Raw genomic sequence first — 57671 nt, 5'->3', positions numbered from 1 at the left:
CAGGTTTGGTAAAAGTATACGAAGGTTTAGCAAACGATTTTCATTATGCTTCACCAAAAGATATTATGATTTTTCCAGACAACCATGACATGAGTCGAATTTTTACGCAATTAAAAGGAGATGTCGAAAACACTAAAATGGCACTTTCTTTATACTTAACGTTACCTAGAATACCACAAATTTATTACGGGACAGAAATTTTAATGAATGATTTTAAAAAACCTGGAGATCATGGTTTAATTCGTACAGATTTTTCTGGTGGTTTTAAAGGAGATAAAACAAATGCATTTACAAGTGAAGGTTTAAGTAAAGAACAAAAAGATATGCAATCTTTTTTGAAGAAATTTTTAAATTATCGCAAACACTCTAAAGCAATTCACCAAGGTAAAACAGTTCATTTTTCACCTTTTAAAGGAACTTATTTTCTATTTAGAATTTTAGAAGATGAAATTGTAGTAAATATTATAAATAAAAATAATGTACCAATTTCAATTAATTTAGAACGATACTTAGAAATTGGTTTACAAGGGAAAACGCTAAAAAACATTATTACAGAAGAATCTATTATTTGGGAAAATGAAATCGAATTAAAAAAGAAAGGAAATATTACCTTTACTACAAAACTTAATTAATATTTATTTTATGAAAAATTTCCTTAAAATTTGTTGTTTGTTTATTTGCATTTCTGCGTGTAAAACCAATGCTCAAGTAGAAAATAAAAAAATAGTTACTATTAAAACAGTTAAATTAGAAAAAGCAATTTTAGCTGGTGGAGCGTTGTTTAGAATAGACTCTTTTCCTACAAACAATATTGTACCAAGACCAGTAGATGTTTGGTTGCCAGAAAATTATTCGGCAGAAAAAAAATATGCAGTTTTATACATGCATGATGGTCAGAATTTATTTGATGCAACTACAACGTGGAACAAACAAGAATGGATGATTGATGAAGTGGCTTCAAAATTAATGAACGAAGGTATAACTAGAGATTTTATAGTTGTTGGAATTCATAATATACCTAAGATTCGTTGGCAAGATTTATTTCCAGAAAAAGCAATGAACTTTTTATCTGAAGAAGATAGAAATAAATTATACGAAGAAGCAAAGAAAAGTAATTTTAGTATTAACTTAAAAGGAGACGAGTATTTAAAATTTATGGTTGAAGAGTTAAAACCATATATAGATAATACGTATTCTGTATATACAGATAAAGAAAATACTTTTGTTGCAGGCTCTTCTATGGGTGGTTTAATGTCTATGTATGCAGTTGCAGAGTACCCAACAATTTTTGCAGGAGGAGCTTGTTTTTCTACACATTGGGTTGGCGGAACACCAAAAGAAGGAAACCCTTTACCAGAAGCAATTTTTAACTATTTAGATACGAATTTACCAATTGCAAAATCACACAAAATGTATTTTGATTATGGGAACAAAACATTAGATTTTTTCTATCCTCAATATGCACCAAAGGTAGATTCTATCTTTAAAAAAGGAGGATATAATGCATCAAATTTTAAAAATTTATTTTTTGAAGGAACAGATCATTCAGAATTGTCTTGGCAAAAAAGATTAGATTTTCCGCTCACATTTTTATTAAAAAAATAACGTTATTCTAAACTTGGTTTAGAATCTCATAAAACTATTTATGAAAACACTAAAACTACTTTTTCTTTTTTTATTTATAACATTTTCATTTAGTGCACAAAATTCAAATAGAGTTTTTAAAAAAGCGCAATTTTTAAAAGAAAATCAATTTAAAATTGAAGTTTCAGACGGAATTTATCAAATTAATTTTTATAATTCATATATAATTGAAACAACATTTATTCCTAAAGGAGAAGAAGTAGGCTTAGAGAAATCTAACGCAGTAGTTTTAATTCCAGAAAAAATACACATTACAACAAAAGAAACAAGCGACGAGGTAAATTATTCCTCAAGAGGTATTTCAATAAAAATTAAAAAAACACCTTTTCAAATTTCTTATTTTTATAAAGGAGAAGAAATTACTTCAGAAAAGGAAGGCTATTTTAAATCTAAACATATTCCTTTAGATCTAGTTAAAGGAAATATTATAGCGAAAGAAACAGAGAAAATAACATTTAACCTAACCCAAGAAGAGGTTTTGTACGGAGCAGGAGCAAGGGCTTTAGGAATGAATAGAAGAGGAAATCGTTTAGCTTTATATAATAGAGCGCAATACGGTTACGAGACACATGCAGAATTGATGAATTTTACACTACCAATTGTAATTTCTTCAAAAAAATATATGCTTCATTTCGACAACGCACCAATAGGTTACCTAGATTTAGATAGTAAAAGAGAGAATTCTTTAACATACGAAACTATATCTGGTAGAAAAACGTACCAAGTTATTGTTGGAGATTCTTGGTTAGATTTAGTAAATAATTATACTCATTTAACAGGAAAACAACCTTTGCCACCAAGATGGACTTTAGGTAATTTTTCGAGTAGATTTGGGTACCATTCTCAGAGAGAAACAGAAGCTACAATTGCTAAGTTTAAAGAAGAAGAAATACCTGTAGATGCTATTATTTTAGATTTGTATTGGTTTGGTAAAACGGTACAAGGAACAATGGGTAATTTAGAAATAGACAAAGATTCTTTCCCAGATATGAAAGGGATGATTGCTCGTTTAAAGAACAAAGGAGTAAAAACAGTTTTAATTACAGAACCTTTTATTTTATCGAATTCTAAAAAATGGAAAGAAGCAACAGAAAAAGAAGTTTTAGCCACAGATTCTATTGGTAACCCAGCAAAATATGACTTCTATTTTGGGAATACAGGTATTGTAGATATTTATAAAACTAAAGGAAAAGATTGGTTTTGGACTATTTATAAAGGCTTAATTAATCTTGGCGCAAAAGGTCTTTGGGGAGATTTAGGAGAACCAGAAGTTTTGCCTTCATGGGTAAATTTTAAAGATAAAAAAGCAGATGAAATTCATAATATTTATGGGCATGATTGGGCACGTTTAATTTTTGAAGGATATAAAGAGGAATTCCCTAATGAAAGACCTTTTATTTTAATGCGTGCAGGAGCAGCAGGTTCACAAAGATTTGGTATGATACCTTGGTCTGGAGACGTTAATAGAACTTGGGGAGGTTTGCAGTCTCAACCAGAAATTGCCTTACAAATGGGGATGCAAGGTTTGGGGTATATGCACTCTGATTTAGGTGGGTTTGCAGGAGCCAATTTAGATGATAATTTATATACAAGATGGTTACAGTACGGTGTTTTTCAGCCAATATTTAGACCTCATGCACAAGAAGACGTACCAAGTGAGCCTATTTACAGGAGTGATAAAGCAAAAAAACAAGCAAAAAAATCGATAGAATTACGTTATAAATTATTGCCCTATAATTATAATTTAGCATTTGAAAATAATCAAAAAGGAACACCATTAATGCGTCCTATTTTCTTTGAAGAAGATGATGATAAATTAATGAGTAATGCAAAAACCTATTTATGGGGAAGAGATTTTCTTATAACTCCAATTCTTAGAGATTCTGTAAAAACAAAAGAAATTTATTTTCCAAAAACAGCTAATTGGTTTAACTTTTATTCTGAAGAAAAGGTTGAGGGCGGACAGACAAAAACGATACAAGTACAAGAAAACTCAATACCTACTTACGTAAGAGGTGGTTCTTTTATTCCAATGACAAAATTGGTGCAAACAACAGATAATTATAATGGTAATCATTTAGAGATTCATTATTATTTTGATGCTTCTGCAAAGAAAAGTAGCAGGAAAATGTACAATGATAATGGTTTACTTTCGAATGCTTTTGAAAAAAACAAATACGAAGTATTAGAATTTGAAGCAGAAATTACAAAACGTTTCTTAAATATTAGTTTTGATGCTGAATTAGGGAAGCAGTGGAAAGCAGAAAAAAAAGAGATTGTTTTGGTACTTCATAATATAAACTGGACTCCTAAAAAGATAAAAGTAGATGGTAAAAGAAGCAAACCTTTGCTAGAAAATAATATGCTTACAATTCCTGTAAACTGGAACACTAAAGAAGATATGAAAATAAAAATAGGATTAAAATAAGATTTAATATGAGAAAAGGATACAACATTTTACCTGTTTTTATTTTAGTAATATTAATTGGTTGTTCATTAGAAAAAACATCAAAAAAGAAAATTTTAAAGCCAAATAAAAAGATAGTTGTTTATCAGGTTTTTACACGTTTGTTTGGTAATGTAAATACAACAAATAAACCTTGGGGAACTATTGAAGAAAATGGAGTTGGTAAGTTTAATGATTTTACAGACAAAGCACTAACTGAGATAAAAGATTTAGGAATTACACATATTTGGTATACTGGTGTTCCTCATCATGATGTTATTAGGGATTATACAGAATTTGGTATTTCAAATGACGACCCAGATGTTGTAAAAGGTAGAGCAGGATCGCCTTATGCAGTTAAAGATTATTATAATGTAAATCCAGATTTGGCAGTAAATGTTGCAAATCGTTTGCAAGAATTTGAAGCTTTAATAGATCGTTCTCATAAAAACGGATTAAAAGTAATTATTGATATTGTACCGAATCATGTTGCTAGAAACTATCAAAGTTTATCAAACCCAAAAGGGACAAAAGATTTTGGTGCAGATGATAATAAGAATGTTGTTTATGATGTAAATAATAATTTTTATTACACACCAAATGAAGCTTTTAAAGTACCAGATTTTTTAAATGATTATTTGCCTTTAGGAGGAGAGAATAATGTTTTATCTGATGGTGATTTTGATGAAAATCCTTCTAAATGGACAGGAAATGGTTCTCGATCACCTAAACCGAATTTTTACGATTGGTACGAAACTGTAAAAGTAAATTATGGTGTTTCACCTGATGGGAAAAAAGATTTTGAAGAACTACCAGTAGGTTTTGAAAATGAAGATTATAAAAAACATTTTGCTTTTTGGCAGGATAAAGTAGTACCCAATTCGTGGATTAAATTTAGAGATATTGCTTTGTATTGGACAGCAAAAGGTGTTGATGGTTTTAGATATGACATGGCAGAAATGGTACCTGTAGAGTTTTGGAGTTTTATGAACTCTGCTATAAAAATGGAAAATCGAGAAGCTTTTCTATTGGCAGAAGTGTACAATCCTAAAATGTATAGAGATTATATTAGAAAAGGAAAAATGGATTATTTGTATGACAAAGTTGCTCTGTATGATACCATAAAACATGTTATGCAGGGTCATGGATTAACAGATAATATTCCTCCAATTCAAGAAGATTTAAAAGATATTGAACACCATATGTTGCACTTTCTAGAAAATCATGACGAGCAAAGAATTGCAAGTAAAGAATTTGCGGGAAATGCAAAAAAAGGAATGCCAGCAATGGTAGTTTCTACAACAATTTCTACAGCACCAACAATGGTTTATTTTGGACAAGAATTTGGTGAAGATGGTTCTGAAAATGCAGGTTTTGGAACACCTTCTAGAACTTCAATTTTCGATTATGTTGGTGTGCCTTCTTTACAACGTTGGGTAAACAACAAACAATTTGATGGAGGAGAATCTACTAAAGAAGAAACAGCACTAAGAGACTTTTATAAACGTTTATTAAACTTCACAATTAAAAGTGATGCGTTAATGGGAGAATACAAGGATATTCATAGTTATAATAGAGAACATACAGAAGGTTACAATGCTAAAGTTTTATCTTTTGTTCGCTTTTCTGAAGGAGAAAAACTAATAGTTATTTCTAATTTTAATGAAAAAGAAACATATAAATTTCAATTAAAAATTCCTTCAGAAATTATTAAAAAATGGAATCTAAAAGATGGATCATATCAACTTAAAGACCAATTATATAATTCAAAATCTTTTAATTTAGACATTAACAATTTAGAGGGAGTTGTAAATATAGAAATACATCCATTAGCATCTTTTATTCTTCAACTTCAATAAAAAATTATTATGAAAAATATACTTTTCCTATTTGTTATAGCTACTATTTTTGGCTGTAAAGAAAAAACATCAGAAATAAAACAAGAAAAAAACCAAACACCTAAAGAGTTTGTCTGGGAAGGTTCTAATATTTATTTCTTACTAACAGACCGTTTTAATAATGGCGATACTTCTAACGATATTAATTTTAATAGAACTAAAGAGGCTGGTAAATTACGTGGTTTCGATGGTGGAGATATCAAAGGAATTACTCAAAAAATTAAAGAAGGTTATTTTACCAAATTAGGAATTAATGCTATTTGGATGACACCAGTTGTAGAGCAAATACATGGAGGAACGGATGAAGGTACAGGTTGGTCTTATGGTTATCATGGTTACTGGGCAAAAGATTGGACTAAGATAGACCCTAATTACGGTACAAAAGCAGATTTAAAAGAATTGGTTGCAGTTGCACACAAAAACGGAATTCGTGTACTTTTAGATGCAGTTATTAATCATACAGGTCCTGTTACAGAAAAAGATACTGTTTGGCCAAATGATTGGGTTAGAACAGGTCCTAAATGTGAACATTCTAATTATGAAAATACAATTTCTTGTACTTTGGTAGAAAACTTACCAGATATTAGAACAGAAAGTAATGAAAGTGTGGCGTTACCACCACAACTAGTTAAAAAGTGGAAAGCAGAAGGGCGTTATGAACAAGAAATTAAAGAGTTAGATGTGTTTTTTGCAAGAACAGGTTACCCAAGAGCACCACGTTTTTATATTATGAAATGGCTAACAGATTATATTGCAGAGTTTGGTATTGATGGTTATAGAGTAGACACAGTAAAGCATACAGAAGAATTTGTTTGGCAAGAATTTAAAGTTGAATGTGATATTGCATTTGCAGATTATAAAAGAAACAACCCAAACAAGGTATTAGATGATAACGATTTTTATTTGGTAGGTGAAGTTTATAATTACGGAATCTCGTCTGGAAAGGCGTTTGATTTTGGAGATAAAAAAGTAAACTATTTTGACAAAGCGTTTAATAGTTTAATAAATTTTGAAATTAAATGGGATGCCAAACAAATGGAAGAAAAAGCTGTTTTTTATAAATACGATTCTCTACTACATACAAATCTAAAAAATTACAGTGTTTTAAATTATATGACTTCACATGATGATGGGCAACCTTTTGATAAGGATAGAAAAGTACCTTTTAAAACTGCAACAATGTTGATGCTAACACCAGGAACTTCTCAAGTTTACTATGGAGACGAATCTGCAAGAGATTTAACAATAGAAGGTACTGTTGGTGACGCTACTTTACGTTCTTTTATGAATTGGGATGTTATTAAGAATGATGAAAATACAAAGGAAATTTTACTTCATTGGCAGAAAATGGGCCAGTTTAGAGCAAATCATATGTCTGTGGGAGCAGGAAAACATCAGTTAATATCAGAAGAGAACGGATTAATTTTTTCAAGAGTTAGAAAAGAAGATAAAGTTATTGTTGGTATGAATTTACCAAAGGGGAATAAAATACTTAATGTTTCTTCTATATTTAATAACGGTCAATATTTACATGATTTTTATTCAAAACAATTGGTAGAGGTTAAAAACGGACAAGTAACAGTAAATTCAAACTTTGATATTGTACTGTTAGAAATTAATATATAATAAGTTTTAAAAATAACAAATTACTATTCGATACTTAATTTTTTCTTTAGTAATTAAGGTTGAGTAGTAATAGGTTTATAATATTGGTTTTTATTTCTTTTGATGATATCATTTTATCTTTTTAGATGTCTATATGATGCTTCTTGGTATAAAATTGAAGTAAAATGATTTTATGAAAAATTACTAGAGTTTGTAAAAAAAGGAAATAAAAAAGATGGTTTAAAACTTACAAACATTAAAAATAAAATTGAGTAAAATTTGCAAATATCAACTTCAATACAACATATAACAATCCTTTTATTTAAAGAGATTACAGAGGGAAGAGTTGAATAGTCGTGTAGTGTTTTGTCTTCTTTTGTTTGATTTAGCACTTTTTTGATACTAAAGTTTCAATATAGGAAACCAATCTACGACAAAAAAAATCTCTTCTCGAATGCAGTTTTTGATAAAAAAAATCTAATATTTTATCCAAAAGTCAAACAAAATGCTACTAAAGGAAGCTATAGGAAAATAAATCTATTTCCCAATACAAAAATTCCCAAAAATATGTCCAAGAATATCTTTATCTACATCATACTCACCAGTAATATTACCAAGATGACGCAGACACTCTCTAATATCGATAGAGAATAAATCTGTAGTAATTTCTAAATCAATTCCTTGCTGAACAGAAGTAATAGCCATTAACGCATTACTTAAGGCCTCAAAATGACGAGAATTAGTAACAATAGTTTCATTATTGCTTAAAGCACCAATATTAACCAAAGAAGTTAACTCAGATTTTAGTTCTTCTATTCCTGTTTTATTTTTTGCTGATACTAAAATTAAATTCTCAATTTCAGATTGTAAAACAGCCGAATTATGACAAGATAAAGTATCCATTTTATTGCCAATAACCAATAAGCGTTTGTTAGGAAAGCGTTTTTTTATTGTTTCAATCTCTTCAAGAAAATCTTCTCTAGAGTGCGAATAGGTATTAGAATCTATTAAGAAAATTATTAATTGCGCATTATCTGCTTTTTCGTATGCTTTTTTTATACCTATACTCTCTATTACATCTTCTGTTTCTCTAATACCTGCAGTATCTATAAATCGAAAAGCAACACCATCAATAATTATTTCATCTTCTATAGCATCTCTTGTAGTACCAGCAATATCAGAAACAATTGCTTTTTCTTCATTTAAAAGAGCATTTAATAAAGTAGATTTTCCTACGTTAGGTTCACCTATAATAGCAACCGGAATTCCGTTTTTCATAGCATTTCCAAAAGAAAAAGAATCTATTAAACGCTTTAATACAAATGTAATTTTTGCAACTAGTTCCTTAAATTTTGTTCTGTCTGCAAATTCAACATCTTCACCAGAAAAATCTAATTCTAATTCTATTAAAGCAGCAAAATCTAGTAATTGCACACGTAAATCTTTCAATTCATTGGTAATTCCACCACGCATTTGCTGAATAGCCATTTGATGACTCGCTGCAGAATTAGAAGCAATTACATCTGCCACAGCTTCCGCTTGCGATAAATCCATCTTTCCGTTTAAGAATGCGCGCATAGTAAATTCTCCATTATCTGCCATTCTACAGCCTTTTTGTAGAAATAACTGAATAATTTCTTGTTGAATAAAACTAGAACCATGACAAGAAATTTCAACTACATTTTCACCTGTGTAAGAATTAGGATTCTTAAAAACCGATACTAAAACTTCATCTATAAGAATATTGTTTTCTACAATATGTCCTAAATGAATAGTATGTGTTTTCTGGTTATTTAAAGTTTTATTTTTTCTGATTGATTTAAAATTGGCATCAACCACAGAAATAGCATTTTCGCCAGAAAGTCTAATTACAGAAATTGCACCAACACCAGCAGGAGTTGCTAAAGCAATAATAGTATCGTTTTGAATCATACAGCAAAAATACATAAAGATTTTTATAGAAAAATAAAAAGCCCAACACAAAATGTGCTGAACTTTTTAAGTACTTTATAAATATTAACTTTATGTATTATGAAGCTTCTTTATTAGCAACTTCATTAATGTTCAATTTATTATTTGGTACAAATTCTAACGTTCTCATAGGGAAAGGAATACTAATGTTTTCTTTGTCAAAAGCTTTCTTAATTTCTATAATTGCGTTACTTTTTGCTTTTAATTTTTCTAAAAGATTATCAGAATCTATCCAAAATCTACATAAAAAATTAATAGAACTATCGCCAAACTCTGTGAAATAGAATTCTGCTTCTTTACCAATAGCCTCTTGGTTAAAGTTATTGCTAATTGTTTCTTTTGTTAGTTTTTCTACCTTTTCTAAATCTGCGCCATATTCTACACCACATTCTATAGCAACCCTCATTTTAGTAGTTAGTGAGTAGTTCTTAAACGGACTCTCTAAAATGGTTTTGTTAGGTATTACCACCATATTGTTGTCTGCCTCTTTTATTACGAAATAATTTAAATTTATATCCATAACTTCACCAGAGTAGCCATTTGTTTCTATCCAATTACCAATATTTAAATTCTTTCTAAAAGATAAAACCACACCAGAAATTGTATTCGATAGAGTACCTTGTAAAGCCAAACCAATAACAATACCAGAAACCCCAGCAGCAGATACAATTGCTTTTAAAGTATCATCAAATTTTAAGACCGTCATTGCTAAATATAAACCAACCAAAATAGTAATTGCAGAAGCAAATCTAGAGACTAAATCTCTAACAGATTTTTGCTTTATTTTTTTACCTATAGTCTTATTTACTATAGAATTCATTGCTCTAGAAGCAAAGTACGCAATAACCAATACTATTAGTGCAATAGCAATATTTGGTATGTTTTTTATTAAAATTTCTTTCCAGGTCTCTAATTTACTAACTACTTTATTCATGTTTATTATTTTAATTTATAATTTTTATTATTTCTTTAAAAGCTAAAAATTATTTAACAAAACTCGTATCCAATGCGTCTTTTGTATTTGTAGACCAAGCATTCAACATCCAAGTAGATTTTTCTAACTCTCTAATGTAAGCTCCAATTAAGTCTATTGTACCTTCATCATTTGCTTTGTCGGCCCTATCAATTACTTTGCTAAGTTGTTCAATTAAAATTCTGTGATCATCTACAATAGTAGACACCATTTCAACATCGCTTAATAATGGGCTAGATTCTTTTATTCTAGAAATTTCTATATAATCAGATAACTTACTAATTGGGTGATATTTTAAAGTAATAATTCTCTCTGCTACATCATCAATTTTCACTTTAGTGTCATTGTACATTTCTTCGAACCTGTTATGTAAGTCAAAGAAATTTTTACCTAAAACATTCCAATGAAAATTTCTTAATTTCTGATAATATACATGGTAGTCTGCCAAAAGAACATTTAATTCTGTTACAACTGGTAGTATTTTGTCTTTGTCTATATTTAAGTAATTCATAATGTTATGTGTTTTTATGTTCACTACAAAACTACAAGCATTGTAAAAGTTGTCTTTGCTCAAATAGAGTTCATCTTAACTCAAATACTTCTTTAACAATACATTAATAATTATATTTTTGTAACATAACAAGTAAAGCAGCGTCTAACAGGTACACAACTAAAACTTTAGATATAAAAATGAAAGAAGACAAACAGTTATTGGTAATTACCCATTTAAGTCAATTATTAGATTTTGTAACAGGAATTGGCGGCTTTATAGTGCCGTTAGTTTTATGGTTAACAAAAAAGGATGATATTTTTGGAATGGACGCACATGGTAAAGCGATTCTAAATTTTAGAATTTCTATGTTTATTTACCTTTTACTATGTATTCCTTTAGTTTTTTTATTCGGTTTAGGAATTTTAGGTTTTATAACAATCGGAATTTTCTATTTAATATTTCCAATTATTAATGCCATAAAAGTTAGTAATAACGAAGCACCTAAATACCCATTTAGCATTCAGTTTTTAAAATAAGTGAAGAGGAAGAAGATTATTTGAAGATTAAAAATCGTTCTTTTAAGGGCGGTTTTTTTTTGTTTGGGCGTTACCCTTTGGGTCAGGCTTTACGCACTCGCTTTTTGTTCATTCTTCACAAAAGAGCTCAAACAAATGCTTCAATCCTTAACGCGGGCTTATTAATTAAGTTTTAAAATTAAAGAAAGCTTATATATTTTTAATAACATCTTCGTATTCATAATAGAAAAGTTCAAATTTAGGCATTGTTTCTACAAAGAATTCGAAACAATCTCGCCAAGTATTTTTATTATGAACACTAAATTTACCTTCAAATGGCACATAGATTCTATGAATTTTCTTTCCGCTTTCTAACTCATATTCATTATTAAAGATAACTTCTGGTATTTCTGCTTCTAGTAGAACCTTTAAAGAAAGCATTTGATCATAGTAGAGTAGGTTTACTAACTCATCCGGATTTTCAATATCTAAGCAAACCATGGCTTTTTTTCTGTCGCCAACAAATTTAAAAGAGAATCCTTTTATTTCTGTGTTATATAACAACCATTTTCTTGGAAACGATTTTCCAAAACTAGTCCAAAATTCTTTGCGTATTTGTGCTGCTTCTGCTTTAGAGAACATTTAATTTTAATATTTTTTAATTAAGCTAGCAAGTATGTCTAGCCCTGATTGTAACGGCATCCTTTTTGTTTTTTACAAAAAGATATAGTGAAAAGCAGGAAATAGCTTCTTATTATTCTAGAAGAATGTTTCTTCTTTTTAGTAAATTAACTAAGATTTTACCCGTGAATCTTAGCTACATTTCCGCGTTCACGCATCATTTCTGCTTCAAAAGCTAATAAGGCGTTCCATTTTTCGTCTACAATTTCTCTGTCTTGGTATTTTCTTGCAAAACTTAAGAAGGTGGTGTAGTGGTTTGCTTCAGAAACCATTAGGTTTTGGTAGAATTTAGACAATTCTTCGTCTTCCATGTTTTCAGAAAAGACTTTAAAGCGTTCGCAGCTTCTAGCTTCAATTAATGCGGCAATTAATAGACGTTGCACTAAGGCATTTGTTCTGTCTTTTGTTTTATTAAAAAACTTCTGAAGCCTAATAGCATAGTCGTTCTTTTGTTCTCTTCCTAAAACCATTCCTCGTTTTACCATTAATAAATGCACCATTTTAAAATGTTGCATTTCTTCAATGGCAATATTACTCATTTCTTTAACTAGTTCTGTTTCTTCGGAATAATTTATAATAATAGATACAGCGTTAGAAGCTGCTTTTTGCTCTAAAAAAGCATGATCTGTTAATATTTGTTCTAAATTTACTTTGGCAATATCTGCCCAAGAAGTTTCTGTTTCAAACTGTAATCCTAACATTTTTCTATAATTTTTTGCAAACTAGCGCCAAAATAGGCGAGGGCTTTAATTTCTTTAACGCTTGCTAATCTCTCGTTACTTAAAACTAAAAGACCAACATTTGTAGCTTCTATGTGATATTGTTTATTGCTTTCGAAAAACAAAATTAGTTCATCTGTAAAAAAGGCTCTAATTTTTTCTTCATTTTTTCCAGATAAATAAAATCGCTTGCTAAAATCTGGATGATTGTCTATATTAATATCCTTATAACCAGCAAAGTGTAGAATATATTCAAAAACACCTTCTTTATCTAGTGTAAATTTAGGAATCTTCTTTTTTGTATGAATATGCAACATGGTTGCTTTTATAACTTGTTTTGCTATCATTTCCCCTTCAGAAAACCGAACATCGAAGATTGTACAATCATTGTTGTTTAAGACATTAGATACTTTGTCTATTTTACGCGTTTTAAAATATCCAAAACAGGGTAATTCTTCCATTTCTAAATCGGAAAAAGCATCATAGCAATAATGCATTTCTTCGCTAATTTTCTGAATAGATTTTTGTCTTTTTGTTAAAACCCCTTCTTTAGGAATTATTTGTTTTGGTAGAATTTTTCTTAGTGCAAAAGGGTGATCACTACCAGACTTAGAATCATCTAAACCAATCACTTCAAAATGACCTCCTTTTCTCTCGAATGTTTCAGAATAGTTGTTCATGTTTTCCATTACAGAATGGTCTACAAAATCACACAAAGAGAAATCTACAATGGCTTCTTCGGTTTCTGGTATTTGGTCTAATTTAGATTTTAGTTTTGTGTAATTTAAAAAGCTAGAAAAGTTCTTTACACTCACATAATATTTCTCATCTTCGGTAAACATTAACACATTTGGCTTCAAAACATTTTTAAGAAACAAAAAGATGTTTTTATTAATAATTATATGAATTATGAATGTGACAATGATTCCGGATAATATTCCTGTAATCAGACTTGTAGATATTGTTACTAAAAGTGTTACTAGAAATATTATTAACTGTTCTGAGCCAATACTAAAAACCTTTTTTATGTTGTCTGGAGACGCTAATTTGTAACCTGTAAACACTAAAATTGCAGCCAAAGCAGCAAGTGGAATTTTACGTAACTCGGTTGCGAAAAGTAGAATAAAAGCGACTAAAAATAGTGCGTGAAAAAAGTTTGCAGATCTATTACTACCTTTATTATTTACGTTTACAGAGCTTCTTGCAATTACTGTAACGACATTTAAGCCGCCTAAAAAACCACTAATTACAGTTGCTAAACCTAGGGCTCTTATGTCTTTATTTACGTTAGATCTTCTCTTTAAAGGATCTAATTTATCTACTGCTTTTATGCTTAATAAACTCTCTATACTTGCAATTAAAGTAATAGAAATAACGGCACTTATAAACTCAGATTGATATATTTTACCAAAATCTGGAAAGGCAAAACTTGCTAAAATATCTGTAGGTAAGTCTATTAATAAGCTTTTGTCTATTGGATATGCTGTTGTAGAAAATAAATCGAAATAATAGTAAAGACCAACACTTAAAACCACAATCCACATAGGTGCGGGAATTAATTGAAAGTATCTATTTCTAATTTTACTATAAAAAATCATTATTAATAAGCTAATAACACCTATTAAACCTGCGTAAAAAGAGCTTGTACCAGCAGAATTAACAAAGTTTATAATTCCTTCTGGAACTTGAATAAGTAGTTCTATAATGCTTCCTTTGGCGTTTAAATTACCAAACATTACGTGAATCTGTTTTGCGAAAATTCCAATTCCTATTGCAGCTAACATTCCTTGTATAGCAGATGATGGAAAGAAATCTCCTAAAGCACCCATTCTTAGAAAACCTAAGATAATAAGTAAAACACCAGAAATTACAATTGCAGCAAGTGTAAATAAGTAGCCTTGGTAAACATCGCCATTACCTAAAATAGTAATTGCAGATAGAATTACAACCACTAAGCCGTTTCCAGGGCCTGTTATTGTTACGTTAGAGCCACCAATTAAAGAAACTACAGTACCACCAACAATAGCAGCAATAATACCCGAAATAGGTGGTGCGCCAGAAGCTAATGCCAATCCTAAGCCTAATGGAAGTGCGATTAAAGAAACAACAAAACCAGAAAAAAGGTTCTGTGGAATTTCACTTAAAAACGTTTTAAAAGTATTTTTTTTATTCATTTTTATTTTACAATTAAAACATCAGTTGGTATTTCAGATAAAATATACTCTATGTCGTGTGGAAAAATTCGATCTAAAATTCCCACCTTCGTTGGTGCATTCATCACTAACAAATCTGCTCTTTTTACTTTTGCATAATGGCCAATAGAGTATCCTCTTGTTCCAAAAATACTTTGTGTTTTTATAGAAATATCGTCACAACAAATATCTTTTAAAATAGTATTTACACGTTGGTCTTCTCTATTTTTTAAGCGCTCTTTTACAATAGTTGCTTTTCTTAAACTCTTGTCATCGTTAATTTTTACGTGTAATTCACTCTGGCTAATTTCTTCTACAATTGTCATTTTTTTACACAACAAATGTTTAGCAAATAGTACAGAAGTTTTAATGGTTTCTTCTGTTTTTTCATCCTTTAATCCGTTAACAACTATATGGTTACATGGGTTTCTTTCAATGGATGGTTTAATTAGTAGTAAGATAGAGCAAGAAGCCTTTCTTGTTATCTTTCTAGCAATAGAACCTACATAGTATTTTAGTAAATTCTCTTTTTGTAAGGCACCTAGAATTAGTAAATCTACGTTTTCTACAGTTGCAGTTTTTAAGATAACATCTACAGGTTCTCCTTCTTGCCAAATCGTTTTTAACGACTTTTTTAAAGCATCTGCTTCGGAAAGAATTTGATTTAAATCGGCTTCTTTTTTAGCTGTTTTTTCACCTACATGAACACCAATTAATTCGGCGTTAAACATGTTTGCAATTCTTATAGCTTCAAATAAATTGGGCTTTAAGTTTGGTGAAAAAGCAACACCAATTAATATTTTATGTATTTTCTGCAAGAAGTATGTTTAAAATTTAACTTAGTTGCACAATATAGCAAACTTTATAGTAAAGAAAAAAACTATAAAATATATTTTTAGGCTGATGAAACATTCTTAAATTTACCCCTTATAATATAAAGACAAACAATGTTAGAATTAGCAGGAATTATCATTTTAGGAATATTGGCACAATGGGTTGCTTGGAAATTTAAAATTCCAGCAATTTTACCTTTAATTTTAATTGGTTTATTGGTTGGACCAATAGCAGCAGCTTATTTAAGTGAAGATGGTTCTAAGTGGATAGAACCAATATGGAATGGAACAAAAGGTTTGTTTCCTGGAGATGCATTGTACTATTTTGTCTCTTTAGCAATTAGTATTATCCTTTTCGAAGGTGGTTTAACGCTAAAAAGAAGTGAGATTAAGAATGTTGGACCCGTAATTACTAAGCTAATTACTTTAGGTTCTGCAATTACTTTTTTTGGAGCAGGAATTGTAACACATTATATTTTTAACCTAGGTTGGGAAATTTCTTTCCTCTTTGCAGGTTTAATAATTGTAACAGGACCAACTGTAATTACACCAATTTTAAGAAATATACCACTTAAAAAAGACATTTCTACCGTTTTAAAATGGGAAGGAATTTTAATAGATCCAATAGGAGCCTTGGTTGCTGTATTGGTTTTTGAGTTTATTAGTGTTGGTGGTGGTAGTGGTTTTACAAAGACAGCTTTGTTAGAATTTGGTAAAATTCTGTTGTTTGGTACTAGTTTTGGTTTCACTTTTGCGCATGCGCTAGCGTATGTAATTAATAAAAAACTAGTTCCTCATTATTTATTAAACGTAGTTTCTTTATCAACAGTTTTATCTGTTTTTGTATTATCAGAAATGTTTGCACATGAATCTGGTCTTCTAGCAGTAGTAGTTATGGGTATGGTTTTAGGTAATGGAAAACTGAATAACTTAAAAGAGTTACTTTATTTTAAAGAATCTTTAAGTGTATTGCTAATATCGATGTTATTTATTTTGCTATCTGCTAATATTAATATCGAAGACTTAATGTTGTTGTATACCTGGAAAACGGCTGCTTTATTTGCAATTGTAGTTTTTATAATTAGACCTTTAGCTGTTTTTTCTAGTACGTTTAATTCAAAATTAAAGTTAAATGAAAAACTATTTATAAGTTGGGTAGGACCAAGAGGAATTGTTGCTGCTGGTATTGCTTCTTTATTTGGTAGTAAGCTTTTAAAACAAGGCGTAGAAGGTGCAGAATACATTACTCCGTTAGTGTTTATGATTGTTTTAGGAACTGTTCTATTAAATGCAACTACTGCTAGAATGTTTGCTAAAATGGTGGGAGTTTTCTTAAAAAGTTCTGATGCAATTTTGTTTGTAGGAGCTTCTAATCCTGCAAGATTAATAGCAAACTATTTAAAAGAAAAAGGAAAGAGAGTTATTTTAATAGATTCTAATAAAAACTTTATTGAACAAGCTTCTAATGAAGGTTTAGAGGCTTTAAAAGTAGATATTTATGGAGATGATTTAACAGATAATATAGAATTAAATGATGTTGGGTATTTAATTGCTTTAACAGGAAGTGATACCGTAAATAAATACGCTTTAAATAGCTTTTCTAAAGCTTTTGGAGAACATGGTTCATATAGATTAGCTTCTTCTAAAGAGATCTTAAAAGCTACGGAATTAGAGAAAAAGAACTTCTTTACGCCAAAAGACGATTATATTAACTTATTGGATGCTTACAGAGAAAATCCTTCTATTATTGAAGTTAAAATAGAAACTGAAGCAGAGTATATTACTATTTTAGGTTTGCTTTCTAAAAACGACAAAACTGTTCCTTTGTTTATAGAGAATAGTGATGGAATTTATCTAATTCCAGAATTTGAGAAAATAGACGAGCCTAAAGAAAACTTAACATTGTCTTATTTAGGAAAAAAATTAGAAGATCAACAAGAATAATTTTTATTTTTTACTCTCTATTTCTATTAGTTAAAAATGTTTTGTTTGGTTATTTTTCTTTGGAAGAATAACTAGAACATTTTTTACATATCTAATTCGAAAGTTTGACGTAATTTTTCTAATAACGGATTTTTCTCTTTCAGCTTATTATACTTTTCTTGCGGCGTGTAAGCAAACTTCTTTTCTATTGTTTCATTAAGATTAACAGTAATAGAAATACCGTAATTGTTTAATTGCTCTCTTAAAAAGTTTAATAATTTAGACCTTCCTTTTTTAAATTGATCTTCCATTAACCTGTTAGGAACTGTAAATGAAATTTTAAAATCATTTCCTAATTTAGGAATGTCTGTACCAATAATAGAAGCAATACTTCTTTCACCTTTCTGAATTAAAATACCTACATAATCTCGCCAAAGTCTTTGTAGTTTTTCTTCGGTAAAAGCATCTCTTGGATGGTTGTCAAAATTTTCTTGAACAACTTTTTTATTAACCTTTGTTTGTTGGTTAAAACCTTTTAAAGAATATTTACTAGGTTGTTTATTTAAACGTCCCATGTTTTTTAAAACAGGCGTTTTTGTTGCTGGTTTTGTTTCAGGAGCAACAGGTGTTTTTAAAGTTGGCGTTATAGTAGCTGTAACTTCTGTTTTTTTTATTTCAGGTGTTTTTACTTCTAATGTTTTCTTTTTTGCAGGCGAAAGTGCTTGAAAAAAAGTAGCCGGAATTATGTAGTTAGCTGGTTTTTTTTTTTCTCCATCAAAAGTGATAGAGGCAATCTGCATTAAACTTAATTCCACCAGCAATCGCTGGTTTTTAGAGGCTCTATAATTTAAATCGCAATTGTTTGCTTTTTCTATAGATTGCATTAAAAAAGGAATGCTTGCTTTGGTTGCTTGTGTTAAGTATTTCTTTTTAGCATTGTCTCCAACTTCTAGTAAATCTAAAGTTACTTTGTCTTTCGCAACTAATAAATCTCTAAAATGACTTGCTAAACCGTTTATAAAATGATGTCCTTCAAAACCTTTTCCTAAAACAATATTAAAAGCATTTAAAACATCTGGTATTTTATTGTCTAATAACAAATCTGTCATTCCAAAATACGTATCGTAATCTAAAACGTTTAAGTTTTCTGTAACAGCTTCTCTTGTTAAGTTTTTACCAGAAAAACTTACAACTCTATCGAAAATAGATAAAGCATCTCGCATTGCGCCATCTGCTTTCTGCGCAATAATATGCAATGCATCATCATCTGCAGTTATATTTTCTTTCTCGCTAATAGTTTTAAGGTAGTTTTTAGCATCTAAAACACCAATTCGCTTAAAATCGAAAATCTGACAACGAGATAATATCGTAGGAATAATTTTATGTTTCTCTGTAGTAGCTAAAATAAAAATAGCATGTGCAGGTGGTTCTTCTAGCGTTTTTAGAAACGCATTAAATGCTGCCTGAGACAACATATGAACCTCATCTATAATATAAACCTTGTATTTACCAGTTTGTGGTGGTATTCTAACCTGGTCTGTTAAACTTCTAATATCATCAACAGAATTGTTAGAAGCAGCATCTAATTCAAAAATATTAAAAGCAAAATCTTCTTCTTCTGCATTTTCTGCGTCTTGTTGATTAATTTTCTTAGCCAAAATTCTAGCACAAGAAGTTTTACCAACTCCACGAGGACCTGTAAATAATAAAGCTTGCGCTAAATGATTATTTTTTATAGCATTTTCTAACGTATTTGTAATGGCTTGTTGCCCAACAACATCCTCAAAGTTTTTGGGACGGTATTTACGTGCTGATACTATAAAATGCTCCATTAATTAAAATTGAATTAAACTGTCTTTTAAAACTAAAAAGTTAATTTTAGTAAAGCAGACAAATATTTTCTGATTAAATTATTTAACAAAAATAACCATCTAATGCGTTTTACACAAACAGGTTTCTTAACAAAATGCTAAAGTTGTAAACAACTGTAAAATCTTCCGTAATTTTACGACTTAATAATTAGTTCAGAAAATTATCAATTTTGAATTAAAAGTTCGGAAAATTGTACTAAAAGTTATAAATTTATTTTTGGTACAATTTTTTATTTTAAACATTAATAAATACATTATGAAAATTATAAAATCTATTTTAACTTTAAGTTTATCTGTCTTGCTAATCTCTTGCTTTGGTTTTTCTAATAAAGAAGAAAACCAGCAAATACCAGAAAAAACACTATTTACACTACAAGAAAATACCCAAGTTGCTTATTTTGCTAGCGGATGTTTTTGGTGTGTAGAAGCTATTTTCGAAAGTGTAACAGGAGTTGAAGAAGCTGTTTCTGGTTATGCAGGTGGTAACACTTTAAACCCAACTTATGAGAAGATTGGAACAGGAAAAACAGGACACGCAGAGACTGTTGCTGTTTATTACAATCCTAAAAAAGTGAGTTTCGAAACTTTAGTTACTGTATTTTTTGGTTCTCATAACCCAACTACAAAAAACGGACAACACCCCGATTATGGAACACAATACAGATCTATTGCGTTTTATAAGACTGAAAAAGAAAAGCAAATAATAGAGAATGCAATTAAGCAATTAAATGCAGAAGTCTACAAACGTAAAATTGCAACAGAAGTAACAAAATTTACTAAGTTTTACAAAGCTGAAGACTATCATCAAGATTTTGAGCGTAGAAACCCAAACCAAAGTTATGTAAAAGCGGTTTCTGTACCAAGATTAAATAAATTTAAAAAGAAGTTTCCGCAATTATTAAAAACAAATAGTGCTCATTAATAATCAGTTTTTAAAAAAAACTTTTTTTTTAATGTTTGTAAGCAAATCTATATAATTAGATAAATAATTATTGTTTATCTAATTGTTTGTTTTTATGATAATTAAACAAGAATCTTCTGTCTAAAAAAAGTATTCATATTAGTAATTGTTATACTTTTGCACGAATTTTAGTTGAAGATTATTTTAATTAGATAATAAAGCAATATAATATGAATGCAATATTCACAGATGCTAGTTTTCAAAACATCGTTAATGTAGCAAATCGTTACGGTATAAGTGTAAACGCAGTAACAGATTTAACACAAACACTAATTAGAACTAATGGTTCTATGGCACAGTTTAACATCCCAGAATTAGGTGGTGGTGGTCAATGGATGCAAGGTGGTATGACAATGGTTGGTGATATGTTTAATAATCAATTAAAGGCTACTGTAAATGGTCTTTGTATCGAATTATCTAATTTAATAAACCAAGGAGGTATACAATATAAACCTTTACCTAAAGTAGAAAATCAAAATGGTTTTCTTTCTGGTTCTGCTGGTAATTGGTGGGGAGATTTAGGTTTTCCTAACTCTTCAGGTAGTCAGAATAATACAAATTATGCTATTTTTTCTAATATTGGTCGTTTGGCAATCCGAGAAAATGGTTTGGTAACTGTTTTTAATACGTTAGATCATCAAATAGGAGGAACAGGACAACAACAAGGTGGTAATTATTCGGTTTCTTTTACGAGCCAATATGGTAATGTAGATTTAAATACTTTACCAATTGTATCTGGTGGCGAAAATAAACCTAAACCTAAACAAGCGCCAATACAGAATAATAATAATAATAACATTTTACAGAACGAACCTTTACAAGCTATTGTAGCACCTGTTCAATTAGATAACAATAATTTTGAAGAGGATATTTTTACTAAAATAGAAAAAATGGCAGCTTTAAAAGATAAAGGAATTCTTACTGTAGAAGAATTTGAAAACAAAAAAATAGATCTATTAAATAGATTGTAGTATTTCAGTTATTAAAAACTGAAAAGAAATAAAAGAATTTATTTTTGAACTTATAAAAAAGCAACTCATGGAGTTGCTTTTTTTGTTCTTAACTTTATTAAAGATCATCATTTATTTCAATCCAATAACCATCTGGATCTTGAAAGTAGACTTGTTTAATACCATCATTTCTAACATAATTTTTATTTGGGGTATCAAGCCAATCAGAATAATTTACTTTTAATTTTTTTAGAGACACTACAAAAGAATCTAAATTATTGGTTGTCAATGCAAAATGTACAGCTTTATTTGTTTTTACTTCAAAATTTGGACGAGGAATAAGATGAATTTGTTTGCCATCACCAAAAGAAAACCATTTTGTTTTAGAACCAAAAGCAGTATTCTTAATTTCTTTAAGTTGAAGTACTTTTCTATAGAAGTCAGCAGATTTATCTACATTCTTTACAGATAGTGCTATGTGATTTAATAAAAATACGTGCATTTGTTAAGTTGTATTATTTTTTAAATATAATAATTTCATTGTTAAATAAAATATATTCAACAAATGTAACCTCCTATTTTAAACAATAAAAACCGAGCAAAAGCTCGGTTTTTATATAATTTATAAAAGAAAAAAGATTACTTAGTTTCTTTTTTAGGTGTAGCTTTATCTGCAACAATTCTTGTTGGCATGTTTGCAACTTCCCAAGCCGTATGAAATACCAAACGAGTTCTGTTTTCTAACAACTCATAGTTAATTTTGTCTGGTGTATCAGAAGGTTTGTGGTAATCTGCGTGTGTACCGTTAAAGTAAAAAATAATTGGCACATTGTTTTTTGCAAAGTTATAATGGTCAGATCTGTAATAGAATCTATTAGGATCTTTTTCATCATTATATTTATAATCTAAATTAATGTTCATGTATTTCTTGTTAACAGCTTCAGAAATATTGTGTAACTCTGTACTTAACTTATCTGAACCAATTAAATATACATAATTTGGATCTGCTTTATGTCTGTCATCAACTCTACCAACCATGTCAATATTTAAATCACACACAGTGTTTGCTAAAGGAAATAAAGGGTCTACGTCTGCATAATATTTAGAACCTAATAAACCTTTTTCTTCACCAGTTACGTGTAAAAATAAAATAGAACGTTTAGGTCCTTTTCCTGCTTTTACAGCCATTTTAAAAGCTTGTGCAATTTCTAAAAGAGCAACAGTACCAGAACCATCATCATCTGCACCGTTATAAATTTCACCATTTTTAATACCTTCATGATCTAAATGTGCAGAAATTATTACAATTTCATCTGGCTTTTCAGTTCCTTTAATAAAAGCAACTACGTTTTCAGAATCATTAAAGTTTCCACCACGAGCATTTTTATTAATCCATTCTGCAGGAACTTCCTGAAAATAATCATCACCACCTAAAGGAGAAACAATTCCTTCTGATACATAAAAGTTTTTTAAATATTCTGCAGCTTTTTTCTGACCAGCTTCACCTGTATTTCTACCTTCAAATTCATCTGAAGCATAGATAAATAAGTGCTTACCTAAATCTTTAGCAGTAATTGATGCTGCGTATTTTGCAGCTTGATCTACGTTTGCATCATCATTAGACGCCGTTTTACTAGAACCACAAGCCATAAAAGCGACTGCACTAGCAACATAAAGTATTTTTTTCATCGATGTAAAAAGTGTTTGTTTGTTGTAATTAGTATTCAAAAGTAACAAAATGTTACAGAGTCATCAAAATTAAGTTTTGTTAATTACAAATTGTTGTAAGGATTTGTTAAATTTTAACAAGTTATTGGGAAATAAATTTTCGAATGCGTCTTTAGATATTAATTCTGCAGTAGAACCAAACTGAAGGTTGTTTTCTGTGAGTAAAATAATTTCACTAGAAAGTTGCAAAGCCAAATTTATCTCATGAGAAGATATAATAATGGTTTTTTGCGTTTGTGCTACTAATTTTTTAAGTAAAGAGAAGATATTAATCGTTTGATGCATATCTAAATGTGCTGTTGGTTCATCTAAAATAATAACAGCAGTATCTTGTGCCAAAGCTCTTGCTATTAAAACACGCTGCAATTGGCCGTCGCTTAACTCGTAAAAACGATTGTCTTTTAAATGTGATATTTCTGTTTGTTCAATTGCCCAATTTACTTTTTCTATATCTGTTGCAGACAAGGTATCAATCCAATTTGTGTATGGTTGTCTACCTAAGGCAATTAGTTCGAAAACTGTTAATTGACTTTCTGGTAAACGCTCTGTTAAAACCAAGCTTAATTTTTTAGAAAGTTCGTTTTCAGTATAAATTTTTAAATCTTTTCCTTCAAAATAGATAGCACCAGAAATAGGTTTTTGTACTTTAGAAAGTGTTCTTAAAAGTGTAGATTTTCCAATTCCGTTTTTACCTAAAACACTAATTAGTTTCCCTTTTTCTATGGATAAATTTATGTTAGATAAAACAATATTGTCTTGTTTTTTCTGCTGATAACCTATGGTTAGATTTTCGGTTTTAAGGATGATATGTTTCTTTTTCTGTTCGATTTTGTTTTTCTTTTAAATGCTATTTTTAAATAAATAATTTCTTTTTTCTAATTAACAACCAAATAACAATTGGCGCACCAAATAAAGAGGTAATAGCGTTTATAGGTAATGTGAATTCGCTGTTTGGTAATTGCGCTATTCCGTCGCAAATTAGCATAATAATAGCACCTAATAGAACCACAGCAGGAATTAGTGTTTTATGATTAGAAGTAACAAAAATCATTCTAGCAATATGCGGAACCGCTAACCCAATAAAAGCAATAGGACCTGCAAATGCTGTAATAACTCCTGTTAAAATACTAGTAATTAATAAAATGGTATTTCTGCTTTTCTTTACATTTATACCTAAACTTTTTGCGTAATTTTCACCTAAAAGGAAACTGTTTAAAGGTTTTATAATAGCTAATGTAGCTAACATTCCTATACTATAAATTACAATGAATATTAAAAGTTCGTTCCAAGAAAGGTTGCCTAAGCTACCAAAGCTCCAAAAGATAAATTGCTGAATTTGTGCTGCTTCACTAAAATAAGATAAAACACTAATAATTGCAGAAGTTAAACTACCAAACATTAACCCAATAATTAAAATAGACATGGTGTTTTTAACTCTATTGGCGGCAATAATTACAGCAGATAATACTAAAAAAGCTCCCAAACTAGAGGCAATTGGTAAAGACCAACTAGATATAGCATTTGCAAAGAAAAAGCCTCCAAAAAGAGATGAACCTAATATTAATAAGGCAACACCTAAACTTGCGCCAGAAGAAATACCCAAAACAAACGGGCCAGCTAACGGATTTCTAAATAAGGTTTGCATTAATAAACCCGCAACAGATAAACCAGAACCAACTAGAACAGCAGTAATGGCTTTGGGTAATCTAAAATTTAAAACAATTGTGTGCCAACTTTCTTTTGTGGCAGCGTTACCTATTAAAGTATTTAAAATGTCTTTAAACGGAATAGAAACAGAGCCTAAACTAATGTTTAGCACAAACAAGATTACTAGAATTACCAGTAATAATATAAAGTGTTTTCTGTAAGATTTTTTTTCCATTTAAGAATGCTTCGTAGATGTAATAAGATTAACTTATGATTTGTAGTTAGATAAAAATGTTATTAATTTTTGAATAGCTAAACCTCTATGTGATATCTTGTTTTTCTCGTCTGCACTCATTTCTGCAAAAGACTGGTCGTATCCTTCTGGTTTAAAAATAGGATCGTAGCCAAAACCAGTTTCACCTTGTTTTTCTTTTAAAATTTCACCTTTACAAATACCTTCAAAAACATACTGTTTACCATCTATATTTAGGCAAACGGCAGTTCTAAACTGTGCTTTTCTATTTTCTTTGCCCTTTAATTCTGTTAGTAATTTTCGCATATTATTTTCAGCATTAAAAGGCTCACCAGCATAACGAGCAGAATAAACTCCTGGTTCACCATTTAAACTTTCTACTTCTAAGCCTGTATCATCTGCAAAACAATTGTAATTAAAGTTTTTGGTAATATAATTTGCTTTTAATTTAGAATTACCTTCTAAAGTAAGTTCTGTTTCATCAACTTCATCAAAACAATTTATGTCTTTTAAACTTAATATTTCTATCGAGTTTGTTAACATTTCTTGTACTTCTTTAAGTTTATTAAGATTATTGGTAGCGAAGACTAATTTCATCATTGTTAAACAGATTTCTTACAAAAGTAAACAAACAAAAGTGTTAGAAAAAGAATTGTTTATATTAGTGTAATATTATATGTTATTATGAGGTTTTATAAACTCTTTTTGTTGATGTTAATTCTTGGATGCTCAGAAAATGAGGTAGAAAAAACAACTAAAAATTTAGAGAAAGGTGAGTTTTTAGATGATTGGACTTATGATGTTTTTACAGATGAAGGTACAAATACAACCTATAGAATGTGGATTCCGGAAAACGTTATTCCAAAAGCTATTTTAGTTATTACACCAGGTAATAATAGTAGTGGTTTGTCTAAAGTTAATTTACCAGATTGGAGAGCTTTTGCTAAAAATGAAGAAATTGCACTGGTTGGTGCTTATGTAACATCTAGCATTGAGAAAAATAACAATCATTTACTATTAGCAATTAATAAGATAGGTGAAAAACATAATTTAGACTTTTTATCTGATTTGCCATTTTTATTAAGAGGACATTCTTCTGGTGGTAGATTTAGTTATGAGTTTTCTGCTGCTTACCCAGAAAAGACCATTGCTTATGCAAATATAAAAGGACCTGTAAATAGTTATAGTTCTAAAATGCCTGCAGGTTTATTAATTATGGGAGATTTAGATTCTGGTTTTATAAACACATCTTTATTAAAAGCTTTTAAAGAATTAAGAAAGTCTAATAATATCGTTTGTTTAGCAAGAGAAAGGTTAGGAGAACATGGTGTTGGTTTTGCAGATAATTTGGTAAGAACTTTTTTCTCTACAGCTTTAAAAAAACGATTAAATACTTCTACTGAGTTATTAAATATTAATATAACCGATATTTATCTGGGTAATAACATAGAAAAAACTGCTTTTAAATACAAAGACTATAACTTCAATTTAGAAGAAGCAAGTTGCTTATTAGATGAAGATTTTAAAAATGCTTGGTTAAGTTTTGTAAGAAAATAAGTATTAAAAACCTGCTAATATTTGTTTTAAAAGAGTTTTACTAGAATTAGTTATTATTTCCCCCAAAATAAGAACTACTAAGTTTTGGTTATCTTTTTTGCTAAAACATCTATTAACAGGAATTATTTTGAATATTAAAAAAGGATATAATTTTAAAAAAAAATACACTATTTTAATAGACACATCAAATTTAGATAAAAAATAATATTTACATATGATAATAATGATAAAATATTAGTTTTTTAACAAATCAATAAGAGTTTTAATAAAACAGTAAAATAAAGTTTAAAGAATATTCTATTTTATTACATTTGAAATATGAAATATTTAATCTTATTTTGTTAGTATCATTCTTGTTCCTGTTAACTGGTATTATTGGTTTTGTTACCTTATTTATTTTAATTAGGTATTATAAGTCGAACCCTTTTTGCAATTTATTTTTAGTATTTATAATTACAATACTTTCTTTTCGACATGTAATACATGGTAGTTATTATTTAGGCTTGCAAAGTACTGTAAAAGCAGATAGCGGCATTTATTCTATCTTATATTTGGTTCTTGCACCTTCTTTTTATCTGTATTATAAGTATTTAATTTGTCCTAATATAAAACATAGTTTTAAAGATTTTAAGCACCTTCTTTTTATTGTTTTTTTGTTTTTAATTAATTCTATGGAATCTCTAAATAATAGCTTTATTTTTTATTTTGGTTCTTTTACAAACTTGTTTTTTGTAAGTGTTTTTATTCTATTCTATTTAGCAATAATTTTTATGTTATTAAGAAAAGAAATTTGGTTTAAAAAGGATTTAAAATTAAACAATAAACATTTTGTTTTAGTAAAAAACTGGACATTTTACTTATATATAGTAAACGTTTTAAATAGTACTTTACTTTTAACTTCTTTGTATACAGAGCTAACAAATGGTATTAATCCTTCTGGTAAAACCTTAGGAGTTTTTATAATGTTTTTTTGGTTATTTGTCTTCTTTAAAATTTTAAGTTCTCCAGAAATATTATTTGGTTTGCCTATTCTTAATAGTACTTTACTAAAATTTAATGAGGTTTCATTAGAAGAAAAAGAAGTAGTTTTAGAGTTAGAAAAAGAAGCAAATACTTCTTGGTTATTAACTGCGGAGACCGTGAAAAACAATCAAGATTTAAAATTACAAGAAAATATTAGATTTAATATTATTAGTTATATTAAAGAGGTCGATAAATTAGGTATTGAAGGTTTCGTTTTTAGAAACCCTAAATTTTCTCAAAGTGATATTGCAGCAGTTTTAGGTGTGCCAACTAGCCATATTGTTTATCTATTTAAATACCATTCTAAAATTTCTTTTTCAGAATACAGAATGCAGAGTAGAATACAAGATGCAATTAGATTAACAGAACAGGGTTTTTTAAATACCGAAACATTAGAGTCTTTAGCATACAAAACTGGGTTTGCATCTTACAATCCTTTCTTTATTTCTTTCAAGAAAATAACAAGTTACTCACCACAAGATTATATTAAAACAACTAAATATAATAAAGGTTTCACATAAATTGCAAAAAACACAAAATCTCTAAAACTATTGTTATCATTGCTTTGTCGTGTAAATGTCGGGTTAAAATCAAAACATATGTCTCTTAAAAATAAATTTCTAAACTAACATTGTATGATAAATAAAAATATACATATAATGAAACAGCCAGAATTAGGTAAACGTATTTATCAATTACGAAAAGGAAAAGGATTAACACAAGAAGAGTTGGTAGAACAGTGTAATATTAATGTGAGAACAATTCAACGAATTGAGGCTGGAGAAGTAAACCCTAGAAGTTATACGGTAAAACTTATTTTAGAGGTTTTAGGAGAAGATTTACATATAATAGAAGAATACCCAACTAAAGAAGATATAACGATTAGTTGGACTAAAAAAGAACTACAAATTTTAAATTATAGTTGGGTTTTTGGTCTTTTTTACTCCATTCTTACTTTAGTTGGTGTTTTAATGGAAATTTATTTTGCAACGAGTAATGTTAGTAATTTAGGTGTTTTAGCTTTTAGAATTCCTTTTGCAATTGCATTTTTTATTTTAATAATTCCGTTTTTAAGAGGCTACAAAGTTATTGCAGAGAAATTTAATAATACGTTATTAATGAATGCAGTATATATTTATTTCGGAGTAGGTGTAATTATGACAATTATAATGTTTTTTACCAGTACTTCTGGTTTAATTTCTCCATTAGAAATTGGGTTAACTGTAATTTCTATGGTAATTTTTGGTATTGGAGAATTAATTATGGGTTTAGGTATTTTAAAATTGAAAGAAAACGTAAGTTCCTTAGCAAAAGTTACAGGATTTTTAAAAATTATAAATGGTATTTTACTTGTTACAGTAATATTATCTCCTATTGCGTTGTTTTTTATGATTGCAGTACTAATTCTAGAAATAATTTTATTACACAATATGTCTACAAAATTCAATGCATCAATTATTCATGATGGTAAGGTTCATTCTTAAGAATAGTAAAACCTCTGTATAATTGTTCTACAATAAAAAGACGAATCATTTGGTGGGAAAATGTCATTTTAGATAAAGATATTTTACCACTAGATTTTTTATAAACAGCATCAGAAAAACCATAAGGTCCACCAATTACTAATACCAATTGCTTAATACCAGAATTCATTTTTTTCTGAAGATATTGCGAAAATTCAATAGAAGTAAAGTGCTTTCCTTTGTCATCTAGCAAAACTAATTGATCTGTATTTTGTAATTTCGATAAAATTAATTCTCCTTCTTTTTCTTTTTGCTGAACTTCGCTTAAATTCTTAACATTTTTAATATCAGGTATTACTTCTAACTCAAATTTAACGTAATGTTTTAGTCGGTTTTGATACTCTTCAATTAATTGAATTAAGTTTTTATTATCCGTTTTACCAATAGCAAGTAATTTAATTTTCATAATTTTTTGTCTGGTCGAGCGCAGTCGAAACCTTATAAAACCTCTCGACTGCGCTCGAGGAGACAATTATTGTCGGCACAAATTTATTAGTTTTAAAACATAAATTCAACATAAGTAACAAAAAGTTGAAAATCATTGTTATTTTTACATCAGAATACAGAAATTATGATATCAAAAGAACAATTTGAAAAAGAATTAGAACTTATAATAACCAATGCAATTCGCGAAGATATTGGCGATGGAGATCATACATCTCTTTCTTGTATTCCTTCGAATGCACAAGGAAAAGCAAAACTATTGGTAAAAGATGATGGTATTATTGCTGGTGTAGAATTTGCGAAACAAGTTTTTTCATATGTAGACAAAGATTTACAAGTAGAAACATTTATAAATGATGGCGATAAAGTAAAATATGGCGATATTGTTTTTCATGTTTCAGGAAAATCGCAATCTATATTAATGGCAGAACGTTTGGTTTTAAATGCGATGCAAAGAATGAGTGCAATTGCAACAAAAACAGCCTTTTTTGCAGATTTGTTAAAAGGAACAAAAACAAAAGTTTTAGATACAAGAAAAACGACACCAGGAATTAGAGCTTTAGAAAAATGGGCTGTAAAAATTGGAGGAGGAGAAAACCACAGGTTTGCTTTGTATGATATGGTTATGATTAAAGACAATCATATAGATTTTGCTGGCGGAATAACGGCTGCAATAACCAAAACAAAGAAATACTTAGCAGATAAAAAATTAGATATTAAAATTATTGTAGAAGCTAGAAGTTTAGAAGAAATTAAAGAAATTTTGTCTAATGAAGGTGTTTACAGAATTTTAATAGACAACTTTAATTATGAAGATACTAGAAAAGCAGTTGCTTTAATTGGCGATACGTGTTTAACAGAATCTTCTGGTGGTATTAATGAAGATACTATTAGAAAATATGCAGATTGTGGTGTAGATTTTATTTCTTCAGGAGCGTTAACACATTCGGTTTATAATTTAGATTTAAGTTTAAAAGCAATTGATTAATTCCATATTAAAATGAAAAAATATATAACAATAGCTGCTTCCTTATTATTGGTAATTTCTTGTAATACGAAAGAAGCAAAAAAAGAAAATACAATGGATATCTCGAAAAATCCTTTATTAATAAAAAGTACCTTAGAATATGGTACGCCAGATTTCTCTAAAATAAAAGCAGCTCATTTTTTGCCTGCAATTTTAGAAGGTATGAAATTGCAAAATGAAGCAATTGCAAAAATTACAGAAAATAAAGAAACACCAACTTTCGAAAACACCATTTTAGCTTTAGAAGAAAGTAGTAAGAAGTTAGATGACGTTAATTCGGTTTTTTCTGGTCTTGCAGGTGCACATACCAATGATACTATTAAAGAAAATCAAAAAGAATTAGCACCTAAGTTTTCTAAACATTCAGATGATATTTTATTAAACACAAAGTTATTCGGAAAAATTAAAACTGTTTATAATAATTTATCTGAAGCTAATTTAGATGCAGAATCGAATCATTTAGTAAAAGAATATTTTAAGAATTTTTCTAAAGCAGGTGCAAATTTATCCGAAGAAAAAAAAGAAAAATTAAAAGAAATTAATTCTGAAATAGCGAGTTTATCAAATGATTTTGGAAAGAAATTATTAGACGCTAGTAAAAAAGGAGGAATTGTAGTTGCTGACAAAGAACAACTAAAAGGTTTTTCTGATGAAAAAATAACATCTCTAGAAAAAGATGGGAAGTTTGAAATTCAATTAATAAATACAACACAACAACCAGCTTTACAGACTTTAGAAAATAGAGAAACAAGAAAGCAATTGTTTGAAAAATCGATTCACAGATCTGATACGGGAATCTATAATACAAGCGACTTAGTTTTAAAAATGGCTTTGTTAAGAGCAGAAAAAGCACAGATTTTAGGTTTCGATACTTATGCAAGTTGGAGTTTACAAGGTACAATGGCTGCAACACCAGACAAGGTTTTTAATATGTTTAAAAACTTAATTCCGGGTTCTTTAGATAAAGCAGGTTCAGAGATAAAAGAAATTCAGAAAGAAATTAATAAAGAAGGAAAAGACTTTAAATTAGCTGCATATGATTGGAATCATTATGCAGAAAAGGTACGTAAATCTAAGTACAATTTAAACGAAGAGGATGTAAAACCTTATTTTGAAATGACCAACGTTTTAGAAAAAGGTGTTTTTTATGCAGCTACAAAATTATATGGTATTACGTTTAAAAAACGTACAGATATACCAACATATCACCCAGATGTTGTGGTGTATGAGCTGTTTGAAGAAGACGGAAGTAAATTAGGTTTATTCTTTGGAGATTATTATGCTAGAGATAGCAAACGTGGTGGTGCGTGGATGAGTAGTTTTGTAAAACAATCTAAATTACGTAACCAAAAACCAGTAATTTATAATGTTTGTAACTCACCAAAACCGGCTGCAGGAGAACCAGCATTAATTAGTTTTGATGAAGTAGAAACGATGTTTCATGAATTTGGACATGCATTGCATGGTTTCTTTGGAAACCAGAAATATGCTTCAATTTCTGGTACAAGTACAGCAAGAGATTTCGTAGAATTTCCTTCTCAATTTAACGAGAACTGGTCTACACACCCAGAAATATTAAATAATTATGCAATTCATTACAAGACAGGAGAAGTAATTCCTGCAGAGTTATTAAAGAAAATTAAAGACGCAGGTACTTTTAACCAAGGTTATTCTATGATAGAAAACTTATGCTCTTCTAGTTTAGATATGAAATGGCACACAATTTCTGCAAATGAAAAAATAGAAGATGTTGCTAAGTTTGAAGCAGAAGCTCTAAAAAGTATGAAATTAAATGTATCTGAAGTTCCGCCAAGATACCGTTCTACTTATTTTGCACATATTTTTAGCGGTGGTTATGCTGCTGGTTATTATTCTTATTTATGGACAGAAATGTTAAGTCATGATGCGTACGGTTGGTTTAAAGATAATGGTTTGTTAACTAGAGAAAACGGACAAAAATTTCGTGAGCAAGTTTTATCTAAAGGAAACACAATGGATTATGCCGAAATGTATAAAGCCTTTGCTGGTAGAAACCCAGAAGCAATGCCAATGTTAAAAGCAAGAGGATTAAAATAGCAGTTTAAATGAATTATTTTTTTAAATTTTTAGTATTAAGTTGTCTTCTTTTTTCAGCTTGTAAAAGCAACGAAATAAAAGACGTTACAGGTGTTTATAAAGGTGAATTTCCTTGTGGAAATTGTACTGGAATAGATAACAAAATGACATTAAATGCTGATGGAACTTTTCTATTAGAAACTGTTTATAATGGAAAAGGAGATGATCGTGTTTTTAAAGAAACAGGAAAGTATATAGTAGAAGGAGGAAAACTACTGTTAGAATTAAAAAAGTTGCCTTTTAAATATAAAATAGGCGAAGACTTTATAGAGTTGTTAGATATTGATGGGAATAAAATTGAAAGTAAGTTAAATTATAAATTAACGAAGCAAAAAGTAATTTTATAAATGATAGATGCTTATTTCGATAGCGAAGAATACTCTAAAATAGATTTCAGTAAAACGAAAATTAAGAAAGGAGAATATGACAATTGTACATTTGTAAATTGTAACTTCGAGAGTATTCATGCGTCGAATATTCAGTTTGTAGACTGTAATTTTAGCAATACAATAGTAAAAGATACCGCTTTTAAAGATGTAAACTTTATTAAATGTAAAATGATAGGAGTAAAGTTTAATGAAGTAAATCCGTTTTTATTACAGGTTTCCTTTACCGAATGTCAATTAAATTTATCTTCTTTTTATCAGTTAAAAATACCAAACACCAAATTTACGAGTTGTAATTTAGAAGAAGTAGATTTTACAGAAACTATTGCAACCAGCTGTGTTTTTAATATGTCAGATTTAAAAGGAGCTATTTTTTATGATTGTCATTTAGAAAAATCAGACTTTAGAAACGCTCTTAATTTTAATATTAACCCAGATAAAAATTGCTTAAAAGGAGCAAGGTTTCGTAAAGAGAATCTTGCAGGTTTACTCTTAGATTATAAGATTGTAATAGCCTAATAAAGAATTAAAAAAACAAAGTAAAAATTAGATTTAACTTTGCATTTCGTATAATGACAAAAGAAATAGAAGACAAACTAGCAAAAGTACCAATTGTAAATATTTTGGTTAAAATTGGGAAGAAAATTAAAATTCCTGGTTTAGAAGGTATGTCTTTATATGACGTGTTAGAAATGTATTTTATTGGTATTATAGAAGGCGCATTAACAACAAGAGCTGGCGGAATTGCATATAGTTTTTTTATGGCAATTTTTCCTTTTTTACTTTTTGTATTAACCTTAATTCCTTTTTTACCAATAGAAGGTGCACAAGAAGGTTTATTATCTATTATTTCTGATGTTTTACCACCAAAAACCTTTGATGCTGTAGATTCTGTTTTGGTAGATATTATTAAGAATCAATATGGCGGTTTATTATCTTTTGGTTTTATAGGTTCTATTTTTTTAATGACAAATGGTGTAAATGCTATTTTTGGTGGCTTTGAATATTCATATCATGTAAAAGAAGTAAGAAATGTTTTTAGATCTTATTTTATAGCCATGTTGGTGTCTATTGTAATTGTACTTTTTTTATTGGTTACTGTAATGTTAATTATTTTTTTCGAGTTAATTTTAAAAGATATGGTTTCTTTAGGTTGGTTAGAAAGTAATTTAATTTGGTTGCAATTAGGGCGAGGTTTTATCTTTTTATTGATGATATTTCTTACCGTTTCTATGTTATATCATTATGGTGTTAAAGAAGGAAAACATTCAGGTTTCTTTTCTCCAGGAGCAGTTTTTACAACACTTTTATCTATTCTTACATTTTATTTATTTGGTTACTACGTAAACGAATTTGCAAAATATAACGAGTTATATGGCTCTATTGGTACGCTTTTAATATTAATGTTATTTATTTGGCTTAATGCAATTATACTCTTATTAGGTTTCGAATTAAATGCATCTATTTACTCTTTAAGAAGACGAAATAAAAGCTTTAGAACTCCTAAAAAATTATAACTTTTTCACGATATTTGCGCATGTAAAGCGTTTTAATATTTCACTCGATTGAAATTTTATTTACACAACGTTTGTCATTTCATTTGAAGTATAATTTGCAATTTTATCTTCTATGTAATGATTTTTTTAATAGTATGATTCTTGTTTTTACAAGAGTAAAAGAAAATACCAAGTAAAAAAAAATAATTTCAATACAAAAAATTAATAATGAAACCAAGCATCCCAAAAGGAACCAGAGATTTTTCGCCAACAGAAGTTGCCAATCGTACATATATTATGAATGCGATTAAAACAGCTTTTGAAACTTTCGGATTTCAACCAATTGAAACTCCGAGTTTCGAAAACTCGTCAACTTTAATGGGTAAATATGGTGAAGAAGGAGATCGATTAATTTTTAAAATTTTAAATTCTGGAGATTATTTAAAGAAAGCAGATGAAAAATTACTGTCTCAAAAAGATAGCTTAAAAGTAACTTCTCAAATATCTGAAAAAGCATTACGTTACGATTTAACGGTGCCATTTGCACGTTACGTTGTGCAGCATCAAAATGAAATTACATTTCCATTTAAAAGATACCAAGTACAACCTGTTTGGAGAGCAGATAGACCGCAAAAAGGACGTTTTAGAGAGTTTTTTCAATGCGATGCAGATGTTGTTGGAAGTAAGTCTTTATGGCAAGAAGTAGAGTTTGTGCAGTTATACGATACTGTTTTTACTAAACTTGGTTTAGCAGGAACAACGATTAAAATAAACAATAGAAAAATACTTTCTGGTATTGCAGAAGTTATTGGTGCCCAAGATAAATTAATAGATTTTACTGTAGCTTTAGATAAGTTAGATAAAATAGGTAAAGAAGGTGTAGTAAAAGAAATGTTATCTAAAGGAATTACTGAAGAAGCAATTGAAAAAGTACAACCTTTGTTCGATTTTACAGGTTCTAATTTAGAGAAACTAGCTTCTTTAGAAGCTATGTTGCAAACTTCCGAAGAAGGAAAAAGTGGAGTAGTAGAGTTGCGTTTTGTAATTGATTCTATTAATGAATTAGGTTTAGAAACAGCAACTTTAGAAGTAGATGTAACTTTAGCAAGAGGATTAAATTATTACACAGGCGCAATTTTTGAAGTAGCTGCGCCAGAAGGTGTAAAAATGGGTTCTATTGGTGGTGGTGGAAGATATGATGATTTAACAGGAATCTTTGGTTTAAAAGATGTTTCTGGGGTTGGAGTTTCTTTTGGTTTGGATAGAATTTATTTAGTTTTAGAGGAATTAGGCTTGTTTAAAGCAGTAGACTTACCAAAACCAAAGGTTATTTTCTTAAATTTTGATGCCGCTACAGATGTTGCAAAAATGAAAGCTGTAAAAAGTTTAAGAGAAAATAATATTAAATCAGAATTTTATCCAGATTTAGGAGAAAGTAATAAGGCTCAAAAACGACAATGGAAGTATGTTTCTACCAGAGAAATAGAATTTGTAGTTTCTGGTATTGAAAATGATGCTTTTATATTAAAAAATATGATTTCTGGTGAACAGAACAATTGTTCTTTATCAGAATTAGTAAATTTACTAAAGGCATAAGAAATTATAGTTAGATAGTTTTAATTTATTAATAAACTAAAATAATACGTCGCAAACACGTAAATTTGCACTTTAATAAAGAATGAAATGTTTGAATTAGACAGCAAAATGAATGACGATAGAATTGACGAATTAGGTGAGAATCATGTAGGTACTTCTGCGGAAAACCCAATAAGACCAGATGCATTTGATATTTCTGATGAAGATAAAATAGCAAAAATCCAAGAAAGTGTTAAAGATATTTTAACAACTTTAGGAATGGATTTAACAGATGATAGTTTACAAGGAACTCCTAAAAGAGTAGCAAAAGCTTTTGTAAACGAAATGTTTATGGGATTAAATCCTAAAAATATGCCTAAAGCATCTACGTTTGACAATAATTATAATTATGGTGAAATGTTAGTAGAAAAGAACATTGTTGTTTATTCTACTTGCGAGCACCATTTATTGCCAATTATTGGTAGAGCTCACGTGGCTTATATTTCTGATGGAAAAGTAATTGGACTTTCTAAAATGAATAGAATTGTTGAGTATTTTTCTAAAAGACCACAAGTGCAAGAGCGTTTAACAATGCAAATTGTACAAGCTATGCAAGAGGCTTTAGGAACGCAAGATGTTGCTTGTGTTATAGATGCAAAACATTTATGTGTAAATTCTAGAGGAATAAAAGACATCGAAAGTTCTACAGTTACTGCAGAGTTTGGTGGTAAGTTTAAAAATAAAGAAACTAAAAGAGAATTTTTAGATTATCTTAAAATGGATACTCAGTTCTAGTAATTTAGAATTTTAAAATATAAAAAACCGTTTAGAAGTTAGTCTCTAAACGGTTTTTTTTGTTATTCATTTATTCAAATTAAAAAGTAAGAAAACTTTATTTATAAAATAAAGTAGGGTTTTTTCTTAGTATTGCGTTTTATAATTGTAACATATTATTGGATATAAAAAAGTATTCAAATAATTGTTATTAAAAGGACAGCACACTAGAAAACTGTTTAGTGGTTGTTTATAATTTATAAATATTTTAAGATAAAAATTATGACAAAAAAAATCTATTATTTCCTTTTTTTAACATCAATAACTTTTTTAATGATGTCATGTGATGCTAACGAACCTATTGAAGTTGAAGTAAAATCTGAAGAGATTTCTATTCTAGCGAATGAAGTTTCAGATAATTTAACAATTAATTCCGCAGAAAAAATCGAAGGTACAATACCTGTTGCTAGCGAAAAGATACCTTTTACAGTTGTAAATCCAGAAAAATTCGCTTTTTTAAATGAAGGTTTTAATGTTGAATTAAATTTTGAACCTAATAAAGTTGCTGGTGCTTATTTTCAAATTAAGGCTAATGATGGCACTCTTGCAAATAGTTTTTATAAAATAGATTTATCTAATGTAAGTTTAGATAAAAACGAAAGTCTAAAATTAGACATCGATTTTAAATCAACAATGTCTGTTGGTACTTTTTGCTATGTTATTACTTTGTATGACCCAAATGGAGGAGTTAGTGATTCTGTAGATATTTGTGTTACTATAAAAAATTGGGGAGGAAATGATAGTTTATTAGGTGTTTGGGATTATACTAAAACAGAAAACCTAACTGCAGGAACTTCTGGTTTTTTTGATGTTGTTGGAGATAATGAATGTACTCCACAGAGAATAAAGATTCATACAGATGAATTGAAAGATTATGAGACCTGTGATATTATAGAAAGTAGTGTTGTAGAGTTTAAAGCAGATGGAACTTACGAATGGAAAGTTTCTGGGAAAAAAGATTATTTTAGTTTATTGAAGTCTTTAAATGAGGGAGTACCAAGTTTTGATGCTAAATCTAGCTCATATAGTTATGTTTTAAAAGGAAACTGGTCTTATATAGAATCTGAAAGTAGGTTGGTTATGTATGAATACAATACAGAAAAAGAAGATTTAGGTAAGGTAGTTATCAATAATATTGTAGTTGGAGAAGCATTATATTTTGCAAACGGAACTACAGAAGTTTCTACAGATAATTTTACGCTAACACAAGATCTTAGTAATTTATCTGATGTTTTTAAGGTATTAGATGGTGTTAAATTGAAGCAGTACTTTACTAAAAGATAATTTCTTCTATTTATATTTAAGTTGTCTAGAAAGACAAAAAAAAACTCAAGATTTATTAAAATCTCTTATTAATGCATAATCCGTTTAGAAATTTTCTAAACGGATTTTTTGTTTTAATGTTTAGTAGTTCATTTATCTTTTATTTTGAAAATTAATTTAGTAATTAATTCCATTTTTAAAATAAACTCATCTTTTTTTGCGACACTTCTAAAATTTTCACGTTCTTATAATGTAAACAAAAATTAACCAATCTTTTTTGAATACCAAACAACTCATACAAGCATGTAAACTGAATAATTATTCAGCCCAAATAGAAATATATCATAATTATAAAAATATGATGTTTGGTGCTGCAATAAGAATTTTAAATAATAGGGAAGAAGCAGAAGATGTTGTGCAAGACTGTTTTATTAAAAGTTTTCAAAAAATCCATCAGTTAAATGATGATGCAAGTTTAGGAGCTTGGTTAAAAAGAATTGTTGTAAACAAATCTTTGGATGTTTTAAGAGAACAAAAAAATATTGTTTGGATTGATGAAACTCTCATTTTAGAAACTGAAATAGAAATTGGAAATGATGAAATTGAAAACGATATTTCAATAGAATTTATTAAAGAAAGTATTCAACAATTAAAAGAAAAATACAGCATTATCTTGGTTTTGTATTTGATTGAAGATTATAATCACAGAGAAATAGCAGAGATGCTAAATATTAAAGAAAGTACAGTAAGAAACCAATATAAAAGAGGAAAAGACCAACTGTTAAAAATGATTCAAAAAAAGCAAATCGTATGAAGTTAAAAGAATTTATACAGAAAAATAAATCGGAATTTGAAACTGAAAAGATGTCTACAAAAGCAGATGTTTCTTTTGAAAAATTATTGAATAAAGAATTGCATCAACCAAAAAATAAAAAGGTTTTATATTTAAAATACATTTCCATTGCTGCTTGTTTTGCTGTTGTATTTTCTGTGGGATTTTGGTTTGTAAATCATCAAAAATCATCATCAATTCAAAAAGAATTATTGGCAAATTTACAGGATTCTTCTGCAGGAAAACGTTTAGAAGGTGTGTATGCATTTAATGATGAATATAAAAAAGAAGATTCCAGAATTATCAATAGATTGATTGAGATTATTCATAAAGATGAAAATGCAAATGTAAAAATTGCAACTATAGACGGACTTTTACAATTTCCATCAAATGAAAAAATAAGAAAAAATCTAATAAGGGCTTTGGAAAATGAAGACAAACCCTTGGTACAAATTAAATTGATTAAAGCTTTAACCATTTTAAGAGAAAACCGTGCACAAAAACCTCTTGAAAAAATAATTAATGATGAACAAACCTTTCCTATCGTTAAAAATAATGCAACGTTAGCAATGGTTGAAATTAAAAAATAACACCATGAAACACATAAAATTAATAGGATTTCTTACAATTGTATTTTTCATTTTAAACGTAAATGCACAAGAAAAAAAAATAAAATTCAACAAAGGAACTTTAAAAATATGTTCGTCTAAAAGTTTTATCATAGAAGGTTATGATGGAGATGAAGTAATTATTGAAAGCTTACATCGTAAAAATGAGATAAATTTTAAAGCTTTAAGTAAAAAATCTTCAAAATCAAATAAACCTGGTGGTGCCGTATTTTCTTTCAAAGGAATTAGTGGTGATTTTTCTAAGAAAAAGAAAAATGCTTGGGAGGTAACTCCTGGTCCTATTAGTGTGAAATTTACAGAAAGTGACTCTGTTAATGCTGTTAAAAAAAAGACTAAAAAAATTAGTTATTCTGTAAGTGGCGCATATACAGAAGATGATAATGCAGAAATTAAACCTAAAACTGTTTTTTTTAAAATAGATGATCCTACTCGTAAAGATGGTTTAAAAAGGCTTGGTAAGAAAGACGAAAATAGTGAGTTAGCAATATATTTTACTATCGAAAAAAAAGGTGATGAATTAATTTTTAAGGATAAAGTAGATGGTAATTTTATTATGACAAGTTATAGAGAACAATATAAAATTAAAATACCTAATTCTTTGCATTTAAATTGGACAACTAGTTGCACTGTATCAAAAAAAAATAGTAATCATTTCTTTTTTAATTCTGAAAAATCAAGTTTATCTAATTTTGATGGTGAAGTAGAGATTTCGTCTTCATTAAGTAATATTAATTTAAAAGATGTTACTGGTCCTGTTTCTATCAATTCCATTGGCGGAAATGTTACGATTGAGTTTGATAAAAAAATGCCAAAAGAGCTGTATTCAATTTACTCAAATAATGGTTTTATTGACATTACATTACCAACTGAGTCTAGTTTAAACTTAGATGCAAATGCTTCTGATATTTTTACAGATATAAACTTTAAGATTTTAGAAGAAAAAGAATTTGATAATCTTCAACGAATGAAATTAAAATTAAATTCAGGTAAAGTTTTAATGAAATTAAACGCTGGCCTAGGTAATATATATTTAAGAAAAATGTAGAGTTTTGTAAAAATTAAAAAAGCCGTTTAGATTTTTCTAAACGGCTTTTTTGTGTATAATAATCAGGTGTATTAGTTGTTAACCAAAACCCATTCACCTTTTTCAAGTAAAGGAATCGCTTGTTTAAATTTTACTTCTTTTTCTTCACCACTCATTACATTTTTAATTGTAACACGTTCGTTTCTACCAACTTTAGGTTGTTCTCTTACAACTGTTTCAACCGGTTCAGACTGTTGTGGTTTAGAATTAGATATAGCTTGTTCACTTGAGTTTTGAACGTCTGCTTTACTTGTGTTTAAACGTTCTTTTCTTTGATCTCTAGCTTCAGAAATTTGATTAGGATCTTGTGTTGGTAATTCTCCTTTAAATAAGAAAGACAAGACTTCTTTATTAATTTCGTCTACTGTTTTCTTAAACAATTCAAAAGCCTCGAATTTATAGATTAATAAAGGATCTTTTTGTTCGTAAGAAGCATTTTGCACAGAATGTTTTAATTCATCCATTTTACGTAAATGCTCTTTCCAGTTTTCATCTATAATTGCTAGTGTAATGTTTTTCTCAAAATCTGTTACAAGACTTTTACCTTCACTTTCATAAGCTTCTTTTAAGTTTGTAACAACTTGTAAAGATTTAATTCCGTCTGTAAAAGGAACTACAATGCGCTCATATCTATCTCCTTCATTTTCAAAAACGTCTTTAATTACCGGAAATGCTAAAACTGCATTTCTTTCAATTTTATTCTTGTAATGTTCAGAAACAATATCAAATAATTTATCTGCAATTTCTTTTTCACTTAGCTTATTAAATTCTTCTTCTGTAATAGGAGAAGTCATCGAAGAAAACTTGATTAATTCGAATTCGAAATTTTGAAAATCTTTTGCAGCTTTATTACTACTAATAATAGATTCACAAGTTTCATAAATCATATTTGCAATATCTACTTGCAAACGTTTACCATCTAAAGCGTTACGTCTTCTTTTGTAAACAAACTCACGTTGAGCGTTCATAATATCATCATATTCTAATAAACGCTTACGAATACCAAAATTGTTCTCTTCTACTTTCTTTTGTGCTCTTTCAATAGATTTAGAAATCATAGAGTGCTGAATTACTTCACCATCTTTTAACCCCATTCTATCCATCATTTTTGCAATTCTATCGGAACCAAAAAGACGCATTAAGTTATCATCTAAAGCAACATAAAATTGAGTTGACCCAACATCACCTTGTCTACCTGCACGACCTCTTAACTGTCTATCTACACGTCTAGAATCATGTCTTTCTGTACCAATAATTGCCAAACCACCAACTTCTTTAACTTCTTTGGTAAGTTTAATATCTGTACCACGACCTGCCATGTTTGTTGCAATTGTTACAACACCAGGTTTACCTGCTTCTGCAACAACATCTGCTTCACGCTTGTGTAATTTTGCATTTAAAATATTATGAGGAATTTTACGCATTTGTAACATTCTACCTAATAATTCTGATATTTCTACTGAAGTTGTACCTACTAAAACAGGGCGCTTTTGTTCAACTAAAACAACAATGTCTTCTATAACGGCATTGTATTTCTCACGTGCTGTTTTATAAACTAAGTCTTCTTTATCATCTCTTTGAATTGGTCTATTTGTTGGTATTTCTACAACATCTAATTTATAGATTTCCCATAATTCACCAGCTTCTGTAATCGCTGTTCCTGTCATACCAGAAAGTTTGCGATACATTCTAAAGTAATTTTGAAGTGTTACCGTTGCAAAAGTTTGTGTAGCATCTTCAATTTTACAATTTTCTTTTGCCTCAATTGCTTGGTGTAATCCATCAGAATAACGACGACCGTCCATAATACGACCCGTCTGTTCATCAACAATCATTACTTTGTTTTCCATTACAACATATTCAACATCTTTTTCAAAAACAGTGTATGCTTTTAAAAGTTGATTCATTGTATGAATACGTTCACTCTTAATACTAAAATCTTTATATAAATCCTCTTTAAGAACTGCTTTTTCTTCTGCAGAAATTTTAGAGCTATCAATCTCACCAACTTTTACACCAACATCTGGTAAAACGAAGAAATTATCATTTTCAGTCTTTTCAGACAGATGTGCAATTCCTTTATCTGTTAAATCTATTTGATTATTTTTTTCTTCAATAACAAACCATAGAGTTTCATCTACTTCTGGCATTAACTTGTTATTGTCTGCCATATAATAGTTTTCTGTCTTTTGAAGAATTTGTTTTGTTCCTTCTAAAGATAAAAACTTAATTAAAGCTTTGTTTTTTGGTAAACCTCTGTAAACTCTTAATAATTGAAAACCACCTTCTTTCGTGTCTCCAGCAGCAATTAATTTTTTAGCCTCTGCTAAAACACCAATTAAATATTTACTTTGTATACCAACAATATCGTTTACTAGTGGTTTTAATTCATTAAACTCATGTCTGTCTCCTTGAGGAACAGGACCCGAGATAATTAACGGTGTTCTAGCATCATCAATTAAAACAGAATCTACTTCATCTATAATCGCATAATTTGGTGGTCTTTGTACTAAATCGTCTTTAGAACTAGCCATATTATCACGTAAATAATCGAAACCGAATTCGTTATTTGTACCATAAGTAATATCTGCATTGTATGCTTTTCTACGAGCATCTGAGTTTGGTTGGTGATAATCGATACAATCTGTAGAGAAACCATGAAACTCAAAAATTGGTCCCATCCACGCTTTATCACGTTTTGCTAAATAGTCATTTACAGTTACCAAGTGAACTCCGTTTCCTGTTAATGCATTTAAATATACTGGTAGTGTAGAAACTAAGGTTTTTCCTTCACCAGTCATCATTTCTGCAACCTTACCTTGGTGTAGAACAGAACCACCAATTAATTGAACATCATAGTGTACCATGTCCCAAGTAACAGGCTTTCCTGCAGCATCCCAAGAGTTAGCCCAAAGTGCTTTGTCGTCTTGTAATGTAATGTGGTCTCTTTCACCAGATAATTCTCTGTCAAAAGAAGTTGCAGTTACTTCAATTTCTTTATTTTCTACAAAACGTTTTGCTGTTTCTTTTACAACAGCAAAAGCTTCTGGCATAATTTGTAGCAATACTTCTTCAGAAACTTTATATGCTTCATCCTTTAAAACATCTATTTCTGCATAAATATCTTCTTGCCTGTCAATATCTGCTTTTATAGCTTCTTCTTCTAAAGAGAATATTTTGTCATCAAATTGTTTTGTGGCTGTCTTTATCCTTTCTTTAAACTCAATAGTTTTTGCCCTTAATTCGTCATTAGTAAGTTTAGAAAATGTTGCTTCAAACTTTCTTACATCATCTACTACGGGTTGTAAAATCTTTAAATCTTTCTGTTGTTTATCACCTACAAAAAGTTTTATTACTGAATTTAAAATACTCATTATATCTAAGTTTATGTTAGCTAAAAATAATAGCTATATTATTTGTTTGTATATCAGGTTTTTATGAAAAATAAAATATAGGTTTCTATTCGTTAAAATAAAAACAAAAAAAAAGCCTCTTTAGAGACTTTTTATATTTAATTGTTATGTTTAGTATTCATCCTCGTTCCAAAGATAATCATCTTCAGTTGGGTAATCTGGCCAAATCTCTACAATTGAGTCATACGAATCACCTTCATCTTCTATATCTTGTAGGTTTTCTACTACTTCTAAAGGAGCTCCGGTTCTAATAGCGTAATCTATTAACTCATCTTTGGTTGCTGGCCAAGGCGCATCTGCTAAATATGATGCTAATTCTAATGTCCAATACATTTCTTATTGTTTAATTTTGTGCAAAAATAATTTTTTTGCTGAATTATGCAAGTCTTTTTTAAGAAATTTATTGTGAAGTTGCCTTTTAATTTTATTTTTTATTTAAAATCAACGATTTAAGTAAGTAAATAAAGTTTAAAACTTCTTCATCTCGATAAAAAAAGAACTTATTAATTTTTCTTAGGAATCCATTGAAATTCCTCTATTTGTAAGTCTTTAGACAATTTTCGTGCCAACACAAAAAGGTAGTCAGAAAGTCTGTTTAAATACTTTAAGATGTCATTATTTATAGCTTCATGGTCATTTAACTCTACAGATAAGCGTTCTGCTCGTCTGCAAACACATCTTGCTACGTGACAGAATGACACTGCCTGATGGCCGCCTGGAAGAATAAAATGAGTCATCTGAGGAAGCTCTGCATCCATTTTATCTATTTCATTTTCTAGGAAAACAATAGAGCCTTCATCTATTTTAGGAATATTTAGTCGCTCTTTACCAGATTTTAGAGTTTCCTTTTCTGGCGGAGTTGCTAACATTGCACCTAGCGTAAATAATTCATTTTGAATTTTTAAAAGTGATTCTTTAATATAATTTGATACTTCTTGGTCTTTAATTAAACCAATGTAAGAGTTTAATTCGTCTACTGTACCATAACTATCTATACGTAAATTGTATTTTTTTACTCTTGTGCCGCCAAATAGAGCAGTAGTTCCTTCATCTCCGGTTTTTGTATATATTTTCATTTTGGTTGTAGTTTTAAAGTATCAAAGTTACAAAGTTTATTTTCTAATAAATAGTTAAACTCTAATCTTAAAATGTTCTTTTGCTTGTTCTTTTCTAAAGAAAACAATACCGAAGTAAAAAAGATCTATTGTTACAGTAACTTTTGTGTGGTTTTTTATAGTTTCCCAAGAATCTTGCATTTCTTTGTTCCAATAAATATCATCAAAAATGAAAAAAGAATTATTATGTACTTTTTTTATGCATTCTTCAAAATAATTTAAAGTTGCTTTTTTTGTATGATTTCCGTCAAAATAAATACAATCGAATTCTTCGTTTTGTGTTACAGTTGAAAGTGTTTTTGAAAAATCGCCAGTTATTATTTTTGTTGTAGTAAAATTATTTTTGTCAAATAACTCTTGTGCGACTTTGCTAGTTTCTGGGCAGCCTTCTAAAGTTAGTATTTTAGCACTGTTGTTTCCTGTTTTAATAGCAGAAGTTCCTAAACCTAGAGAAGTGCCAATTTCTAGAATTTTTTTTGGTTTAAAATAAGCTATAATTTTAATTAATAAAGTAGCTTTTTTATTAGATATCCCTGCAACCTTAACAATTTTAGATACTTTACGGTTATTGCTTTTAAAAATTTTAGAACCTGCACCAAAATCTGTGACTTTTATCTCTTTTTTGTTGTCTAATAGTTGTTGTTTAATATTTAGGAAGTTTTTCCATAAATTTTTGTCTGTTTTTTTATAAAAACATTTTGTAATAAGTAAGTAAACAAAAGGAGAATGTACCCCATGTTGATTGCTTGCTTTTGATAAAAATTGAAGATATTTTCTTTGTTGATATAACATTTTATATAAATGAAAAACGAAAATAAAATAAAATTATAGCTTTACACTTATAAAAAGTATATTTGTGGTTATTGTCTTTAAAAATAAAAATGAAAAAATACATAGTTTTACTCATATTAATAGGTTCTTTAAGCTCTTGTGTCTCTAATAAAGAACTAACATATCTTCAAGGAAAGCCTACTTCTAGTTCAGAAATTAAAAGAATTAATAACATTCCTTATAAATTACAAATCGATGATATTTTAAATATTACGATTACTTCTAAAAATAAAGAAATTGTAGAAGTTTTTCAAAAAGGAAATTTAAATAATTCTACTGCAGGAAGTAGTGGTGGAGGGCAAGGTAGTAACCAAGGTTATTTTTCTGATTATAGTATTGATAATTATGGTAACATTAGGGTACCTACTTTAGGTGAAATGAATGTTTTAGGTTATACAGAGGTTGAAGTTAGAAAAAAAATAGAAAGTAAACTAAGAGAAGAATATATTAAAAGTGATGAGAGTTTATTTATTTCTGTAAAATTATCTGGAATTAGATATACTATTATTGGCGAAATTAACCAACCAGGAACTAATATTATATATCAAAATAGAGTTTCTATTATAGACGCTGTTGCTAATTCTGGTGATATGACAGATGTAGGTAATAGGCAATCTGTAGAAATAGTAAGACGTACAGTAAATGGAACAGAAAAATTTGTGGTTGATTTAACTAATATAGATGTTTTAAACTCTGAAGTTTTTTATATAAAACCTAATGATATTATAAATATAAAACCATTAAAAGAGAAATCCTGGGGAACAGGAAAAACAGGTTTACAAAGTTTATCTACTATTGTTTCTCTATTTACATTAATTACGTCTACTATAATCTTAGCTAGAAATTTATAAAAGTTATGAATAATCAAACAAAAGGTGTACAAGGTTCTGGTGCTGGTAATATAGATGTTAAAGATTATATTTATAAGGTTTTAGCTTACTGGAAACTTTTTTTAGTAACTATTATAATAGGACTTATTGTAGCTAAGTTTATGAATGGCTACATGAAGAAAGTGTTTAGTTTAAATACTACAATTTCTGTTAAAGAAGAGAATAATCCGTTATTTTCTACAGGAACTAATATTGCTTTTAATTGGGGAGGCTCAAGTGACGAGTTAGAAACTGTTAAGGTAATTTTGAATTCTAGGTCTCATAACGAAATTGTTGTAAAAAGACTAAATTTTTATATTAATTACCTTCAAGAAGGTAGGTTTAGAATAGAAGATAAATATGGTTACACACCATTTATAGTAAAATTAAATACTACTAAACCTCAATTATATAATAAACTAATTACTATTGAAATTACAAGAGAAGATACTTTTAAGTTATCTTATGATTATAACGAATTAGGTAGTAATTCTGTAATTAATTACGATTTAAATACAATTACCAATTTACCTTCAAATGATTTAAGTTTTTCTAAAGACTATAAAGTTGGAGAAACGATAGATACCCCTTTTTTAAATTTTAAAATAAAGCAGGTAAGTCCTTTTAAAGTAGGAGAAAAATATTTTATTCGATTTGCTAATTTTGATGGAACAGTTGGCGCTAATAAAGGTATTAGCGTAAGTAGTATAACAAATGCAGCCTCTATGCTAAGACTTTCTATGCAAGGTGGTAATAAAAAAAGGTTAGTAGACTATTTAAACGCTACAGTAAAAGTTTTAGATTCTGTTAAAAAAATACAGAAAATAGAATATGCTGTAAAAACACAAGCATACATAGATACTTTGTTTATTGCAGAAGAGCAAAAGCTTAGAAGCTTAGAGCAAGGTTTAGGAAATTATAGAGAGAGTAATAATATTTTTGATTTATCTTCTCAAGGATCAGAAATTTTTGGAGAAACAATTGCTCTTGAAAAGGAGAAGATTGAATTGCAAAGTTATGCCGATTATCTAAAAAACTTAAAAAGTTATATTAGAACTAATAATAGTTATAATAGAGATAATTTAGTTCCTGCAACTCTTCAAATTCAAGATCCTAAAGTTGCAGAATTAATTAATAACTTAGTTGTAAAATCTAGTGCTAGAGAAAGTTTAAGAGGTTTAGTGAAAGATAATCACCCTCAAATTAAAAATTTATCTAGAGAGATAGAAATTATTAAAAATAATTTACAAGAAAATATACTGTCACTTCAAAGGGTTAATAATAGTAGACTTCAAAAGTTAAATAAAAGTTTATCGCTCTACAATTCGAAAAAGAAAAAATTACCAAAAAAAGAACAAGGGTTAATTTCTTTTCAAAGAGATTATGAATTGTCTGAAGCAAATTATAGTTATTTAAAACAAAAAAGATATGAAGCAGGTACAGCAATTGCTGCCAATGTTTCTGACGTTAAAATAATTGATACCGCGAAAGATTTAGGACAAGGACCAAATTACCCTTTACCTAGTTTTAATTATTTAGTAGCAATAATGTTGGGTGCTATACTTCCTCTTTTCTACATTATAATTAAAGAACTTTTAGATAATAAAGTACATACTGCAGAAGAAATACAAAATAATTATGCAATACCTGTTTTAGGTGTTGTTGGTAAAAATACAGGAAAAAATAATTTAGCAGTTTTTGAAAGACCAAAATCTTCTGTAGCAGAATCTTTTAGAGCTTTAAGATCTAATATTCAATTCTTATTTAAAAACGCAAGTAGTGATGATTCTAAAACATTAATTTTAACTTCTTCTGTAAGTGGAGAAGGTAAAACAATGGTTTCTATTAACATGGCAACTGTTTTTGCTTTAAGTGGAAAGAAAACGGTTTTATTAGGTTTAGATTTAAGAAAACCGAAAATTTACGATGATTTTGATTTACCAAATGATATTGGAATTGTAAATTATTTAATAAAGCAGAAAACATTAAAAGAGGTAATTACACCAACCAAAATACCAAATTTAGATTTAATTCTATCAGGACCAATACCACCCAATCCATCTGAATTGTTATTAGGCAATTCTGCAGAAGAAATGATAAAGCAGTTAAAAAAGGACTATGATTATGTAATTATAGATACGCCACCAGTTGGTTTAGTTTCAGATGCTTTAGAATTGTTTAAATATGCAGATGCAGTTGTTTATGTAGTTCGTCAAAATTATACAGAAAAAGGTATGATGAGAATGATTGACGATAAATACAAAAACAAAGAAGTAACGAATATAAGTTATGTCTTAAATGATTTCTCTGTTAAGAGTAAATACGGTTATGGTTATGGTTACGGCTATGGTTATGGTTACGGAAAATATGGTTATGGTTATCATGAGAACGAAGAGTCTGAAACTTTTTTCTCTAAATTATTTGGTTTTTTAAAGCCTAAAAAATAAAATTATTTATATGATTTCAAAAACAGAATATGCTCCTTATTTCGAGCAATACATACAATTAGTTTCAGTTGAAGAAAAATCTATTACAGAAAATTTAGATAGTTCTCAAAAAGAATTTGAAAGTATATTAAAAGACGTGCCTAAAGAAAAACATAGTTTTTCTTATGCAGAAGGTAAATGGACTTTAAAAGAAGTAATTCAGCATATTATAGATACAGAAAGAGTTTTTTGTTATAGAGCTTTAAGTTTTGCTAGAAATGATAAAACATCTTTACCAGGAATGGATCAAGATTTTTATGTAGAAAATGACAATGCAAATCAAAGAGATTATAATGATTTAATAGAAGAAATGTCTGCTTTAAGAAAATCTACAATACAATTATATAAAAGTTTTTCTGATGAAGCTTTGTTAAGAATTGGTATTGCATCAAATAATGAAATGTCTGTTAGAGCCTTAGGTTATTTATCATCAGGACATCAAAAACATCATTTAAATATTATAAGAGAACGTTATTTATAGACTGACTGTTCTTTCTAATGTAAAAGTTTATATAATAAAAAATCCGAAGTTTTAACTTCGGATTTTTTTTATGATTTAATATTCAGTTTTATCTTCTTTTTCAGACCATTTCTGAAAAGGTTCTAAGGCAATTTCCCTTCCTATTTGCTCAAAAGGAATACTTCTTTCTTCATAAGGAAGCGGAATTTCTTTGTAAATAAATTCATCGTCAAAACCAATATTTGCAGCATCTTGTTGATTGCTTCCGTAGTAAACCTTATCTGGTCTAGCCCAATAAATTGCACCTAAACACATAGGACAAGGCTCGCAAGAAGTATACACAATACAACCGTCTAATTGAAAAGAACCAATGTTTTTACAAGCATCTCTAATTGCTGTAACTTCTGCATGTGCTGTTGGGTCATTTGTAGAAGTAACTTTGTTATTTCCACGACCAATTATTTTACCGTCTTTTACAACAATACACCCAAATGGCCCACCTTCATTATTACTCATTCCTTTTAAAGCAGCTTTTACTGCTTCACTCATAAATTCTTCGTGATTTGTCATCTTCATTATCTATTATTATGATTATTTATTTTAGCTAAAAAAAAGCTGTAAAGTTAATTACAGCTTTTTAAATATTGTAATTTTTAATCTATTTTAAACCTCCAGTCATTTCTTCTGGTTTTACCCATTCGTCATACTGTTCTGGTGTAACGTATCCTAAACGAACAGCTTCAACTTTTAGAGTTGTACCATTTGCATGTGCTGTGTTTGCAATTTCTGCAGCTTTATAATATCCTATTTTAGTATTTAAAGCAGTAACTAGCATTAAAGAGTTATTAACTAATTCTGTAATTCTAGAATGATTTGGTTCTATACCTGCAGCACAATGCTCTTCAAAAGAAGAACAAGCATCTCCTATTAATTGAGCAGATTGCAAAACGTTTGCAGCCATCATAGGTTTAAAAACATTTAACTCGTAATGCCCTTGTGTTCCACCAACGGTTACAGCAACATCGTTACCCATAACTTGTGCACAAACCATTGTCATAGCTTCTGCTTGAGTTGGGTTTACTTTACCTGGCATAATAGAACTTCCTGGTTCATTTGCAGGAATAATAATTTCTCCAATTCCAGATCTTGGTCCAGAAGACATCATTCTAATATCATTTGCAATTTTATTTAAAGAAACTGCAACTTGTTTTAAAGCACCATGCGTTTCTACTAAAGCATCGTGTGCTGCTAAAGCTTCAAACTTATTTTCTGCAGTAATAAAAGGTAAACCTGTAAATTCTGCAATATATTTAGCAACTAAAACATCATAACCAGCTGGAGTATTTAAACCTGTACCTACTGCCGTTCCTCCTAAAGCTAACTGACTTAAATGTGCCAATGTATTTTCTAATGCTTTTAAACCAAAGTCTAATTGAGCTACATAACCAGAAAATTCTTGACCTAAAGTAAGTGGAGTAGCATCCATTAAATGTGTTCTACCAATTTTTACTACATCTTTAAATGCAATAGCTTTGTCATTTAAAGTGTTTCTTAATTTTATAATTCCAGGAATTGTGTTTTCTTTTATCTTTTTATAGATAGCAATATGCATTCCTGTAGGAAATGTATCGTTAGATGATTGAGATTTGTTAACATCATCGTTTGGTTGAATTGTCTTTTCACCTTCACCAATTACCTTACCAGCAATTTCGTGAGCTCTATTTGCTACAACTTCATTCACATTCATATTAGATTGTGTACCAGAACCTGTTTGCCATATAACTAAAGGAAATTGATCATCTAATTTTCCAGCAAGAATTTCTTCACAAACTTGTGCAATTAAATCTCTTTTTTCTGTTGCTAAAACACCTAATTCTGCATTTGTAAAAGCTGCTGCTTTTTTTAAATACGCAAAACCATATACAATTTCTAGTGGCATAGAAGCTGCAGCACCAATTTTAAAGTTGTTGCGAGAACGTTCTGTTTGCGCTCCCCAATATTTATCTGCAGGAACTTCAATATTCCCCATTGTGTCTTTTTCAATTCTATATTTCATAATAAAAGATTGTAATTTTAAGATGCACAAATTTACAAAAAACTATGTAGAATCGTTATTAACTATGAATATAAAATAGTCTCGAAAAACTTTGCATTTAGATAGTAAAATTTGAAAATATATCTTATTTTTGCAACTATAATTAATTAAAGATATTAAAATGTTAGATTTTTCTCAATTTTCAGGATTGGTTTTATTCATGTTTATTTTTACAGCTGGTTTCTGGTTGTTAATATTCTTATTAACATTTGTAGTTCCTTATTGGATTGGTGGAACTATTTGGGAAAATATGAAATTAAAAAAAGAAGCTAAGAAAGCTGCTGAAGGGAAGTAGTAATTCTCTATAAAATATATAACAAAAAACTCGTTCAAGTAATTGAACGAGTTTTTGTGCTTTAAAATCTGTTTTAAAAATAATTTATACTCTAAGTTAAAAGCAATTCTTAGTTTTTCTGTTTGAAAAAAAAAGCGAGTATTTAAACCCGCTTTAATTATTGTATACCTTAGATTACTTTAAAAATCGCCATCTCCATTGTCTTCTCTTTCTCCAGAACTTCTTTTCTCTTGATTTTTCTTTTGATTAAACCTGTAAGAAAAAGTTAAAGATACTTGTCTCATTCTTCTCTGAAAAGTCTGGTCTGTAATATTTGTTGGGTTTTCTCTACTAGGAGCGTAGCTTGTAAATTGATATTTTCTTGAGTTAAAAAGATCACTAACATTAAAAACTAAAGTTCCTTTGTCTTTTAAAATATCTTTACTAAAGGCTAAGTTTAAAGAAAGAATACCTTCTACATCACTTTGTGCATCACTTTTTGGACCTCTATAAAAAAGTCTTGTTTGAGATTGAATATTCCAAGGAAGTGTAACCTTTGCATCGAAACGGGTAAACCAAGAATTATTATTTGTATCGAAATTTTGTGTTATTGGTGTAACCACATTTGTGGTTGGGTCTGTAATATTGTAGGTGTATTCTCCTGCTGTTTCAAATTGATAAAAATTAAAACTACCAGAAAACTTTACTTTTCTACTTGCATTATAATTAGCAGTAAATTCAAAACCAGCTCTATCTTCAGATGATAAATTAATAGGTTGTCTTACTAAAACATTGGTTTCTTTGCCATTAACAAGTCTAACTTCTTGGCTATTAACTCTTGCAATGTTGTTGGTAGAGTGTTGGTAATAAATAGATGAGTTTAATGTTAACTTTCCCCATCTATTAAGATATCCTAAATCGAAAGAGTTTGTATATGTTGGGTCTAAATTTACGTTTCCTTTAGAAATAATAGTTTCACTTGCTCTGTTTTCAAACGGATTTAAATATCTAGAACTTGGTCTTCTTAATCTTCTACTATATCCTAAAGTAAAACTTTGATCTTCTGTTAATTCATAACCAAAATTTACTGTAGGAAATAAATCTGTATAGTTCTTGTTATAGTTTTCGTTTGTGTTTAATAGTCTAATATCTATAGAAGTAATTTCTGCTCTAAGACCTACTAAGTATGAAAACTTGTTAATTTTATTTCCAAATTGTGTGTAAAAAGCATTTACATTCTGAGTAAATTCTAAATTGTTAGAAGGATTATACCTATCATCTAAATTAGGTGCAATTACATTATAGCTTGATGTTAAATCTTGAAAACTACCACGATAACCAGCTTCAAATTGTGCGCTTTTTCCAATAGGTAAAACATAATCTACTTGCAATAAGTTGTCTAAAGAAAGTTCTTTTGTAGTATTTGTTTCTGGGTTTACATCTGTAATAATTGCAGATTCGTTTTCTTTATTTGCACTATGTTGAAGGTCTAATGTAAGTTTATGACCGTTTTCATTAAAGTTATTTACATAATTTAAAGAAAACTGTAATGTTTGGTCAACTTCACTTTCATCTTGTATACGTTTAGAATTATACAAGTTATTATCTAAAGCATCAAAAGAGCTAATACTATTTGTAGAAATATCTTGGCCATCAGAATCTCTAACAAAGATAGTTCCTGTAATAGAGCTTTTCTTATTTAAGAAATACTCTAAACCAATGTTGGCGTTAAAACCGCTATTGTTTCTATTATTATCTCTGTTTTCTATTCTTGTACTATCTATACTACCGTTAGATAAATAAGTAATATTAGAATTATATAATCCTGGGCCACCTCTGTCGCTATAACCAAAATTAGAAAATAGATTTATTTTTTCTGAACGTAAGTTTAAGTTTAAACCACCTTGAAAGTTTTTAGGATCTCCTGCAGTTACATTAACAGAACCGTTAAAACCAGTAGCTTTTCCTTTTCTTAAAATAATGTTTAGAATACCTGCGGTACCTTCAGAATCATATCTAGCAGAAGGAGATGTAATTACTTCTATTCTTTCTATTGCGTCTGATGGTAATTGCTTTAATGCATCTGCGCCAGATAAACCAACTAGTGCAGAAGGTTTACCATCAATTAAAATTCTAACATTCTCACTTCCTCTTAAACTAACAACTCCTTCTGGGTCTACATCTACAGAAGGTACATTGTCTAAAACATCTGATGCAGAACCACCTTTTAACGTCATGTCTTTACCAACATTGTAAATCTTTTTATCTAAACGGATGTCTACTGTAGATTTCTCTGCAACAATTACAATTTCATTTAAACTATTTGTGTCTTCGGCTAATTTAACTGTACCTAAATTTTTATTAGAAGAAATAGTTTCTGCAGGATATTTTATAGATTTAAAAGAAATAAACTCGATACTAATTTGATATGTTGCTTTTGGTAATGAAATTAAAAATAGACCATTAAGATCTGTAATACCCCCAGAAACCTTTTCTGTTTCTGTATTTTTTATAATAATTGTAGCGTATTCTAAAGGTTGGTTGCTATTGGCGTCTATAACCTTACCAGAGATTTTAATATTGTTTGTACTGTTTGGTTTTTGCGAAAACAAGGTTGTTATTGTAAATAAACAACAAATAAGGAATGTAATTTTTTTTGTCAAAACTGAGTTGGTTTTTAGCTTTAGACCACAAAGTTCTTTTTTAGTTTAATTACAGATAGTTAAAAAAAAGTTAAAGAAAGACTAAAAAAAAGAACACTAAATAATAGTTGAAATGTTTTCTGGTGGTCTTCCTATAACTGCTTTATTATTGTTGATAACGATTGGACGTTCTATTAACTTCGGATTTTCTAGCATTGCTTTAATAATATCATCGTCAGACAATTCTTTTCCTTTATAATTTTCTTTCCAAACTTTTTCTGTTTTTCTAATTAATTGAATAGGAGTGATGCCTAATAATTTGATGATTTCTTTCAGTTCTTTTTCTGATGGTATTTCTTCTAAATACTTAACTATTTTAAATTCTTTTTTAGAGTTTTCTAAAATTTCTAATCCTTGTCTAGATTTAGAACAACGTGGGTTGTGGTATATTTTTATCATGCTTTATGTTTTTAATTTTACTATTTGTTTGCAAACAAGTTTAGCCCTGATTGTAATGGCATCCTTTTTGTTTTTCACAAAAAGATATAATGGAAAGCAGGAAATAGCTACTAATTATGCTGTTTTAATAAGTGTTAAAATTAATCGCTTTTTTGCCCGTTTAACATTAAATAAGATTTTAAAAACGGGTCTATATCTCCGTTCATTACATTGTCTACATTACCCGTTTCGTGAGCTGTTCTAACGTCTTTTACTAGTTTATAAGGATGCATTACGTAATTTCTTATCTGGCTTCCCCATTCTGTTTTTAACTTACCAGATTCAATTTCGTCTCTTGTTGCTTGTTGCTTCTGCAATTCAATTTCATATAATTGCGATTTTAGCATTTTCATTGCAGTTGCTCTATTATCGTGCTGAGAACGCGAGTTAGAACAAGAAATCTGAATTCCGGTTGGTTTGTGTGTTAACTGAACTTTCGTTTCAACTTTATTTACATTTTGCCCACCAGCACCACTAGAACGCGCGGTTACAATTTCTATATCTGCAGGGTTTATTTCTATTTCTATAGAATCATCTGCAACAGGAAAAACGTATACAGAGCCAAAGGTTGTGTGTCTTTTGCCGTTAGAATCGAATGGCGAAATACGTACCAACCTGTGTACGCCATTTTCTCCTTTTAGCCAACCAAAGGCATAATCGCCTTCTATTTCTATGGTTATTGTTTTAATACCAGCAACATCACCCGCTTGGTAATTAAGCGTTTTTAGTTTAAAACCATGCTTTTCTGCCCACATAGTGTACATTCTAGAGAGCATTTCTACCCAATCGCAACTTTCTGTACCTCCAGCGCCTGCGTTAATTTGTACGGTTGCAGATAAAGAATCTCCTTCTTCAGAAAGCATATTTCTAAACTCTAAATCTTCTAAAAAAGTACTTGCATTTTCAAATTGCTCTATAACTTCTGCTTCTTCAACTTCACCTTCTTTATAAAAGTCATATAAAATATTTACGTCTTCGTTTAAAGTGATTGTTTTATTATAATCTTCTACCCATTTTTTCTTAAAACGCAGTTCTTTCATGAAAATTTCTGCAGATTTTGGGTCGTTCCAAAAATTAGGATCTACCGTTTTCTCTTCTTCATTGGCAATTTCAATCAGTTTTTTATCAATCTCTAAATAAGATTTTAACTTATCTATTCTTGTAGCAATATCTTTAAGTTGGTCTTGTGTAATCATAAGTTGAACAAAAATAAATGAAATTTTAAGATTTCTCGTTTTAAAAACTGATAGTTATTGTATAGATTTATAGAAAATTTACTAAACATGAAGAAAACACTACTTATTCTACTTTTTATTACAATATCTGTTGATGGATTTTCACAGTTTTTTACTGAGAAAGTAGGAACTAAATTACAAAAAGGAATTACTAAGTATGACGGTTATATTCCGTTTTATTATGATATTACTTCAGATAAAATATTTATTCAAATAGATAATTTAAATACAGAGTTTCTTTATGCTCGCTCACTTTCTGAAGGAATAGGTTCTAATGATATTGGTTTAGATAGAGGGCAATTAGGCGGTGGCGTAGTTGTTTACTTTAAAAAAGCTGGGAATAAATTATTATTGATTCAGCCAAACCAAGATTATAGAGCAATAACAGATAATAAAGAAGAAAAACAATCTGTTAAAGAAGCGTTTGCAAAATCTGTATTACATGGTTTTATTATTAAAGAACAAAAAAATGGTAGTTTTTTAGTAGATGCTACTTCGTTTTTTATGAGAGATGCACATGGTGTTGCTAAAACTTTGGCTAGAAATAATCAAGGAAATTATAGTTTAGATAAAAGTAAGTCTGCTTTTAATTTAGAAAGAACAAAAGCATTTCCTAAAAATGTAGAATTCGATGTTTTATTAACTTTTAAAGGTTCTCCTAA

51 protein-coding genes (2 of these 51 running past the window's edge) are annotated in these 57671 nt (G+C 29.1%); 28 read left to right on the top strand and 23 right to left on the bottom strand.

Translation table 11 applies throughout. The features are described from left to right. The 5 genes in view from SHK09_RS05660 to SHK09_RS05640 are tightly spaced (at most 40 nt apart) and all read left to right on the top strand, a layout consistent with a single transcriptional unit that may run on beyond the window. A protein-coding gene (locus tag SHK09_RS05660; protein WP_319809804.1) for a glycoside hydrolase family 13 protein crosses the window boundary here: on the top strand, positions 1–632 show its 3' portion. 1327 nt of this gene lie to the left of the window's left edge; only the last 632 of its 1959 coding nucleotides appear in the window; its start codon lies beyond the left edge, outside the window; its stop codon occupies positions 630–632. Between the two features lie 10 nt (positions 633–642). Then, the gene (locus tag SHK09_RS05655; RefSeq protein ID WP_319809803.1) at positions 643–1605 is read left to right on the top strand and encodes an alpha/beta hydrolase; all 963 of its coding nucleotides are present in this window, start codon (positions 643–645) and stop codon (positions 1603–1605) included. Positions 1606–1645: 40 nt separating this feature from the next. Continuing rightward, entirely contained in the window at positions 1646–4072 is a 2427-nt protein-coding gene (locus SHK09_RS05650; protein ID WP_319809802.1) for a TIM-barrel domain-containing protein, read from the top strand. A gap of 8 nt (positions 4073–4080) precedes the next feature. After that, positions 4081–5949, top strand: a complete 1869-nt coding sequence (locus SHK09_RS05645) for an alpha-amylase family glycosyl hydrolase (protein WP_319809801.1) — start codon at positions 4081–4083, stop codon at positions 5947–5949. A 9-nt stretch (positions 5950–5958) separates the two neighbouring features. Beyond that, positions 5959–7614: an alpha-amylase family glycosyl hydrolase gene (locus SHK09_RS05640; protein WP_319809800.1), complete on the top strand. Its 1656-nt coding sequence runs from the start codon at positions 5959–5961 to the stop codon at positions 7612–7614. Between the two features lie 516 nt (positions 7615–8130). Here the strand turns inward: SHK09_RS05640 and mnmE are convergent. From mnmE to SHK09_RS05625, 3 genes are all read right to left on the bottom strand, one after another. After that, complete coding sequence (mnmE, locus tag SHK09_RS05635) at positions 8131–9525, bottom strand: tRNA uridine-5-carboxymethylaminomethyl(34) synthesis GTPase MnmE (protein ID WP_319809799.1); 1395 nt, start codon at positions 9523–9525, stop codon at positions 8131–8133. A 97-nt stretch (positions 9526–9622) separates the two neighbouring features. Then, a complete protein-coding gene (locus SHK09_RS05630; RefSeq protein ID WP_319809798.1) occupies positions 9623–10498 on the bottom strand; it encodes a mechanosensitive ion channel family protein in 876 nt (291 codons plus the stop codon). A 49-nt stretch (positions 10499–10547) separates the two neighbouring features. Beyond that, positions 10548–11048 carry a DNA starvation/stationary phase protection protein gene (locus SHK09_RS05625; protein WP_319809797.1) on the bottom strand — a complete coding sequence of 167 codons (501 nt, stop codon included), beginning with the start codon at positions 11046–11048 and terminating at the stop codon, positions 10548–10550. 179 nt (positions 11049–11227) lie between these two features. Here SHK09_RS05625 and SHK09_RS05620 point away from each other — a divergent pair, with 179 nt between their 5' ends. Next, positions 11228–11566, top strand: a complete 339-nt coding sequence (locus SHK09_RS05620) for a DUF4870 domain-containing protein (protein WP_319809796.1) — start codon at positions 11228–11230, stop codon at positions 11564–11566. Positions 11567–11755: 189 nt separating this feature from the next. Here the strand turns inward: SHK09_RS05620 and SHK09_RS05615 are convergent, their stop codons facing one another. The 4 genes from SHK09_RS05615 to SHK09_RS05600 all read right to left on the bottom strand — a co-directional run bounded on the left by SHK09_RS05615 (position 11756) and on the right by SHK09_RS05600 (position 15955). Then, positions 11756–12187 carry a DUF4268 domain-containing protein gene (locus SHK09_RS05615; protein ID WP_319809795.1) on the bottom strand — a complete coding sequence of 144 codons (432 nt, stop codon included), beginning with the start codon at positions 12185–12187 and terminating at the stop codon, positions 11756–11758. Between the two features lie 158 nt (positions 12188–12345). Then, complete coding sequence (locus SHK09_RS05610; RefSeq protein WP_319809794.1) at positions 12346–12927, bottom strand: tRNA-(ms[2]io[6]A)-hydroxylase; 582 nt, start codon at positions 12925–12927, stop codon at positions 12346–12348. Next, positions 12921–15119 (bottom strand): SulP family inorganic anion transporter, encoded by a 2199-nt coding sequence (locus tag SHK09_RS05605; RefSeq protein WP_319809793.1) that lies wholly within the window; start codon positions 15117–15119, stop codon positions 12921–12923. The genes SHK09_RS05610 and SHK09_RS05605 overlap by 7 nt, the downstream gene beginning before the upstream one ends. Positions 15120–15121: 2 nt before the next feature. After that, positions 15122–15955 (bottom strand): universal stress protein, encoded by an 834-nt coding sequence (locus tag SHK09_RS05600; protein WP_319809792.1) that lies wholly within the window; start codon positions 15953–15955, stop codon positions 15122–15124. Between the two features lie 129 nt (positions 15956–16084). On the opposite strand from SHK09_RS05600, the gene SHK09_RS05595 reads away from it, so the two are divergent. After that, entirely contained in the window at positions 16085–17914 is a 1830-nt protein-coding gene (locus SHK09_RS05595) for a cation:proton antiporter (RefSeq protein ID WP_319809791.1), read from the top strand. Between the two features lie 83 nt (positions 17915–17997). On the opposite strand, the gene SHK09_RS05590 is transcribed toward SHK09_RS05595, so the two are convergent. Continuing rightward, entirely contained in the window at positions 17998–19725 is a 1728-nt protein-coding gene (locus tag SHK09_RS05590; RefSeq protein WP_319809790.1) for a DNA polymerase III subunit gamma/tau, read from the bottom strand. A gap of 295 nt (positions 19726–20020) precedes the next feature. Between SHK09_RS05590 and msrA the strand changes: the two genes are divergently transcribed. Together msrA and SHK09_RS05580 are read left to right on the top strand one after the other, a co-directional pair. Then, positions 20021–20686, top strand: a complete 666-nt coding sequence (gene msrA / locus SHK09_RS05585) for a peptide-methionine (S)-S-oxide reductase MsrA (RefSeq protein ID WP_319809789.1) — start codon at positions 20021–20023, stop codon at positions 20684–20686. A 209-nt stretch (positions 20687–20895) separates the two neighbouring features. Further along, on the top strand, positions 20896–21696 hold the full coding sequence (locus SHK09_RS05580; protein ID WP_319809788.1) for an SHOCT domain-containing protein: 801 nt from the start codon (positions 20896–20898) through the stop codon (positions 21694–21696). Positions 21697–21793: 97 nt separating this feature from the next. Here SHK09_RS05580 and SHK09_RS05575 read toward each other — a convergent pair whose 3' ends face one another. From SHK09_RS05575 to SHK09_RS05555, 5 genes are all read right to left on the bottom strand, one after another. Further along, a complete protein-coding gene (locus tag SHK09_RS05575) occupies positions 21794–22177 on the bottom strand; it encodes a VOC family protein (RefSeq protein WP_319809787.1) in 384 nt (127 codons plus the stop codon). A gap of 137 nt (positions 22178–22314) precedes the next feature. After that, positions 22315–23364 carry a M28 family metallopeptidase gene (locus SHK09_RS05570; RefSeq protein ID WP_319809786.1) on the bottom strand — a complete coding sequence of 350 codons (1050 nt, stop codon included), beginning with the start codon at positions 23362–23364 and terminating at the stop codon, positions 22315–22317. Positions 23365–23433: 69 nt separating this feature from the next. Beyond that, positions 23434–24138 (bottom strand): ABC transporter ATP-binding protein, encoded by a 705-nt coding sequence (locus SHK09_RS05565; protein ID WP_319809905.1) that lies wholly within the window; start codon positions 24136–24138, stop codon positions 23434–23436. A 118-nt stretch (positions 24139–24256) separates the two neighbouring features. After that, on the bottom strand, positions 24257–25285 hold the full coding sequence (locus SHK09_RS05560; protein WP_319809785.1) for an iron ABC transporter permease: 1029 nt from the start codon (positions 25283–25285) through the stop codon (positions 24257–24259). A gap of 33 nt (positions 25286–25318) precedes the next feature. Further along, complete coding sequence (locus SHK09_RS05555) at positions 25319–25900, bottom strand: non-canonical purine NTP diphosphatase (protein WP_319809904.1); 582 nt, start codon at positions 25898–25900, stop codon at positions 25319–25321. A 114-nt stretch (positions 25901–26014) separates the two neighbouring features. Here SHK09_RS05555 and SHK09_RS05550 point away from each other — a divergent pair, with 114 nt between their 5' ends. The 3 genes from SHK09_RS05550 to SHK09_RS05540 all read left to right on the top strand — a co-directional run bounded on the left by SHK09_RS05550 (position 26015) and on the right by SHK09_RS05540 (position 29367). Then, on the top strand, positions 26015–26860 hold the full coding sequence (locus SHK09_RS05550; protein ID WP_319809784.1) for a hypothetical protein: 846 nt from the start codon (positions 26015–26017) through the stop codon (positions 26858–26860). 671 nt (positions 26861–27531) lie between these two features. Then, positions 27532–28404: an AraC family transcriptional regulator gene (locus SHK09_RS05545; RefSeq protein WP_319809783.1), complete on the top strand. Its 873-nt coding sequence runs from the start codon at positions 27532–27534 to the stop codon at positions 28402–28404. A 138-nt stretch (positions 28405–28542) separates the two neighbouring features. Continuing rightward, positions 28543–29367 (top strand): helix-turn-helix domain-containing protein, encoded by an 825-nt coding sequence (locus SHK09_RS05540; RefSeq protein WP_319809782.1) that lies wholly within the window; start codon positions 28543–28545, stop codon positions 29365–29367. Here the strand turns inward: SHK09_RS05540 and rlmH are convergent. Further along, the gene (gene rlmH, locus SHK09_RS05535) at positions 29339–29812 is read right to left on the bottom strand and encodes a 23S rRNA (pseudouridine(1915)-N(3))-methyltransferase RlmH (RefSeq protein WP_319809781.1); all 474 of its coding nucleotides are present in this window, start codon (positions 29810–29812) and stop codon (positions 29339–29341) included. The genes SHK09_RS05540 and rlmH overlap by 29 nt on opposite strands. Before the next feature lie 165 nt (positions 29813–29977). Between rlmH and nadC the strand changes: the two genes are divergently transcribed. The 11 genes from nadC to SHK09_RS05480 all read left to right on the top strand — a co-directional run bounded on the left by nadC (position 29978) and on the right by SHK09_RS05480 (position 41052). After that, positions 29978–30838: a carboxylating nicotinate-nucleotide diphosphorylase gene (gene nadC, locus SHK09_RS05530; protein WP_319809780.1), complete on the top strand. Its 861-nt coding sequence runs from the start codon at positions 29978–29980 to the stop codon at positions 30836–30838. Between the two features lie 12 nt (positions 30839–30850). Beyond that, complete coding sequence (locus SHK09_RS05525; protein WP_319809779.1) at positions 30851–32953, top strand: M3 family metallopeptidase; 2103 nt, start codon at positions 30851–30853, stop codon at positions 32951–32953. A gap of 8 nt (positions 32954–32961) precedes the next feature. Then, positions 32962–33339 carry a copper resistance protein NlpE gene (locus tag SHK09_RS05520; protein ID WP_319809778.1) on the top strand — a complete coding sequence of 126 codons (378 nt, stop codon included), beginning with the start codon at positions 32962–32964 and terminating at the stop codon, positions 33337–33339. After that, complete coding sequence (locus SHK09_RS05515) at positions 33340–33897, top strand: pentapeptide repeat-containing protein (protein ID WP_319809777.1); 558 nt, start codon at positions 33340–33342, stop codon at positions 33895–33897. Positions 33898–33950: 53 nt separating this feature from the next. Beyond that, the gene (locus SHK09_RS05510) at positions 33951–34895 is read left to right on the top strand and encodes a YihY/virulence factor BrkB family protein (RefSeq protein WP_319809776.1); all 945 of its coding nucleotides are present in this window, start codon (positions 33951–33953) and stop codon (positions 34893–34895) included. Between the two features lie 207 nt (positions 34896–35102). After that, entirely contained in the window at positions 35103–36470 is a 1368-nt protein-coding gene (gene hisS, locus SHK09_RS05505; protein ID WP_319809775.1) for a histidine--tRNA ligase, read from the top strand. Positions 36471–36557: 87 nt separating this feature from the next. Next, on the top strand, positions 36558–37244 hold the full coding sequence (gene folE, locus SHK09_RS05500; protein WP_319809774.1) for a GTP cyclohydrolase I FolE: 687 nt from the start codon (positions 36558–36560) through the stop codon (positions 37242–37244). A 261-nt stretch (positions 37245–37505) separates the two neighbouring features. Then, positions 37506–38567 carry a hypothetical protein gene (locus SHK09_RS05495; RefSeq protein ID WP_319809773.1) on the top strand — a complete coding sequence of 354 codons (1062 nt, stop codon included), beginning with the start codon at positions 37506–37508 and terminating at the stop codon, positions 38565–38567. Positions 38568–38823: 256 nt separating this feature from the next. Beyond that, entirely contained in the window at positions 38824–39360 is a 537-nt protein-coding gene (locus SHK09_RS05490; RefSeq protein ID WP_319809772.1) for a sigma-70 family RNA polymerase sigma factor, read from the top strand. Further along, a complete protein-coding gene (locus tag SHK09_RS05485) occupies positions 39357–39968 on the top strand; it encodes a HEAT repeat domain-containing protein (protein ID WP_319809771.1) in 612 nt (203 codons plus the stop codon). Before SHK09_RS05490 ends, SHK09_RS05485 begins: the two co-directional genes overlap by 4 nt. Positions 39969–39972: 4 nt before the next feature. After that, positions 39973–41052 (top strand): hypothetical protein, encoded by a 1080-nt coding sequence (locus SHK09_RS05480; protein WP_319809770.1) that lies wholly within the window; start codon positions 39973–39975, stop codon positions 41050–41052. 71 nt (positions 41053–41123) lie between these two features. Here the strand turns inward: SHK09_RS05480 and secA are convergent, their stop codons facing one another. The 4 genes from secA to SHK09_RS05460 form a co-directional block, all read right to left on the bottom strand. After that, entirely contained in the window at positions 41124–44465 is a 3342-nt protein-coding gene (gene secA, locus SHK09_RS05475; protein WP_319809769.1) for a preprotein translocase subunit SecA, read from the bottom strand. 150 nt (positions 44466–44615) lie between these two features. Beyond that, positions 44616–44837, bottom strand: a complete 222-nt coding sequence (locus tag SHK09_RS05470) for a DUF2795 domain-containing protein (protein ID WP_265724938.1) — start codon at positions 44835–44837, stop codon at positions 44616–44618. Positions 44838–45007: 170 nt separating this feature from the next. Further along, complete coding sequence (locus SHK09_RS05465) at positions 45008–45580, bottom strand: cob(I)yrinic acid a,c-diamide adenosyltransferase (RefSeq protein ID WP_319809768.1); 573 nt, start codon at positions 45578–45580, stop codon at positions 45008–45010. Between the two features lie 54 nt (positions 45581–45634). Further along, positions 45635–46411, bottom strand: coding sequence for a class I SAM-dependent methyltransferase (locus SHK09_RS05460; RefSeq protein ID WP_319809767.1), 777 nt, complete (start codon positions 46409–46411; stop codon positions 45635–45637). 89 nt (positions 46412–46500) lie between these two features. Here SHK09_RS05460 and SHK09_RS05455 point away from each other — a divergent pair, with 89 nt between their 5' ends. The 3 genes from SHK09_RS05455 to SHK09_RS05445 are packed head-to-tail and all read left to right on the top strand — an operon-like array spanning position 46501 to position 50286. Then, positions 46501–47301 carry a polysaccharide biosynthesis/export family protein gene (locus SHK09_RS05455; protein ID WP_319809766.1) on the top strand — a complete coding sequence of 267 codons (801 nt, stop codon included), beginning with the start codon at positions 46501–46503 and terminating at the stop codon, positions 47299–47301. Between the two features lie 5 nt (positions 47302–47306). Beyond that, positions 47307–49766 (top strand): polysaccharide biosynthesis tyrosine autokinase, encoded by a 2460-nt coding sequence (locus SHK09_RS05450; protein WP_319809765.1) that lies wholly within the window; start codon positions 47307–47309, stop codon positions 49764–49766. 10 nt (positions 49767–49776) lie between these two features. Next, positions 49777–50286 carry a DinB family protein gene (locus SHK09_RS05445; protein WP_319809764.1) on the top strand — a complete coding sequence of 170 codons (510 nt, stop codon included), beginning with the start codon at positions 49777–49779 and terminating at the stop codon, positions 50284–50286. 75 nt (positions 50287–50361) lie between these two features. Here the strand turns inward: SHK09_RS05445 and SHK09_RS05440 are convergent, their stop codons facing one another. Together SHK09_RS05440 and fumC are read right to left on the bottom strand one after the other, a co-directional pair. Then, positions 50362–50835: a nucleoside deaminase gene (locus SHK09_RS05440; protein ID WP_319809903.1), complete on the bottom strand. Its 474-nt coding sequence runs from the start codon at positions 50833–50835 to the stop codon at positions 50362–50364. Positions 50836–50923: 88 nt separating this feature from the next. After that, a complete protein-coding gene (fumC, locus tag SHK09_RS05435) occupies positions 50924–52321 on the bottom strand; it encodes a class II fumarate hydratase (RefSeq protein WP_319809763.1) in 1398 nt (465 codons plus the stop codon). Positions 52322–52481: 160 nt separating this feature from the next. Here fumC and SHK09_RS05430 point away from each other — a divergent pair, with 160 nt between their 5' ends. Continuing rightward, positions 52482–52655 carry a hypothetical protein gene (locus SHK09_RS05430; RefSeq protein ID WP_189663090.1) on the top strand — a complete coding sequence of 58 codons (174 nt, stop codon included), beginning with the start codon at positions 52482–52484 and terminating at the stop codon, positions 52653–52655. 179 nt (positions 52656–52834) lie between these two features. Here SHK09_RS05430 and SHK09_RS05425 read toward each other — a convergent pair whose 3' ends face one another. The 3 genes from SHK09_RS05425 to prfB form a co-directional block, all read right to left on the bottom strand. Further along, complete coding sequence (locus tag SHK09_RS05425) at positions 52835–55246, bottom strand: TonB-dependent receptor domain-containing protein (RefSeq protein ID WP_319809762.1); 2412 nt, start codon at positions 55244–55246, stop codon at positions 52835–52837. Positions 55247–55393: 147 nt separating this feature from the next. Then, positions 55394–55735: an arsenate reductase (glutaredoxin) gene (gene arsC, locus SHK09_RS05420; protein WP_319809761.1), complete on the bottom strand. Its 342-nt coding sequence runs from the start codon at positions 55733–55735 to the stop codon at positions 55394–55396. A 140-nt stretch (positions 55736–55875) separates the two neighbouring features. Further along, positions 55876–56970 carry a peptide chain release factor 2 gene (prfB, locus tag SHK09_RS05415; RefSeq protein ID WP_319809760.1) on the bottom strand — a complete coding sequence of 365 codons (1095 nt, stop codon included), beginning with the start codon at positions 56968–56970 and terminating at the stop codon, positions 55876–55878. Between the two features lie 87 nt (positions 56971–57057). Here prfB and SHK09_RS05410 point away from each other — a divergent pair, with 87 nt between their 5' ends. Continuing rightward, positions 57058–57671: the 5' end (the start) of a zinc-dependent metalloprotease gene (locus SHK09_RS05410; protein WP_319809759.1), read on the top strand. Its footprint extends 1801 nt past the window's final position; the window shows 614 of its 2415 coding nt (coding positions 1–614); the start codon lies at positions 57058–57060; its stop codon lies beyond the right edge, outside the window.

Origin of the sequence: Polaribacter sp. PL03, assembly GCF_033875165.1 — a bacterium.
Classification (GTDB): domain Bacteria; phylum Bacteroidota; class Bacteroidia; order Flavobacteriales; family Flavobacteriaceae; genus Polaribacter.
This window is presented reverse-complemented; position numbering and strand designations above follow the sequence as displayed.

Coding starts and splice junctions, on each gene's coding strand:
- SHK09_RS05655 (WP_319809803.1), top strand. CDS start 643: ATGAAAAATTTCCTTAAAATTTGTTGTTTGTTTATTTGCATTTCTGCG.
- SHK09_RS05650 (WP_319809802.1), top strand. CDS start 1,646: ATGAAAACACTAAAACTACTTTTTCTTTTTTTATTTATAACATTTTCA.
- SHK09_RS05645 (WP_319809801.1), top strand. CDS start 4,081: ATGAGAAAAGGATACAACATTTTACCTGTTTTTATTTTAGTAATATTA.
- SHK09_RS05640 (WP_319809800.1), top strand. CDS start 5,959: ATGAAAAATATACTTTTCCTATTTGTTATAGCTACTATTTTTGGCTGT.
- mnmE (WP_319809799.1), bottom strand. CDS start 9,525: ATGATTCAAAACGATACTATTATTGCTTTAGCAACTCCTGCTGGTGTT.
- SHK09_RS05630 (WP_319809798.1), bottom strand. CDS start 10,498: ATGAATAAAGTAGTTAGTAAATTAGAGACCTGGAAAGAAATTTTAATA.
- SHK09_RS05625 (WP_319809797.1), bottom strand. CDS start 11,048: ATGAATTACTTAAATATAGACAAAGACAAAATACTACCAGTTGTAACA.
- SHK09_RS05620 (WP_319809796.1), top strand. CDS start 11,228: ATGAAAGAAGACAAACAGTTATTGGTAATTACCCATTTAAGTCAATTA.
- SHK09_RS05615 (WP_319809795.1), bottom strand. CDS start 12,187: ATGTTCTCTAAAGCAGAAGCAGCACAAATACGCAAAGAATTTTGGACT.
- SHK09_RS05610 (WP_319809794.1), bottom strand. CDS start 12,927: ATGTTAGGATTACAGTTTGAAACAGAAACTTCTTGGGCAGATATTGCC.
- SHK09_RS05605 (WP_319809793.1), bottom strand. CDS start 15,119: ATGAATAAAAAAAATACTTTTAAAACGTTTTTAAGTGAAATTCCACAG.
- SHK09_RS05595 (WP_319809791.1), top strand. CDS start 16,085: ATGTTAGAATTAGCAGGAATTATCATTTTAGGAATATTGGCACAATGG.
- SHK09_RS05590 (WP_319809790.1), bottom strand. CDS start 19,725: ATGGAGCATTTTATAGTATCAGCACGTAAATACCGTCCCAAAAACTTT.
- msrA (WP_319809789.1), top strand. CDS start 20,021: ATGAAAATTATAAAATCTATTTTAACTTTAAGTTTATCTGTCTTGCTA.
- SHK09_RS05580 (WP_319809788.1), top strand. CDS start 20,896: ATGAATGCAATATTCACAGATGCTAGTTTTCAAAACATCGTTAATGTA.
- SHK09_RS05575 (WP_319809787.1), bottom strand. CDS start 22,177: ATGCACGTATTTTTATTAAATCACATAGCACTATCTGTAAAGAATGTA.
- SHK09_RS05570 (WP_319809786.1), bottom strand. CDS start 23,364: ATGAAAAAAATACTTTATGTTGCTAGTGCAGTCGCTTTTATGGCTTGT.
- SHK09_RS05560 (WP_319809785.1), bottom strand. CDS start 25,285: ATGGAAAAAAAATCTTACAGAAAACACTTTATATTATTACTGGTAATT.
- SHK09_RS05555 (WP_319809904.1), bottom strand. CDS start 25,900: ATGAAATTAGTCTTCGCTACCAATAATCTTAATAAACTTAAAGAAGTA.
- SHK09_RS05550 (WP_319809784.1), top strand. CDS start 26,015: ATGTTAATTCTTGGATGCTCAGAAAATGAGGTAGAAAAAACAACTAAA.
- SHK09_RS05545 (WP_319809783.1), top strand. CDS start 27,532: ATGGAATCTCTAAATAATAGCTTTATTTTTTATTTTGGTTCTTTTACA.
- SHK09_RS05540 (WP_319809782.1), top strand. CDS start 28,543: ATGAAACAGCCAGAATTAGGTAAACGTATTTATCAATTACGAAAAGGA.
- rlmH (WP_319809781.1), bottom strand. CDS start 29,812: ATGAAAATTAAATTACTTGCTATTGGTAAAACGGATAATAAAAACTTA.
- nadC (WP_319809780.1), top strand. CDS start 29,978: ATGATATCAAAAGAACAATTTGAAAAAGAATTAGAACTTATAATAACC.
- SHK09_RS05525 (WP_319809779.1), top strand. CDS start 30,851: ATGAAAAAATATATAACAATAGCTGCTTCCTTATTATTGGTAATTTCT.
- SHK09_RS05520 (WP_319809778.1), top strand. CDS start 32,962: ATGAATTATTTTTTTAAATTTTTAGTATTAAGTTGTCTTCTTTTTTCA.
- SHK09_RS05515 (WP_319809777.1), top strand. CDS start 33,340: ATGATAGATGCTTATTTCGATAGCGAAGAATACTCTAAAATAGATTTC.
- SHK09_RS05510 (WP_319809776.1), top strand. CDS start 33,951: ATGACAAAAGAAATAGAAGACAAACTAGCAAAAGTACCAATTGTAAAT.
- hisS (WP_319809775.1), top strand. CDS start 35,103: ATGAAACCAAGCATCCCAAAAGGAACCAGAGATTTTTCGCCAACAGAA.
- folE (WP_319809774.1), top strand. CDS start 36,558: ATGTTTGAATTAGACAGCAAAATGAATGACGATAGAATTGACGAATTA.
- SHK09_RS05495 (WP_319809773.1), top strand. CDS start 37,506: ATGACAAAAAAAATCTATTATTTCCTTTTTTTAACATCAATAACTTTT.
- SHK09_RS05485 (WP_319809771.1), top strand. CDS start 39,357: ATGAAGTTAAAAGAATTTATACAGAAAAATAAATCGGAATTTGAAACT.
- SHK09_RS05480 (WP_319809770.1), top strand. CDS start 39,973: ATGAAACACATAAAATTAATAGGATTTCTTACAATTGTATTTTTCATT.
- secA (WP_319809769.1), bottom strand. CDS start 44,465: ATGAGTATTTTAAATTCAGTAATAAAACTTTTTGTAGGTGATAAACAA.
- SHK09_RS05470 (WP_265724938.1), bottom strand. CDS start 44,837: ATGTATTGGACATTAGAATTAGCATCATATTTAGCAGATGCGCCTTGG.
- SHK09_RS05465 (WP_319809768.1), bottom strand. CDS start 45,580: ATGAAAATATATACAAAAACCGGAGATGAAGGAACTACTGCTCTATTT.
- SHK09_RS05460 (WP_319809767.1), bottom strand. CDS start 46,411: ATGTTATATCAACAAAGAAAATATCTTCAATTTTTATCAAAAGCAAGC.
- SHK09_RS05455 (WP_319809766.1), top strand. CDS start 46,501: ATGAAAAAATACATAGTTTTACTCATATTAATAGGTTCTTTAAGCTCT.
- SHK09_RS05450 (WP_319809765.1), top strand. CDS start 47,307: ATGAATAATCAAACAAAAGGTGTACAAGGTTCTGGTGCTGGTAATATA.
- SHK09_RS05445 (WP_319809764.1), top strand. CDS start 49,777: ATGATTTCAAAAACAGAATATGCTCCTTATTTCGAGCAATACATACAA.
- SHK09_RS05440 (WP_319809903.1), bottom strand. CDS start 50,835: ATGACAAATCACGAAGAATTTATGAGTGAAGCAGTAAAAGCTGCTTTA.
- fumC (WP_319809763.1), bottom strand. CDS start 52,321: ATGAAATATAGAATTGAAAAAGACACAATGGGGAATATTGAAGTTCCT.
- SHK09_RS05430 (WP_189663090.1), top strand. CDS start 52,482: ATGTTAGATTTTTCTCAATTTTCAGGATTGGTTTTATTCATGTTTATT.
- arsC (WP_319809761.1), bottom strand. CDS start 55,735: ATGATAAAAATATACCACAACCCACGTTGTTCTAAATCTAGACAAGGA.
- prfB (WP_319809760.1), bottom strand. CDS start 56,970: ATGATTACACAAGACCAACTTAAAGATATTGCTACAAGAATAGATAAG.